The organism is Klebsiella sp. BIGb0407, from assembly GCF_024807845.1.
Classification (GTDB): domain Bacteria; phylum Pseudomonadota; class Gammaproteobacteria; order Enterobacterales; family Enterobacteriaceae; genus JGM124.
This window is the reverse complement of record NZ_JANUEQ010000003.1, coordinates 403701-461371: the sequence shown is the minus strand read 5'-3', so window position 1 is coordinate 461371 and position 57671 is coordinate 403701. Positions and strand designations below refer to the sequence as shown.

At 49.1% G+C, this 57671-nt stretch carries 52 protein-coding genes (2 of these 52 cut by a window edge); 23 read left to right on the top strand and 29 right to left on the bottom strand.

Translation table 11 applies throughout. The annotated features are described in order from the left end of the window. Window positions 1-130: the 3' portion of a YbaB/EbfC family nucleoid-associated protein gene (locus tag M2387_RS12155; protein ID WP_259049576.1), read on the top strand. 200 nt of this gene lie to the left of the window's left edge; 130 of the gene's 330 nt are visible here — the last part of the coding sequence; the start codon falls outside the window, past its left edge; it ends in the stop codon at window positions 128-130. A 74-nt stretch (window positions 131-204) separates the two neighbouring features. On the opposite strand, the gene M2387_RS12150 is transcribed toward M2387_RS12155, so the two are convergent. Continuing rightward, window positions 205-963 carry an SDR family oxidoreductase gene (locus tag M2387_RS12150; RefSeq protein WP_259049575.1) on the bottom strand — a complete coding sequence of 253 codons (759 nt, stop codon included), beginning with the start codon at window positions 961-963 and terminating at the stop codon, window positions 205-207. 237 nt (window positions 964-1200) lie between these two features. Here M2387_RS12150 and M2387_RS12145 point away from each other — a divergent pair, with 237 nt between their 5' ends. The 6 genes from M2387_RS12145 to M2387_RS12120 all read left to right on the top strand — a co-directional run bounded on the left by M2387_RS12145 (window position 1201) and on the right by M2387_RS12120 (window position 7961). Further along, on the top strand, window positions 1201-1746 hold the full coding sequence (locus M2387_RS12145; RefSeq protein ID WP_259049574.1) for a GNAT family N-acetyltransferase: 546 nt from the start codon (window positions 1201-1203) through the stop codon (window positions 1744-1746). 133 nt (window positions 1747-1879) lie between these two features. Beyond that, entirely contained in the window at window positions 1880-2485 is a 606-nt protein-coding gene (gene recR, locus M2387_RS12140; protein WP_259049572.1) for a recombination mediator RecR, read from the top strand. A gap of 189 nt (window positions 2486-2674) precedes the next feature. Then, window positions 2675-4549 carry a molecular chaperone HtpG gene (gene htpG, locus M2387_RS12135; protein ID WP_259049570.1) on the top strand — a complete coding sequence of 625 codons (1875 nt, stop codon included), beginning with the start codon at window positions 2675-2677 and terminating at the stop codon, window positions 4547-4549. 307 nt (window positions 4550-4856) lie between these two features. After that, window positions 4857-5501, top strand: coding sequence for an adenylate kinase (gene adk / locus M2387_RS12130; protein WP_259049568.1), 645 nt, complete (start codon window positions 4857-4859; stop codon window positions 5499-5501). Between the two features lie 129 nt (window positions 5502-5630). Beyond that, a complete protein-coding gene (gene hemH / locus M2387_RS12125) occupies window positions 5631-6593 on the top strand; it encodes a ferrochelatase (protein WP_259049566.1) in 963 nt (320 codons plus the stop codon). Between the two features lie 63 nt (window positions 6594-6656). After that, complete coding sequence (locus M2387_RS12120; protein ID WP_259049564.1) at window positions 6657-7961, top strand: inosine/guanosine kinase; 1305 nt, start codon at window positions 6657-6659, stop codon at window positions 7959-7961. A 174-nt stretch (window positions 7962-8135) separates the two neighbouring features. Here M2387_RS12120 and ybaL read toward each other — a convergent pair whose 3' ends face one another. Beyond that, a complete protein-coding gene (gene ybaL, locus M2387_RS12115; protein ID WP_259049562.1) occupies window positions 8136-9815 on the bottom strand; it encodes a YbaL family putative K(+) efflux transporter in 1680 nt (559 codons plus the stop codon). 217 nt (window positions 9816-10032) lie between these two features. Then, entirely contained in the window at window positions 10033-11247 is a 1215-nt protein-coding gene (locus M2387_RS12110) for an MFS transporter (RefSeq protein ID WP_259049561.1), read from the bottom strand. 442 nt (window positions 11248-11689) lie between these two features. On the opposite strand from M2387_RS12110, the gene ushA reads away from it, so the two are divergent. After that, the gene (ushA, locus tag M2387_RS12105) at window positions 11690-13345 is read left to right on the top strand and encodes a bifunctional UDP-sugar hydrolase/5'-nucleotidase UshA (protein WP_259049559.1); all 1656 of its coding nucleotides are present in this window, start codon (window positions 11690-11692) and stop codon (window positions 13343-13345) included. A 1-nt stretch (window position 13346) separates the two neighbouring features. Here ushA and ybaK read toward each other — a convergent pair whose 3' ends face one another. The 3 genes from ybaK to copA all read right to left on the bottom strand — a co-directional run bounded on the left by ybaK (window position 13347) and on the right by copA (window position 17307). Next, window positions 13347-13826, bottom strand: a complete 480-nt coding sequence (gene ybaK, locus M2387_RS12100) for a Cys-tRNA(Pro)/Cys-tRNA(Cys) deacylase YbaK (RefSeq protein WP_259049556.1) — start codon at window positions 13824-13826, stop codon at window positions 13347-13349. 22 nt (window positions 13827-13848) lie between these two features. After that, a complete protein-coding gene (locus tag M2387_RS12095; protein ID WP_259049554.1) occupies window positions 13849-14655 on the bottom strand; it encodes a TraB/GumN family protein in 807 nt (268 codons plus the stop codon). Window positions 14656-14802: 147 nt separating this feature from the next. Further along, window positions 14803-17307, bottom strand: coding sequence for a copper-exporting P-type ATPase CopA (gene copA, locus M2387_RS12090; RefSeq protein WP_259049553.1), 2505 nt, complete (start codon window positions 17305-17307; stop codon window positions 14803-14805). 109 nt (window positions 17308-17416) lie between these two features. Here copA and cueR point away from each other — a divergent pair, with 109 nt between their 5' ends. Beyond that, window positions 17417-17824, top strand: coding sequence for a Cu(I)-responsive transcriptional regulator (gene cueR, locus M2387_RS12085; RefSeq protein ID WP_259049552.1), 408 nt, complete (start codon window positions 17417-17419; stop codon window positions 17822-17824). On the opposite strand, the gene M2387_RS12080 is transcribed toward cueR, so the two are convergent. Together M2387_RS12080 and M2387_RS12075 are read right to left on the bottom strand one after the other, a co-directional pair. Then, window positions 17817-18263, bottom strand: a complete 447-nt coding sequence (locus tag M2387_RS12080; protein WP_259049550.1) for an NfeD family protein — start codon at window positions 18261-18263, stop codon at window positions 17817-17819. The genes cueR and M2387_RS12080 overlap by 8 nt on opposite strands. Then, window positions 18260-19174 carry an SPFH domain-containing protein gene (locus M2387_RS12075; protein WP_259049548.1) on the bottom strand — a complete coding sequence of 305 codons (915 nt, stop codon included), beginning with the start codon at window positions 19172-19174 and terminating at the stop codon, window positions 18260-18262. The genes M2387_RS12080 and M2387_RS12075 overlap by 4 nt, the downstream gene beginning before the upstream one ends. 59 nt (window positions 19175-19233) lie before the next feature. On the opposite strand from M2387_RS12075, the gene M2387_RS12070 reads away from it, so the two are divergent. Next, window positions 19234-19395, top strand: coding sequence for a hypothetical protein (locus M2387_RS12070; protein WP_259049546.1), 162 nt, complete (start codon window positions 19234-19236; stop codon window positions 19393-19395). Between the two features lie 44 nt (window positions 19396-19439). Here the strand turns inward: M2387_RS12070 and M2387_RS12065 are convergent, their stop codons facing one another. The 4 genes from M2387_RS12065 to tesA all read right to left on the bottom strand — a co-directional run bounded on the left by M2387_RS12065 (window position 19440) and on the right by tesA (window position 24239). Beyond that, window positions 19440-21008: a methyl-accepting chemotaxis protein gene (locus tag M2387_RS12065; protein ID WP_259049544.1), complete on the bottom strand. Its 1569-nt coding sequence runs from the start codon at window positions 21006-21008 to the stop codon at window positions 19440-19442. 803 nt (window positions 21009-21811) lie between these two features. After that, window positions 21812-22666: a co-chaperone YbbN gene (locus tag M2387_RS12060; protein ID WP_259049542.1), complete on the bottom strand. Its 855-nt coding sequence runs from the start codon at window positions 22664-22666 to the stop codon at window positions 21812-21814. A gap of 58 nt (window positions 22667-22724) precedes the next feature. After that, entirely contained in the window at window positions 22725-23534 is an 810-nt protein-coding gene (locus M2387_RS12055) for an SDR family oxidoreductase (RefSeq protein WP_259049540.1), read from the bottom strand. Between the two features lie 84 nt (window positions 23535-23618). Further along, window positions 23619-24239 (bottom strand): multifunctional acyl-CoA thioesterase I/protease I/lysophospholipase L1, encoded by a 621-nt coding sequence (tesA, locus tag M2387_RS12050; RefSeq protein ID WP_259049868.1) that lies wholly within the window; start codon window positions 24237-24239, stop codon window positions 23619-23621. Here tesA and ybbA point away from each other — a divergent pair. Together ybbA and ybbP are read left to right on the top strand one after the other, a co-directional pair. After that, window positions 24210-24896, top strand: coding sequence for a putative ABC transporter ATP-binding protein YbbA (gene ybbA / locus M2387_RS12045; protein ID WP_259049539.1), 687 nt, complete (start codon window positions 24210-24212; stop codon window positions 24894-24896). The two genes, tesA and ybbA, sit on opposite strands and share 30 nt — an antisense overlap. Beyond that, window positions 24893-27307, top strand: coding sequence for a putative ABC transporter permease subunit YbbP (ybbP, locus tag M2387_RS12040; protein ID WP_259049537.1), 2415 nt, complete (start codon window positions 24893-24895; stop codon window positions 27305-27307). Before ybbA ends, ybbP begins: the two co-directional genes overlap by 4 nt. 196 nt (window positions 27308-27503) lie before the next feature. On the opposite strand, the gene purK is transcribed toward ybbP, so the two are convergent. From purK to ppiB, 4 genes are all read right to left on the bottom strand, one after another. Then, the gene (gene purK, locus M2387_RS12035; RefSeq protein ID WP_259049536.1) at window positions 27504-28574 is read right to left on the bottom strand and encodes a 5-(carboxyamino)imidazole ribonucleotide synthase; all 1071 of its coding nucleotides are present in this window, start codon (window positions 28572-28574) and stop codon (window positions 27504-27506) included. After that, window positions 28571-29080, bottom strand: coding sequence for a 5-(carboxyamino)imidazole ribonucleotide mutase (purE, locus tag M2387_RS12030; protein ID WP_259049535.1), 510 nt, complete (start codon window positions 29078-29080; stop codon window positions 28571-28573). The genes purK and purE overlap by 4 nt, the downstream gene beginning before the upstream one ends. Before the next feature lie 137 nt (window positions 29081-29217). Beyond that, window positions 29218-29940 (bottom strand): UDP-2,3-diacylglucosamine diphosphatase, encoded by a 723-nt coding sequence (gene lpxH / locus M2387_RS12025; RefSeq protein ID WP_259049533.1) that lies wholly within the window; start codon window positions 29938-29940, stop codon window positions 29218-29220. After that, window positions 29940-30434, bottom strand: a complete 495-nt coding sequence (gene ppiB / locus M2387_RS12020; RefSeq protein ID WP_259049531.1) for a peptidylprolyl isomerase B — start codon at window positions 30432-30434, stop codon at window positions 29940-29942. Before ppiB ends, lpxH begins: the two co-directional genes overlap by 1 nt. A 175-nt stretch (window positions 30435-30609) precedes the next feature. On the opposite strand from ppiB, the gene cysS reads away from it, so the two are divergent. Then, window positions 30610-31995: a cysteine--tRNA ligase gene (gene cysS, locus M2387_RS12015; protein ID WP_259049530.1), complete on the top strand. Its 1386-nt coding sequence runs from the start codon at window positions 30610-30612 to the stop codon at window positions 31993-31995. A gap of 125 nt (window positions 31996-32120) precedes the next feature. On the opposite strand, the gene ahpF is transcribed toward cysS, so the two are convergent. The 3 genes from ahpF to M2387_RS12000 all read right to left on the bottom strand — a co-directional run bounded on the left by ahpF (window position 32121) and on the right by M2387_RS12000 (window position 35132). Continuing rightward, window positions 32121-33701: an alkyl hydroperoxide reductase subunit F gene (gene ahpF / locus M2387_RS12010; protein WP_259049528.1), complete on the bottom strand. Its 1581-nt coding sequence runs from the start codon at window positions 33699-33701 to the stop codon at window positions 32121-32123. A 161-nt stretch (window positions 33702-33862) separates the two neighbouring features. Further along, window positions 33863-34426, bottom strand: coding sequence for an alkyl hydroperoxide reductase subunit C (gene ahpC / locus M2387_RS12005; RefSeq protein WP_259049527.1), 564 nt, complete (start codon window positions 34424-34426; stop codon window positions 33863-33865). 352 nt (window positions 34427-34778) lie between these two features. Next, the gene (locus M2387_RS12000; RefSeq protein ID WP_259049526.1) at window positions 34779-35132 is read right to left on the bottom strand and encodes a hypothetical protein; all 354 of its coding nucleotides are present in this window, start codon (window positions 35130-35132) and stop codon (window positions 34779-34781) included. A gap of 347 nt (window positions 35133-35479) precedes the next feature. Here M2387_RS12000 and opgB point away from each other — a divergent pair, with 347 nt between their 5' ends. Continuing rightward, window positions 35480-37765: a phosphatidylglycerol--membrane-oligosaccharide glycerophosphotransferase gene (opgB, locus tag M2387_RS11995; protein ID WP_259049865.1), complete on the top strand. Its 2286-nt coding sequence runs from the start codon at window positions 35480-35482 to the stop codon at window positions 37763-37765. An 85-nt stretch (window positions 37766-37850) separates the two neighbouring features. On the opposite strand, the gene arsC is transcribed toward opgB, so the two are convergent. Both arsC and bepA read right to left on the bottom strand, forming a co-directional pair. Further along, the gene (gene arsC, locus M2387_RS11990) at window positions 37851-38213 is read right to left on the bottom strand and encodes an arsenate reductase (glutaredoxin) (protein WP_259049524.1); all 363 of its coding nucleotides are present in this window, start codon (window positions 38211-38213) and stop codon (window positions 37851-37853) included. Between the two features lie 10 nt (window positions 38214-38223). Continuing rightward, window positions 38224-39687: a beta-barrel assembly-enhancing protease gene (gene bepA, locus M2387_RS11985; protein ID WP_259049521.1), complete on the bottom strand. Its 1464-nt coding sequence runs from the start codon at window positions 39685-39687 to the stop codon at window positions 38224-38226. Window positions 39688-39926: 239 nt separating this feature from the next. Here bepA and M2387_RS11980 point away from each other — a divergent pair, with 239 nt between their 5' ends. After that, window positions 39927-41006, top strand: coding sequence for an AI-2E family transporter (locus M2387_RS11980; RefSeq protein WP_259049519.1), 1080 nt, complete (start codon window positions 39927-39929; stop codon window positions 41004-41006). Window positions 41007-41075: 69 nt separating this feature from the next. On the opposite strand, the gene dhaM is transcribed toward M2387_RS11980, so the two are convergent. Genes dhaM through dhaK form a run of 3 tightly spaced genes read right to left on the bottom strand, consistent with a single transcriptional unit; the run spans window position 41076 to window position 44226 of the window. Next, a complete protein-coding gene (dhaM, locus tag M2387_RS11975) occupies window positions 41076-42497 on the bottom strand; it encodes a dihydroxyacetone kinase phosphoryl donor subunit DhaM (RefSeq protein WP_259049517.1) in 1422 nt (473 codons plus the stop codon). A 15-nt stretch (window positions 42498-42512) separates the two neighbouring features. After that, window positions 42513-43145 carry a dihydroxyacetone kinase subunit DhaL gene (dhaL, locus tag M2387_RS11970; RefSeq protein ID WP_259049864.1) on the bottom strand — a complete coding sequence of 211 codons (633 nt, stop codon included), beginning with the start codon at window positions 43143-43145 and terminating at the stop codon, window positions 42513-42515. 10 nt (window positions 43146-43155) lie between these two features. Further along, the gene (gene dhaK, locus M2387_RS11965; RefSeq protein WP_259049515.1) at window positions 43156-44226 is read right to left on the bottom strand and encodes a dihydroxyacetone kinase subunit DhaK; all 1071 of its coding nucleotides are present in this window, start codon (window positions 44224-44226) and stop codon (window positions 43156-43158) included. A 585-nt stretch (window positions 44227-44811) separates the two neighbouring features. On the opposite strand from dhaK, the gene M2387_RS11960 reads away from it, so the two are divergent. The 3 genes from M2387_RS11960 (at window position 44812) to M2387_RS11950 (ending at window position 48992) form a co-directional block, all read left to right on the top strand. After that, on the top strand, window positions 44812-45912 hold the full coding sequence (locus M2387_RS11960; RefSeq protein WP_259049513.1) for a glycerol dehydrogenase: 1101 nt from the start codon (window positions 44812-44814) through the stop codon (window positions 45910-45912). A 127-nt stretch (window positions 45913-46039) separates the two neighbouring features. Continuing rightward, window positions 46040-47965, top strand: coding sequence for a dihydroxyacetone kinase operon transcriptional regulator DhaR (gene dhaR / locus M2387_RS11955; RefSeq protein ID WP_259049511.1), 1926 nt, complete (start codon window positions 46040-46042; stop codon window positions 47963-47965). A gap of 193 nt (window positions 47966-48158) precedes the next feature. Further along, the gene (locus M2387_RS11950) at window positions 48159-48992 is read left to right on the top strand and encodes an MIP/aquaporin family protein (protein ID WP_259049509.1); all 834 of its coding nucleotides are present in this window, start codon (window positions 48159-48161) and stop codon (window positions 48990-48992) included. 83 nt (window positions 48993-49075) lie between these two features. On the opposite strand, the gene bcp is transcribed toward M2387_RS11950, so the two are convergent. Both bcp and M2387_RS11940 read right to left on the bottom strand, forming a co-directional pair. After that, complete coding sequence (bcp, locus tag M2387_RS11945; protein WP_259049507.1) at window positions 49076-49546, bottom strand: thioredoxin-dependent thiol peroxidase; 471 nt, start codon at window positions 49544-49546, stop codon at window positions 49076-49078. A gap of 18 nt (window positions 49547-49564) precedes the next feature. After that, the gene (locus M2387_RS11940; protein WP_259049862.1) at window positions 49565-50119 is read right to left on the bottom strand and encodes a glycine cleavage system transcriptional repressor; all 555 of its coding nucleotides are present in this window, start codon (window positions 50117-50119) and stop codon (window positions 49565-49567) included. A 146-nt stretch (window positions 50120-50265) separates the two neighbouring features. Here M2387_RS11940 and dapA point away from each other — a divergent pair, with 146 nt between their 5' ends. The 5 genes from dapA to M2387_RS11915 all read left to right on the top strand — a co-directional run bounded on the left by dapA (window position 50266) and on the right by M2387_RS11915 (window position 56128). After that, complete coding sequence (dapA, locus tag M2387_RS11935) at window positions 50266-51144, top strand: 4-hydroxy-tetrahydrodipicolinate synthase (protein WP_259049506.1); 879 nt, start codon at window positions 50266-50268, stop codon at window positions 51142-51144. 15 nt (window positions 51145-51159) lie between these two features. Then, window positions 51160-52194 carry an outer membrane protein assembly factor BamC gene (bamC, locus tag M2387_RS11930; protein ID WP_259049504.1) on the top strand — a complete coding sequence of 345 codons (1035 nt, stop codon included), beginning with the start codon at window positions 51160-51162 and terminating at the stop codon, window positions 52192-52194. A 222-nt stretch (window positions 52195-52416) separates the two neighbouring features. Next, complete coding sequence (gene purC, locus M2387_RS11925) at window positions 52417-53130, top strand: phosphoribosylaminoimidazolesuccinocarboxamide synthase (RefSeq protein WP_259049501.1); 714 nt, start codon at window positions 52417-52419, stop codon at window positions 53128-53130. Window positions 53131-53261: 131 nt separating this feature from the next. Beyond that, the gene (locus tag M2387_RS11920; RefSeq protein ID WP_259049498.1) at window positions 53262-54113 is read left to right on the top strand and encodes a neutral zinc metallopeptidase; all 852 of its coding nucleotides are present in this window, start codon (window positions 53262-53264) and stop codon (window positions 54111-54113) included. Next, window positions 54110-56128 (top strand): tRNA(Met) cytidine acetyltransferase TmcA, encoded by a 2019-nt coding sequence (locus M2387_RS11915; RefSeq protein WP_259049496.1) that lies wholly within the window; start codon window positions 54110-54112, stop codon window positions 56126-56128. The genes M2387_RS11920 and M2387_RS11915 overlap by 4 nt, the downstream gene beginning before the upstream one ends. A gap of 39 nt (window positions 56129-56167) precedes the next feature. On the opposite strand, the gene M2387_RS11910 is transcribed toward M2387_RS11915, so the two are convergent. The 3 genes in view from M2387_RS11910 to M2387_RS11900 are tightly spaced (at most 29 nt apart) and all read right to left on the bottom strand, a layout consistent with a single transcriptional unit that may run on beyond the window. Continuing rightward, the gene (locus M2387_RS11910; RefSeq protein ID WP_259049494.1) at window positions 56168-56362 is read right to left on the bottom strand and encodes a YpfN family protein; all 195 of its coding nucleotides are present in this window, start codon (window positions 56360-56362) and stop codon (window positions 56168-56170) included. A gap of 29 nt (window positions 56363-56391) precedes the next feature. Further along, entirely contained in the window at window positions 56392-57519 is a 1128-nt protein-coding gene (dapE, locus tag M2387_RS11905) for a succinyl-diaminopimelate desuccinylase (RefSeq protein WP_259049492.1), read from the bottom strand. A 4-nt stretch (window positions 57520-57523) separates the two neighbouring features. Then, window positions 57524-57671: the final stretch of an ArsC family reductase gene (locus tag M2387_RS11900; RefSeq protein ID WP_259049490.1), read on the bottom strand. It continues 233 nt past the right edge of the window; 148 of the gene's 381 nt are visible here — the last part of the coding sequence; the start codon falls outside the window, past its right edge; its stop codon occupies window positions 57524-57526.

The following is a 57671-nucleotide window of genomic DNA, read 5'->3' as shown; positions in this document are numbered from 1 at the left end:
AATGGTCGAAGATTTGGTTGCTGCTGCATTTAATGATGCCGCGCGCCGTATTGCTGAAGCACAGAAAGAGAGAATGGCTGGCGTATCTAGCGGTATGCAGCTGCCTCCTGGCTTTAAAATGCCATTCTGATTTTTGCCAGAAGACTCTCTGGTCTTCAATGCATAATTTAAAAGCGGGAACCATCAGGTTCCCGCTTTTTGCTTTCAGCTCTGCTGTTCTTCCAGCCGGGCAACGGTCTCACGATCGGGCCCCTGGAAATAAATTGCGCTAATATGGCAGCCACGCGGTTGTGATACGACAAATTTAATGGTTTGCCATATTGCATGCCCGTTGAGCAACGATCGGCCACTGCCCGGCTGGTAAGGCGGTTCTTCGCTTGGATCAATGGTGTCAAAATCGGGTGGATAAAGTGCTGTCACGCGGATATTTTCTGAGGCTAATTTTTCTGAAATGGTATTAAGAAAACCGCTCATGCCCTGTTTGGCGGCAAAAAAGGCCGGATGTGCAATCGAGCGGGTGAAATTGGGAATGCCACATACTGAAACCATGCCAATAATATCGCTACCTTGTTCCCGATTCATATAAGGCAATAGGGCTTTGGTCAGTAGAATAGAACCGGTCAGACCTGAGTTAATCGTACTGATAATATCTTCATCCTGCTCACCCCCGGCCAGATCACCTTCCAGCCATTGCGCTGCGCTGAGAATCAGAATATCGACGGGTTGTGTATCGATAGCAAGTGACCGGGCAAACTGCTGCACTGCCTGCATATCTGTGATATCGCACTGATAAGCTTTCGCTCTGCCACCTTCAGCAAGAATCAGGTCAACAGTTGACTGAGCCTGATCCAGAGTACGGCTACATAGCGCCACTTCAGCGCCTTCCCGGGCAAGCCAGACCGATAATGCCCGACCAAAATCACGCCCGCCACCGGTAACAACAACCCGCTTTCCTTGTAACATAACTTTCTCCTTTACCCAGCCATTGAAATATTTTGTGTCGGTATCCTAATCAATTTTCTGAGGGGCTGCAAAATGGGGTGCTACAAATGATCAAATACAATTTTAATGTGTATTGAGGCAGCAATGAAAATTAAAGTAAATTTTAATAATAATGAATATTTAACTGCTAGTTTATCTGGGTGAAAATATTTCAGCTGATTTTTTATTTTAATATAAAAAGGTATCATTTTGTTTTCAATGACATTTCCTCTTATCACTGACCGTCTGTGTTTACGTCGTTTTACGCATCAGGATCTTATTGCTTACGAGGAGTATCATAGCCTGCCGGAGGTGTACCGTTATTTATATGCCTCACCGCCAGAGCCAGAACAATTAATAAATCAATTATCCGCTGCTATAGATTCGGCGCTAAATAATGATGGCGATACCTTATATTACGCGGTAACCCTGAAAGAAAGTCATACCCTGATAGGCGAGGTACTATTAAAGCTGGCAAACCGGGCTGCATTGCAGGCAGAAATTGGTTATATCTTTAACCCTGCTTATGCCGGAAAAGGCTACGCCACAGAAGCGGCCGCGGCGGTACTGGCGCAAGGTTTTACCGAGGGTGGATTTCACCGTATTTTTGCCCGCCTGGATGCGGATAATTTGGGATCAATTGGAATCGCTGAACGTTTGGGCATGCGTAAAGAAGCCCACTTCCGCCAGAATGACCGTTTTAATGGTCAGTGGGGTGATGAGCTGGTTTATGCCTTGTTAAAACAAGAGTATCTCTCTTCTTAAAGTGTATCGAGCGATAAGTTAAGCGTGAACTTTCTCCTGGCTGCTGTGCGAGGAGGAAATCCGGTTAATCTTTTGCTAAGGCTGCGAAGCAGATGATACGCTAGAGGCCACTTTGTTTTTAGATAGTTGAACCATGCAAACCAGCCCGTTACTTACAGCCTTGATGGAATCGTTACGTTGCCTGCCTGGCGTCGGGCCTAAATCCGCTCAGCGTATGGCTTTTACCTTATTACAACGCGACCGCAGCGGCGGCATGCGCCTGGCACAAGCGCTGACACGTGCGATGTCAGAAATTGGTCATTGTGCCGACTGCAGAACCTTTACGGAGCAAGAAGTCTGCACTATTTGTGCAAACCCTCGTCGCCAGGAAAATGGTCAGATTTGTGTGGTGGAAACTCCCGCAGATATTCACGCGATTGAGCAGACCGGACAATTCTCCGGGCGTTATTTTGTTCTGATGGGGCATTTGTCACCGCTTGATGGTATCGGGCCAAATGATATTGGCCTGGGGCGTCTTGAAGAGCGCCTGGAAAGTGAGAATATTAAAGAGATTATTCTGGCCACCAACCCGACCGTAGAAGGTGAGGCAACGGCACATTATATTGCCGAATTATGTTCGCATCACGGGGTTGAAGCGAGTCGCATTGCTCACGGCGTCCCGGTGGGCGGCGAACTGGAAATGGTTGATGGCACCACGCTTTCGCACTCTCTGTTGGGGCGTCGTAAAATTCAGTTTTAGTCTCCTGGTCATTAAGTCCCTCATTATTCATCCGCTTATAGTGAGGGTCTAAAAGACGTTTGTTTCATCGTTTGGCATGAATATCAGAGGATTTTTGTTGCCGGCGGCTTGAAAAAGCACAAATCGTTACCATATCTCCCTCAACGTTCGTACTACACCCCATTTGATTTTGTTGAGGTATCAATGACCATGAAAGGACAAGAGACTCGCGGCTTCCAGTCTGAAGTAAAACAACTTCTGCACCTGATGATCCACTCTCTTTATTCAAATAAAGAAATCTTCCTGCGTGAACTGATCTCCAACGCCTCCGATGCGGCAGATAAATTACGTTTCCGTGCATTGTCAGATACCAGCCTGTATGAAGGAGAAGGTGAGCTACATGTTCGCGTTTCTTTCAATAAAGAGCAGCGCACCCTGACTATCGCTGATAACGGCATCGGGATGACCCGCGATGAAGTTATTGATCATCTGGGCACCATCGCCAAATCAGGTACCAAGTCATTCCTTGAGTCGATGGGCTCAGATCAGGCTAAAGATAGCCAGCTGATTGGCCAGTTCGGGGTAGGATTCTACTCTGCTTTTATCGTGGCTGATAAAGTGACTGTACGTACCCGTGCAGCAGGTGCCAGCGCGGAAGAAGGTGTATTCTGGGAATCTGCGGGTGAGGGTGATTATACCGTCGCTGATATCACCAAAGCTGACCGTGGAACGGAAATTACCTTACACTTGCGTGAAGGTGAAGATGAGTTCCTCGACGACTGGCGCGTCCGTTCTATCATCAGCAAATACTCAGACCATATTGCTCTGCCGGTAGAAATTGAACACCAGGAAGAAAACGACGGCGAAACCGTGGTGAGCTGGGAAAAAATTAACAAAGCACAAGCTTTGTGGACCCGGACTAAGTCAGACATCAGCGATGAAGAGTACCAGGAGTTCTACAAACATATTTCCCACGACTACAGCGATTCACTGATCTGGAGCCATAACCGTGTGGAAGGGAAACAGGAATATACCAGCCTGTTATATATCCCGTCCCAGGCACCTTTTGATATGTGGAATCGCGACCATAAACATGGTCTGAAACTGTATGTACAGCGCGTATTTATCATGGATGACGCAGAACAGTTTATGCCAAATTACCTGCGTTTTGTTCGCGGGTTAATAGATTCTAACGATCTGCCGCTTAACGTCTCGCGTGAAATTTTACAAGACAGTCGTGTGACGCAAAATCTGCGCAGCGCGTTAACCAAACGTGTATTGCAGATGCTGGAGAGACTGGCTAAAGAAGACAATGATAAATACCAGACGTTCTGGAAGAGCTTCGGTCTGGTACTGAAAGAAGGGCCTGCTGAAGATAACGCTAACCAGGAAGCGATTGCTAAACTGTTGCGTTTCGCTACCACGCATACCGATTCTTCAGAGCAAACCGTATCGCTGCCAGAATACGTCGCGCGCATGAAAGAAGGTCAGGAAAAGATCTACTACATCACCGCAGACAGCTACGCCGCGGCGAAGAGCAGCCCGCATCTGGAATTGCTGCGTAAGAAAGGTATCGAAGTTCTGCTGCTTTCCGATCGTATCGATGAGTGGATGATGAGCTACCTGACCGAGTTCGATGGTAAATCCTTCCAGTCAGTGAGCAAAACCGACGAATCACTGGAAAAACTGGCTGACGAAGAAACCGAGCAGGCGAAAGAAGCTGAGAAAGCGCTGGAGCCGTTTGTTGACCGCGTTAAAACCCTGCTGGGTGAGCGCGTGAAAGAGGTTCGCCTTACGCACCGTCTGACCGATACCCCGGCGATTGTGACCACCGACAGTAACGACATGAGTACCCAGATGGCGAAACTGTTTGCGGCGGCAGGTCAGGCTGTTCCGGAAGTGAAGTATATCTTTGAGCTGAACCCGGACCATCCGTTAGTGAAGCGTGCTGCCGATACTCAGGACGACGCCACATTTGGTGAGTGGGTTGAGTTACTGATGGATCAGGCTCTGCTGGCCGAGCGCGGACAACTGGAAGACCCGAACCAGTTCATTCGCCGTATGAACCAGCTGCTGGTTTCGTAATCTTTTTTTATTCCTCTCCCGCCAGGGAGAGGAATAATCGACCAGAGACGACGATTCAGCAGAGATGAATGGATCTAAACCCGCCGTCAGACGCTGCCTTTCTTGTGATGATACCGCCTTTAGTGGTATGGTTTTCGCTTCTAATTTTATCTTTACCCTGAATAATTCAAATTGCTTCCGGGCTCAGAGCCAAAAACGCCGATGAACATAGACCAACTATGTGATTAAGTGCGCTTAAACTCAGGTAATCCCCTGGCAGTTTGCTGCATGACGGGTGTAAATATTTAAACGTATGGGGAATTACGCAATGCGTATTATTCTGCTCGGTGCTCCGGGTGCAGGTAAAGGGACTCAGGCTCAATTCATTATGGGGAAATACGGGATTCCGCAAATTTCTACCGGTGATATGTTGCGTGCCGCGGTCAAATCTGGTTCAGAACTGGGTATTATTGCCAAAGGCATCATGGATGCAGGCAAACTGGTAACGGATGAACTGGTTATTGCTCTGGTGAAAGAACGCATTGCGCAGGAAGATTGCCGTAACGGTTTCTTGCTGGATGGTTTCCCACGTACTATTCCGCAAGCAGATGCGATGAAAGAAGCCGGTATTAACGTTGATTTCGTGCTTGAATTCGATGTGCCAGACGATCTGATCGTCGATCGTATTGTTGGTCGCCGTGTTCATCCGGGATCCGGTCGTGTCTATCATATCAAGCATAATCCACCGAAGACTGACGGCGTGGATGATGTTACTGGCGAAGAACTGACTACTCGTAAAGACGATCAGGAAGAAACCGTGCGTAAGCGTCTGGTTGAGTATCATCAGCTGACTGCGCCTTTGATTGGTTACTATCAGCAAGAAGCGCAGGCTGGCAATACCCGGTACGCGAAAATTGACGGTACACAAACGGTTGATGCGGTTCGTGCAGAACTGGAAACAATCCTCGGTTAAGTTTACGAGAATAAAAATACCAGAGGCGACTCTGGTATTTTTTTGCCCGAAATTCGTCTTTTGCTGTAATTGCTGGGTAAAACGACCATTTACGTTACAATCAAAGCAATTGAATAATGAGGGATGATAATGAGTCAGGAAAAAATAGGTATCTTACTGGCTAATCTGGGGACGCCCAGTGCGCCAACTGCACCCGCTGTCAGACGTTACTTATGTCAGTTTCTCAGCGATCGTCGAGTGGTTGATGTTCCACGTATTCTGTGGTGGCCGCTGCTGCGAGGCGTTATTCTGCCTCTGCGTTCCGGTCGCGTCTCAAAACTCTATCAGTCCATCTGGATGGATGAAGGCTCCCCGTTACTGGTTTACAGTCAGCGTCAGAGAAAAGCACTGGCTGAACAACTGCCTGATACCCCTGTAGTATTGGGAATGAGCTACGGTGAACCCTCGTTAAAGAGTGCTGTTGATGAGCTGCTGACGCATCATGTGAACCATATCATCGTACTCCCCTTATATCCTCAATACTCCTGCTCAACGGTTGCTGCGGTCTGGGACGCACTGGGCCGTATTTTTGCGGACTCACGTAGTCTGCCGTCTATCTCCTTTATTCGTGACTATGCCACAGAGCCTGCCTATATAGAGGCTCTGGCAAGCTCGGTCAGACGCTCTTTTGCTGAACACGGCGAGCCTGATATCTTGCTGCTTTCTTACCATGGTATTCCTCAGCGCTTTGCAGACGAAGGGGACGACTATCCTCAGCGTTGCCGTGATACTACCCATGCTTTGCTGAATCATCTTGGGCTGCCACCAGAGAAACTGATGATGAGTTATCAGTCGCGTTTTGGTCGCGAGCCCTGGCTGATGCCCTATACCGATGAAACACTCAAAATGCTGGCAGAAAAGGGCGTGAAACATATTCAGGTGATGTGCCCGGGATTCTCCGCCGATTGCCTGGAAACGCTTGAAGAGATGATGGTAGAGAATCGCGAGGTGTTTATTGAGGCGGGTGGTATGAAGTATGAATATATTCCTGCCTTAAATGATTCCCCTGAGCATATAAAAATGATGATAGCGCTGACAGAACGCTTTCGTTAAATAGGATCCTGGGACGGAGAGTGCTACCATTCTCCGTCTTATTGGTAAGCGTAACACGACATCATGAAATTTCCCGGTAAACGAAAGTCCAAACATTATTTCCCGGTAAGCGCCCGCGATCCGTTACTGAAACAAGTTCAGTCTGAGGCTGAGAATAGTACCTCCTGGGTTGTCGGTATTGACCAGACCCTGGTTGATATTGAAGCAAAAGTAGACGATGACTTTATTCAGCGCTATGGACTCAGTCTGGGGCATTCGCTGGTCATTGAAGACGATGTTGCTGAGGCTCTGTATCAGGAGCTGACCCGTAATAATCTAATAACCCATCAGTTTGCCGGTGGAACCATCGGTAATACTATGCATAACTATTCCGTTCTGGCTGATGATCGATCGGTATTACTGGGCGTCATGTGCAGTAATGTTGAAATCGGCAGTTATGCCTACCGCTATCTATGTAACACCTCCAGCCGTACCGACCTCAATTATCTTCAGGGTGTCTCTGGAGCGATAGGGCGTTGTTTCACGCTGATAACTGAACAGGGAGAGCGGACATTTGCTATCAGTCCCGGACATATGAATCAGCTGCGTGCTGACAGCATTCCTGAAGAGGTTATAGCCGGGGCTTCGGCGTTAGTGCTTACATCCTATCTGGTACGCTGTAAACCGGGCGAGCCAATGGCCGAAGCGACGATGCGAGCGATTAGTCTTGCGAAAAAGCATGATGTTCCGGTCGTCCTGACTCTTGGCACAAAATATGTGATTGCTGAAAATCCGGAGTGGTGGCAAAGCTTCTTGAGCGAGAATATTTCTATTCTGGCAATGAATGAAGAAGAAGGAGAGGCGCTCACCGGTGAGAGCGATCCTCTGAAAGCTTCCGATAAAGCGCTGGACTGGGTTGATTTGGTGCTTTGTACCGCAGGTCCGGCAGGGCTGTATATGGCGGGTTATACCGAGGAGAGTACCAAACGTAATACTCAGCACCCTTTATTACCCGGTGTGATTGCAGAATTTAATCAGTATGAATTCAGCCGCGCTAAACGTTTGAAAGATTGCCAGGAACCGCTGCGCGTTTACTCGCACATTGCTCCTTATATGGGCGGGCCTGAGAAGATAATGAATACTAACGGGGCTGGAGACGGTGCGCTGGCCGCACTGCTACATGATATTACGGCCAATAACTACCATCGTAATAACGTGCCTAACTCAAGTAAGCACCAGCATAACTGGTTGACTTACTCTTCCCTGGCTCAGGTCTGCAAATATGCCAACCGGGTCAGCTATCAGGTGCTTAATCAGCATTCGCCAAGATTAATGCGCGGGCTGCCAGAGCGGGAAGATAGCCTGGAAGAGGCTTACTGGGATCGCTAAATAAAAAAGGCGGGTCAGCATAACTGACCCGCCTTTTTTTATACCCGTCATACTTCAAGTTGCTTGGGTGTTGCCTACGCCCAGCCCGCAGAATCACATAGTTTGTCTATGCTCATCGGCGGGCTGAACTTGGCGCCTACAAGCAACTCGAATTATTTTGGGTATATGCCTGTATCAGGATGCCATAGGCTGTTCCTGTGGCAGCGGTTTTGGCAGCATGCCCAGCATGGTTGTCGCTATCTCACGCTCACCCATGACCACATGGTTAGCACCACGCTCCGTTATATAGTCCACCTCATCGTCATAATGCGCTCTGGCGATGATTTCGATATCCGGGCACTTCTCACGTGCACAGGTCACAATCTCACCCGCTTCATAACCATTCGGAATCGTCAGTAATAACCAGCGGGCACAGTCCAGGTGCGCCAGATTCATGATTTCTTCACTGGCTGCGTTACCCAGCACCGCGTTAATACCTCTCTCACGAAGTTCATCAACGCGGGTACGTGACATTTCAATCACTACCACAGGCGTACCTTGAGCAATCAGTTTTTCACCCAGTAAGCGACCTACGCGACCAAAACCGACGAGAACGGCATGGTTACAGATATCCACGGGGATCTGTTTTTCATCTTCAATAGCTTCTTCAAAGGTCTGCTCGTCCAGCGTTTCGGTTTTATCCAGGTAACGTTCGAGGATAGCAAACAGAATTGGGTTCAGCATGATTGAGAGAATAGCACCCGCCAGAACCAGATTTTGCCCGGTTTGCGGTAGCAGACCCAGCACCATACCCAGACCGGCAAGAATAAAGGCGAACTCACCGATTTGCGCCAGGCTGGTTGCGATGGTTAAGGCAGTGCGTTGCGAGTGACCAAACATACGTACCAGGAAAAACGCCGCCAGAGATTTACCAAAGATAATGATAACCAGAGTACCCAGGACTGCCAGCGGTTCCTGAATCAGAATCAATGGGTCGAACAGCATACCAACGGAAACGAAGAACAATACCGCAAATGCATCGCGTAGCGGTAAGGTGTCGTGTGCTGCACGGTGGCTTAGCTCAGACTCGTTAAGCACCATGCCTGCAAAGAATGCACCCAGAGCAAAGGAGACATCAAACAGCTCAACGGCACCGAAGGCTATTCCCAGAGCCATAGCCAGCACTGAGAGGGTAAATAGCTCACGTGATCCTGTAGCTGCGCTGCGTGCCAGAATCCACGGGACCAGACGACGTCCTACCAGCATCATGAGTGCGATAAATGCGGCGACCTTACCAATAGTAATCGCCATATCCAGACTGAGACTGACAAATCCAACATCACCTTTTTCCAGCATATTGGCGACAGCGGGTAACAGAACCAGGGTCAGCACCATCACTAAGTCTTCAACAATCAACCAGCCAATGGCTATTTGCCCTCGCTGACTTTCTATTAATTGTCGTTCTTCAAGTGCCCTGAGCAGTACCACGGTACTGGCGGTTGATAAACACAGGCCAAATACGATGCCGGTCATCAGTGACCAACCCATCATTGCGGAGAGTGCTATTCCCAGTAGTGTTGCGACTGTTATCTGCGCAATAGCACCGGGAATAGCAATGGCCTTTACCGCCATAAGGTCTTTTAGTGAAAAATGCAGGCCAACGCCAAACATCAGCAGAATAACCCCTAATTCTGCGAGTTCAGGGGCAAGTTTGGTATCAGCAACAAAGCCCGGTGTAAACGGGCCGGCCAATACGCCAGCTAATAGATAACCGACCAACGGAGATATGCGGAGTTTGTTAGCGATCATACCCAATATAAAAGCAAGCACTAGTCCACCAACAATGGTGGTGATAAGCGGTGTAGCGTGATGCATTCCGTCTCCTTTTGGTTCGGCAGGTGGTCCAAAATTCTTAATGATAGTTTATGACAATTTAGCCCAAAGCGTTTATGAAAAATTGAACAAATTTGAAAAAAAACACTTTTCGAGAAGAAAAAGACTCTGATTGGCGTTTCGGATAGTTATAACAAGAGAAATTAGAGTATCGCGGGGGTGAAAAGCGTGGCCAAAGCAGTGCTTTGGCCAGGTGGCTTTAGGCTTTTTGCCGGATATTGGGCAGGAATATAGTGACAATTCCCAGCAATGGCAGAAATGCACAAATTTTATAGACTAATTCAATGCTGGTATGGTCAGCTACTACACCCAATACGGCAGCACCCAGCCCACCCATACCAAAAGCAAAACCAAAAAAGAGTCCTGAAACCATACCGATACGTCCAGGGAGTAGTTCCTGTGCATAGACCAGAATAGCCGAAAATGCGGATGCCAGAATAAAGCCAATAATGACGGTTAGCACCCCGGTCCAGTAGAGAGATGCGTAAGGTAATAATAAGGTGAATGGGGCAACACCCAGAATTGAACCCCAAATAACATATTTTCTGCCGATTTTGTCACCAACAGGCCCACCGATCATGGTCCCTGCCGCAACGGCGAATAAAAATGCAAACAGGTGGATTTGGGCGTTTTGTATCGATAACCCAAATTTATCGATTAAATAGAAAGTATAGTAACTACTGATACTCGCCATATAGAAGTACTTGGAGAAGATAAGAATCAGCAGAATAGAGATTGCCAGTATCACTTTATTACGCGGAAGTGGACCGACAACAGTGACCGGAGGGCTGCTTTTAGCAATACGATGCTGAGCTGCATACCAGCGGCTGATTTGTAATAGCACGACAATAGCCAGTAATGCCGCAAGACCAAACCAGGCGACATTACCCTGTCCGTAAGGGGCAATAATCAGGGCTGCCAGTAATGGTCCCAGCGAACTACCAAAATTACCCCCCACCTGGAAAATGGACTGAGCCAGTCCGTGACGTCCTCCGGATGCCATGCGTGCGACTCTCGAGGATTCAGGGTGGAAGATAGATGATCCGGTTCCCACTAAAGCTGCCGCCAGTAATACGGCCGCGAAGCTTCCTGCCACCGCCAGAAGAATCAATCCACTGAGGGTAAAGCACATTCCAATAGGGAGTGACCAGGGGAGTGGATGCTTATCCGTATAGTGGCCCACCAGCGGCTGGAATAAAGAGGATGTGAGCTGGAAGGTCAGGGTAATCAAACCTATCTGCATAAATGAAAGAGAAAATTCAGACTGAAGCAGCGGATAGATAGCCAGAATCAGGGACTGAATCATATCGTTCAGCAAATGCGAAAAGCTGATAGCCCCCAGTATACCAAAGGCGGTACGTGATTTTTTTTGTGCCGAGGTAGTCCCCGGAAGTGTGTTGTCAGAGCTTGCCATTAAGGATCCATCAATATTAATTATTATGCCATCACCTTTCGTATCGCCTGAGTCTGAGCTGGAGGTCACACGAAGGATTAAGGTTAGATATAAGAGAAGGCGATTTATCACCCACTACCCCTCTAACATACCCGCGCTCGCTCATTGAATAAAGTCACATAATTAGCATGGTTATATCTGGGAGGGGATCAGAGAGCAATGGGTGACCTGGAGGGATCTGTTATCAGTAGTAGAGGGAGTCAGTCTGACAGGAAATGTATGCCTGTTCATTCAGGGGTAATAAAATACTGCTGTTATAGAAAAATCTATCATAAACCGCGCTTTGTGCCATAAATCTCAATAAATTGCCGCGACGATAACTAGCTTGCCGGGATATAGTGCGTTGACTCATGTTTTTACAGCTAATACTTATTATCGTAACGTTAATCCGGGAGAGATTTCGATGTCCTTAATAAAGAAAAAGGTAGCTATTGCACTGCTGGCGGCACTGAGTTTGACCAGTATCCAGGCATTAGCATGGGAAAAGGATAAAACCTATAACATCACTATTCTCCACACTAACGATCATCACGGTCGCTTCTGGCAGAATGAAAATGGTGAATATGGTCTGTCGGCACAGAAAACCTTGGTCGATAACGTGCGTAAAGAAGTCGCAGAGAAAGGCGGCAGCGTGTTGTTACTCTCAGGCGGAGATATCAATACCGGCGTGCCTGAGTCAGATTTACAGGATGCAGAACCGGATTTCCGCGGTATGAGCATGATCGGTTATGACGCGATGGCGATTGGTAACCATGAGTTCGATAAGCCGATGAGTGTTCTGCGTCAGCAGGAAAAGTGGGCTAACTTTCCTTTACTGTCGGCCAACATTTACCAAAAAAGTACCGGTGAGCGTCTGTTTAAACCTTATGCCATGTTTGATCCACAAGGGGTGAAAATTGCGGTGATTGGCCTGACGACCGATGACACGGCTAAAATTGGTAACCCGGCATTTTTCACTGATATTGAATTTCGTGCTCCTGCGGCAGAAGCTGGCAAGCTGATTGAAGAACTGAAGAAAACAGAAAAACCGGATGTGATTATTGCCGCCACGCATATGGGGCATTATGACAACGGCAATCATGGCTCTAATGCACCTGGTGATGTAGAAATGGCTCGCAGCCTGCCAGAGGGAGCTTTGACGATGATTGTGGGTGGTCACTCACAAAATCCAGTTTGCATGGCGTCGGACAATCAAAAACAAGCTGATTATGTTCCGGGTACCGCTTGTACTCCGGATCGTCAGAACGGGACATGGATTGTTCAGGCGCATGAGTGGGGTAAATATGTCGGACGCGCTGACTATGAATTCCGCAATGGCGAAATGAAGCTGGTTAATTATCAGCTACTGCCGGTTAACCTGAAACATAAAGTGACCGATGCGAGCGGTAAAAGTGAGCGCGTACTTTACACCACGGCTATTCCTGAAGATAAAAAAATGCTGAGCCTGCTGACTCCCTTCCAGGATAAAGGCGAAGCGGCTCTGAAAGGTGTTGTCGGTAGCACCAACGGTCATTTTGAAGGTGACCGCAGTAAAGTCCGTTTTGTACAGACTAATATGGGACGTTTGCTTCTTGCGGCACAAATGGCGCGTACCAATGCTGACTTTGCCGTGATGAGCGGTGGCGGTGTGCGTGATTCTATTGAGCCAGGCGAAATTACCTATAAAGATGTGCTGAAAGTACAGCCTTTTGGTAATACCGTGGTGTATATCGATATGAACGGTAAAGAGGTGGTTGATTATCTGACCGCGGTTGCTCAGAAAACCCCTGACTCTGGCGCTTATCCGCAGTTCTCTAATGTCAGCTTTGTGTCTAAAGACGGCAAATTGCAGGATTTAAAAATCAACGGAAAACCCATCGATCCGGCAAAAACCTACCGTATGGCTACCCTGAACTTTAATGGTACTGGCGGGGATGGCTATCCTGTAATTGAAGGAAAACCGGGTTATGTGAATACCGGTTTTGTTGATGCCGAGGTTCTGAAAGAATATATAGAGAAAAACTCACCGCTGGATAGTGAGCACTACCAGCCAAAAGGTGAGGTTAGCTGGCAGAAATAAGTTAGTCGCGGCGAGCGATATCGGCAAACTGCGCGGTCAGCAGCTTTGCCAGATCGCTCGCTGCTATTTCGATATCCAGTCCACGCTTGCCGCCGGAAATGAAGATGCTGGCAAACTCTTGTGCAGAGGCATCGATTACCGTTGGCAGGCTTTTTTTCTGTCCTAACGGGCTGATTCCCCCGACCAGATATCCTGTAATACGCTGGGCTATCATTGGGTCCGCCATCTCGACTTTTTTCGCCCCCAAAGCTTTAGCGACTTTCTTTAAGTCCAGTAACCCGGCGACGGGTGTCACCGCCACGGCCAGGGTTTTCATATCCCCGTTAATGGCCACTAACAGTGTTTTATAGACCTGTTCTGCATTGAGGCCGAGTTTACGCACCACCTCATCACCAAAGTTAGTTTCCTGAGGGTCGTGATCATAGGCATGGAGAGTAAATGCAATACCCTTTTTTTCGAGGAGTTTTACTGCTGGTGTCATAGTTTCCTTCTTATTATTGATGTTAAAATTTTTGAGCTTTTAATAATGAGGGCACATTACCTTCGCCAAAAAGATGTAACGCCCCGACCGCGACCACGTAATGGCCTGGCGGCAACTGCTGCAAAAAGGTACACCATTGCTGGTTACGTTGCGCGATAAGAATATCATGCAGTTCATCGCTGAAGGTATCCGGAAGGCAGGTGTCGTCTTTAGGTGTTGTGGTTGATAACCACCAGCTAATCATAATCTGCAGCATGCGTGCGTTGGTGTGCCAGTGAAGCAGGGTATCGTTAAGCAGCGTCATGCCGCCGTTGGGCAGGGTGGTTAATAACTCAACCTGATTTTGGGTTCCTTCCAGTTCCTGTATGGCAATATCGTTCTTACGTGCGGCTTCCAGCAACTGATAGTCGATACCATAATTTGCACGCAGCCCCAGCTTCTGGGCCTGGTGAGCTTGCAGAATTAAGGCCACTTGCCACATCGGGACGGTATCAATTAGGGAGGGGGAAATAGAAAACTCAGAACACAGGTCCATAATCTGTTGATAATGTTCCTGCGTCAGGCGTGTTTCGAGTGGGGCTTCGGGTGTTACCTCGGTAAATGGCGAGCCGCTGACACTGATATCGGCTTCTACAATCAGGGCATCTGCCTGTTGCAGTTTTTTCAGTAAACGCGCGGGGAGGGGAGCCATATCCTGAGTTCCCATATGGATACTGCCGACTAAATGCAAATATTGCTGACCCGGCAGGCGAACATCAACGGCCGGCCATGGGTATGCAGTAGCAGTCAGGTGAGAAAATATTGAGCTAAGACGTTGAAATAAACCCATGTCGCAAATTCCCGGCAAAAACCCATGCTACTATCGCGCCTCGAATGGTGCAAATACCTCCCTTTGAATCTGCCATCTTTCAGACTATCTCGATAATAACCTACCCCGGAAACAGTGTTAAATCTGTCTCCGGGGTATCTGTACTACTTAGTCTTTTGGTTTAAAACGTAGCAACCGGTTAGCATTACTGACGACCGTAATCGATGAGAGCGCCATAGCGGCCCCGGCAACCACGGGATTCAGCAAAGTGCCGGTTAATGGATAAAGTACTCCGGCAGCAATAGGTATCCCCAGTGAGTTATAGACAAAGGCGCCGAGTAAGTTTTGCTTCATATTACCCAGGGTCGCCTTGGAGATAGCCAGCGCATCAGCAACGCCGGTCAGGCTATGACGCATTAAGGTTATCCCGGCGGTTTCAATCGCCACATCACTCCCGCCGCCCATCGCCATACCTACATCAGCCTGAGCCAGCGCCGGAGCATCATTAATACCATCGCCGACCATGGCAACCCGATGTCCTTTTTGCTGGAGTTCTTTAATGACCGCCGACTTTCCGTCTGGCAGTACGCCAGCAATCACCTCATCGATCCCCGCCTCTTTGGCAATCGCATTGGCGGTAATCGGGTTGTCACCGGTTAACATCACCAGACGGTAGCCCTGACGGTGCAGCCGTTGCAAAGCCGTGACGCTGTCGCTACGCAAAGGATCCCGGATAGCAAACAACGCTGCCGGTTTTCCGTCTATCGCCAGCAATACCGGTGTCGTTCCCTGATGACCGTACTCCTCAATACTGTCATCAAATGCAAGCGTATCAATGCCCAGGTCCGTCATCAGGGCTTTATTACCCAGTAACAGACTGTGCCCCTGAACATCACCGCTGACCCCCAGACCTCTGAGCGTACGGAATGCACTTACTTCTGGTAACTGAGCCTGAGCCGCTTTTTCGATAATAGCCCGCGCCAGCGGATGGCTGGATCCTTGTTCGAGCGCAGCGGCCAGCCGTAAAGCCTGAGTCTCATCCACCTCCGATGCCGTTTTCACCGCCACAACCTGAGGTTTGCCTTCGGTCAGCGTACCGGTTTTATCAAAGACGATAGTGTCCAGCGTGCTGGCACGTTGCAGGGCATCAGCGTCCCTCACCAGTACGCCAAACTCTGCTGCTCGACCTACGCCTGAAATAATCGACATCGGTGTTGCCAGGCCCAGAGCACAAGGACAAGCAATAATCAGTACCGTGGTGGCAACAACCAGGGTATAGACAATTTGCGGTGCCGGGCCAAAGAAGTACCAGATAGCGGCACTAAATAGCGCAATCAGTACCACAACCGGAACAAAGATGGCTGAGATTTTATCTGCCAGCTGACCGATTTCAGGTTTACTGCTTTGTGCCTGACGCACCATACGAATAATACGTGACAGCGTGGTGCGATTTCCGGTTGCGGTAGCCTCAAACAGGACACTACCGTCCTGAACGACGGTTCCGGCATGGATCCTGTCCCCTTGCGCTTTCTGCAACGGAACCGGCTCACCGGTCAGCATTGCCTCGTCAAACCAGCCTTCACCCTGAGTTATTTTACCGTCTACCGGAACCCGATCGCCGGTGGTCAAACGCAGTATCATCCCGGCGGTAACTTCAGCCAGCGGAAGGACTTTTTCTCCTTCATCACTGACGACGCGTGCTGTCGGCGGTGTTAAATCAAGCAAGCGTTCCAGTGCTTTTGACGACCGCTGGCGGGCACGCTGTTCCAGCATATGACCGAGGTTGATCAGGCCGATAATCATGGCACTGGCCTCGTAGTAAAGATGCCGGGCTTCCATCGGGAAATATTGTGGCCAGAGATTGACGGTTATTGAGTAGAGCCAGGCAGCCCCGGTTCCCAGCGCCACTAAGGTATCCATAGTGGCTGTGCCATTCATCAGGCTGCGCCAGGCGCTGCGATAGAAATGACCTCCGGCGAAGATCATCACCGCCAAGGTCAGAATACCAATCGTCAGCCAGATATTGTGGTTACTGGCGGAGAGCATCATATTGTCTCCGAGCATTCCCCACACCATCACCGGCCCGCCTACCAGCAGAGCGACGATAGCCTGCCAGCGAAAACGTTTCACTGCGGCATTAGCCGTCTCTTGCTGACGCTCGCGACGCTCCTGCTCATCATCAATCACTTCTGCGCTATAGCCAGCACTGGAAACTGCCTGTACCAGCGATTCAGCGCTCGCAGTGCCCATCACCAGCGCGCTGCGTTCTGCCAGATTAACCCGTGCCTGGCTGACTCCCGGAACCTTTTGCAAGGCATTTTGTACCCGGGAGACGCAGCTGGCGCAGCTCATACCACCAATCAGTAATTGCTGGCTGTCATCTTCATTATTGCTTGCCGGAAGGGAAGAACTATCCGCTGTCAGGGCTTCCGACGGAGTTGACGATTCTGTCAGCGGATCAGCCTTTGGGTGGCTTGCCACCTCGGCTTCATAACCCGCTTCTTTCACGGTCTCGATCAGTGCTTCTGGCGTTGCACTCCCGGTGACTCGGGCATGGGTTTGCGTGACTTCCGCTTGTTCAACATCATCACGCTTTTCCAGGCTCTCTTTCACACGTTTAACGCAATGGCCGCAGGTCAGGCCATCAAGATTCAAATCAATTATCTGTGACATATTCAAACTCCGGTTGGAAACTAAAAGGAAGTATTGACCACGATTCAAACTTCAGCTAACTGTAGTAAAGGTTAAACCTTCCAGTAAGGTCAAGGTCAAGGAGAAAAAAATGAATATTAGCGATGTTGCCAAAAAAACCGGGCTTACCAGCAAAGCGATTCGTTTTTACGAACAAAAAGGGCTGGTCACCGCGGCTTACCGGGCGGATAACGGCTACCGAACCTATGGCCAGAAACAACTGGATGAGCTGACCTTCTTACGCAAAGCGCGTCAGGTTGGTTTTAATCTGGAAGAGTGTCAGGAGCTGCTGAATCTGTTTAATGACCCGACGCGGCACAGTGCGGATGTGAAGGCGAGGACGCTACATAAGGTGGCGGAAATAGAACAACATATTCAGGCGCTACAGGAGATGCACCAGCAGTTACTGGCGCTGACACAAGCTTGCCCGGGAGATGACAGTGCAGCCTGCCCGATTATTGATAACCTGGCAGGCTGTGAACATAAAAAAACTAGCTAGCGCGAATTTTTAGCATAATACCGTCTACGGCCACGACAATGACTTCGCTGTCAGCAGGCAGGTCCGTGTCTGCCACCACCGGCCAGCTGCTGTCGCCGATACGGATATTGCCACGACCATTGACCAGGGCGGACTCCAGCCGTAACCTGCGCCCCACTAACTGTTGTCCGCGTTGATTGAGAACTTCAGTTTGTGGCGGTTGTTTACGACTGCTCAGCCAGCGCCACCAGAGAAAAACCGCGACCAGCGTCAGAATGGCGAAGCAGACGCCCTGGGCTTCCCAGCCCAGGGGTAATACCCAGACTAACAGACCGGTCGCAACCGAGGCTATACCACTCCATAAGAGATAACCCGAAGTGCCGAGCATCTCTGCCGCCAGCAATATGCCTCCCAGCGCCAGCCAGAAAGTATGTGGTTGGGCAAGAAGGTAACTCATCATTTTTTACGCTCAATCTGGCTTTGACTCAGCAACTCACTGACCCCGGCAATAGAGCCCATCAGGCTAGTGGCATCCAGCGGCATCATCACCACTTTACTGTTATTGGCAGAACCAATTTGTTGCAGTGCATCGGTATATTTCTGGGCCACGAAGTAGTTAATTGCCTGAATATCTCCTTTGGCAATCGCCTCGGAAACCATCTGCGTTGCCCGAGCTTCTGCTTCCGCACTACGCTCACGGGCCTCTGCTTGTAAAAATGCCGACTGACGTTCACCTTCCGCTTTCAGGATCTTCGACTGTTTTTCCCCTTCGGCTTTCACAATTTCTGCCTGACGAATACCTTCCGCTTCCAGAATATAGGCACGTTTTGTACGCTCTGCTTTCATCTGAGCATTCATCGCATCAATCAGTTCTGCTGGTGGGCGCACATCACGAATTTCGATACGGGTGATTTTAATCCCCCATGGGTTGGTTGCTTCATCAACGATATGCAGCAGACGGGTGTTGATATTGTCACGCTGGGAGAGCATTTCATCCAGCTCCATGGAACCCAGAACGGTACGAATATTGGTCATCGTCAGGTTAATGATAGCCAGTTCAAGGTTACTCACTTCATAAGCTGCTCTTGGCGCATCGATAACCTGAATGAAGCAGACGGCATCAATGGCAACGTTGGCGTTATCTTTCGAGATAACTTCCTGGGAAGGAATATCGAGCACCTGTTCCATCATATTAATTTTGCGGCCCACGCGATCCATAAACGGCACCACCAGGTTTAAGCCCGGCATCAGCGTTTTGGTATAACGGCCAAAGCGCTCCACCGTCCATTGAAATCCTTGAGGAACAATTTTTACGCCAGCAAAGACGATAATCAGTGCCACAACAATAAAAATAGGGATGACGGCTAACATTAAAACCTCCTGATTGTTTTATCTATTACCCAAGCCACTTGAAGTATGACGGGATATATATGGATGCTGAAACAATCATCCCCTGTCCCGGCGACATAAGCCAGTTAAAAAGCGGTTGTGGATTGATTTTCGGTGTCAGCCGGGGAGGCCAGTTATTCTTTGGGAAAGTTAAAACGGATGAACATCATGAGAAGTATGTGCATCCGTTTTCTCCGCAATAGATAAACTCAGGATTGTTTATGAGCTATCTATTCCGTACAGCTGATTATGATGCGCGCTGCCCGGTTACAGTGAGCAATTTAAATGCACTGACTGCTTCGGCCAGTGAAGCGGCCTGAGCTTGTAAAGAAAATGCGGCGGCAGCAGATTCTTCAACCAGAGCAGCATTCTGTTGTGTTGTCGTATCTATCTGCCCGACAGCGATATTTATCTGGTGAATACCCTCACTCTGTTCTCTACTGGCTTGTGAAATTTCGCTAATCACGTCATTCACATCACGAACATATCCTGTAAGCCCGTCGATGGTTTCTTCGGCGGTATTGACCAGCGACATCCCCTCCTGAACCTTTTTAACCGAATCATCGATTAAGTCTTTTATCTCCCGCGCGGCTGTGGCACTGGACTGTGCCAGGGAACGAACTTCCCCGGCCACGACAGCAAAACCACGGCCTTGTTCACCGGCACGAGCCGCCTCTACCGCAGCATTCAATGCCAGAATATTGGTCTGGAATGAAATACCATCAATCACATTAATGATTTCCGCCATCCGCTGGGATGAATCACGGATCCCGCGCATTTTTTGCGTGACTGAAATCATAACCTGGCCGCTTTTTTGAGCAGCCTCGGACGCCTGGTTCGCAATATGGGCTGCCTGAACAGTATTATCCGCCGTATTTTTAATTGTTGCGGTCAGTTGTTCCATTGAGGATGCGGTTTCTTCCAGCGAACTGGCTTGCTCTTCAGTACGTGCTGATAAGTCCTGGTTGCCCGCGGCGATTTGCGTGGCTGCAATTGAAATGGTATCCGCGCCGTCCCGAACCTGGCCAACGATAGTGCTGAGGCTGGTATTCATATTATCAAGAGATTTCAGCAATAACCCGGTTTCATCAGTGGTGGTTACTTTGATTTGTGAGGTCAAATCGCCTTTTGCAACGCTTTCTGCAAGCTGCAAAGCACTTTGAATTGGTTGGATAACACTGCGGGTGAGCAAATAAGCAATTAACGCACTCACTGTTGTTGCTAACGCAAGAATAATTAATAAAATCATCCGGGCATTATTATACTCCAGCGCCATGGTATTGATTGCAGTTCCCATCGCATTATCCTGATAATCCACCAGTTCCTTTACTGTATTAACATACTGGAGATGGATTCTACTCAAGTTATTGTTGAATTCTATCGCTGCTTCATTATTTTGTCCTGCCCGTACAAAATTGATTGTTTTCTCTCCTGAAAGAAAGAAGTCAGAACGTATTTGACGAATAGCTTCCAGATATTTACGCGCACTTTCATCTGTACTGTACTCTTCAACTTTATCAAGAAGATTACCCATATCCGTACGGCGCTTTGTTATCTCGTGCATATACTGCTGGGTCTGTTCCTGCCCATTAGCCAGTATCATTTGTGAATATGAAATAAAGTTAGCGTTGACGATATCGATAAGCGCATTGGAGTCTTGTGTACGTGGGTAGATATCCGTCACTATACTTCTGGCATCACCTTGAAAATCAGAAAGTCTCGACAGTGAAAAAAAACTTACAATAAATAACATGACAATTAATAGAGAAAAACCAGAACCTAATCTGAACCCAATTCGCCAATTTACTAAAAACATATCAATCCCTTATTTTACAAGTGTTAAAAATTCATATCTTTAGATGTGGAAAATGTTTTTTATTAATAGAGTAGCCTCCTGGACAGGCGTTAAATTTATAATTGAATATGAAAAATCACCTGAGATAATAGTTCATCTCAGGTGTTAACTTACTGTTGTCATTTTTGTATCTCGTTAAATTATAACGGCATAAATAAACATCTCTCCATTAAAAATTTTTAATAATTAAAAGATTAAAACTAAAGATCGATATTTTTGATAAATAAGAATAATGATCCACCCTAAGGTAAATTGTATTGTTTTAATTTCAACTATAAAAACAAAACAGTCATCTTTCGTTATAACTTCAATGTCTGATGATATTCGTTTTCGTTATGATTTCACTTTAGTTCTGTTGCAGGAATGTCATTCCGTTGATGAAGATCAAAAAATATAATATCAATAGGGTATAGTACTAATACGCTCAGGTTGATAAAGAGTCATTTCAAATTAAATGACCAGCGGTAATTTCGTTAGATATATTTAGATGAATATTATTTTGGGCCAGTAAGATATAACTATATCGATAGATTTTTTTTAGTTATGATTATAGGTAACTCTAAAATAAGTATGCTTTACAATGAGCAGTTAAAAAACTTTGCCAAATTATTTGCTATTGTCCCTGAACATTTAAGAGACCAACTGCAATGGCAGGGGCCGGAGATAGTGCTAAGCGGTTAAATAGAGTTCCTTACAAGGCAGATGATAAAACGGCCCTGAAAAGGGCCGTTAGTCTGTTATCTGGCGGAGATTAAACGCCTTGATTAATACAGCAGAGCGTACATATAGCGACGATATTTAGACGCCAGCGCATCCCCGGTACCGAGGGCTGCGAGGATATCCATAAAAACTTTACGTATCTGACCTTCTCCAGCCGTGAGGTCTTTTTGTAAATGGGTATACAGCAGTTCGAGGGCTTCTTCGTTGCGCCCGACCTGATGCAGTTGCAGTGCTAGCTGGCTGGCAATCACGGCATTATCCGGGTCATCCTGAACTTGCTGCTGCAGCAGCTGGATCTCGGGTGTATCAGCGGCTTGTTTCAGCAGTTCTATCTGGGCCAGCAGCCCTTGATAGCGGCTATCTCTATCCTGCAGAGGAATGGTTTTCAGCACCGCCTGGGCATCTTCGCTACGATTGAGGATAATTTGTACTTCTGCCAGCATCAGACCGATTTCACTGTTCTGATTAGAAAGCTGCCAGGCATCTTTCAGCAAAGGTAAGGCTTCAGCATGATTGCCTGCGGCCATCAGCTCTGCCGCTTGCTGCGCTTTAATCTCTTCTTCACGCGGCAGTACTTTATCGAGCAGGGCGCGAATCGCCTCTTCTGGCTGCGGTCCCTGGAAACCATCTACCGGTTGTCCGTTCTGGAACAGATAAACCGTCGGTATGGAACGCAGGCCAAACTGGGAGGCAATCATCTGCTCGGCGTCACAGTCCAGTTTGGCAAGAATAAACTGGCCTTGATACTGGGCGGCTAAGCTTTCAAGTACCGGCGTCAGCTGCTCACAATGCTGGCTACGAGCAGACCAAAAATAGAACAGGACCGGTTTCACCGTCGACTGCTCAAGAGTTTGATGTAGGTTCGCTTCAGTAATATTGATAATGTGTTCGGTAGACATAAGCGATTCTCTGTTCAGTATTTAGGGTATTAATGGGGGCGAGTGCAGGGTCTTCAACTCATCCGCGTAAAATTTTATCCATCAGACAGGCTGGTAACAGGCGACGCAGCCAGCTTAAGGCATGAGCTACTAGTGTCACCGGGTAACGTAGCTTCGCTTTCGGGCTGGAAAACGCGTGGCAGACCTTATCGGCAACCGCATCCGGGCCCAGCGTAAAGCGGGCAGCAATACCGGGGTTATGAACCGGTTTATCCGCCTGGGTCTGGTTAACGTTAGCGGTAAAATGGGTACTGATCGGGCCGGGTTCAATCAGGCTGACCTGAATACCTGAGTGGTGCAGTTCCATACGAAGCGTATCGGACCAGGCTTCCAGCGCATATTTACTGGCAGCATAAGCCCCGCGCCCTGGAGTCGCCACTAAGCCCATCACCGAACTGGTCATGACAATACGCCCCTCGCGGTGCGGTAGCATGGCCGGTAATAACAGCATCGTCAGCTGGTGGAGACCAAAAAGGTTGGTCGAAAATTGCTGCTGAAACTGTTCCCGACTCAGCGTCATTAACGGGCCATAGACGCCATATCCGGCGTTATTAAACAGGCCGTATAACTGGTTATCGGTCAGAGAAACGACCTGTTCTGCTGCCTGTTGGATGCTCTGTTCCGAGTCCAGGTCCAGCAGAATACCGGTAAATCCTGCCTGATTCATCCGCTCAACATCTTCCGGCTTGCGGCAGGCCGCGAGCACTCGGAATCCTTCTGTTTTCAGTCGCCCGGCGCAGGCCAAGCCAATACCGCTTGAACAACCGGTAATTAAAATAGATTTTTGCATAACTTTACCAGAAGTATGCCCCGTTAATGTATTAGTCATGGTTAACTATTCCGTCCTGGTTTCGCAGATATCTGAATCGATTTTACTGCCAGACCAGAGTGAATGTGGTTTTCAGTCAGTAGGTTATTTACTGAGTAAAGGAGTCAGCTCTTTTGCCATCAAGTCGGTGATAAAAGGCTGTGCTTCAGCGGTTGGGTGGATGCCATCATCCTGCATCCATCCGGGTTTCAGATAGACCTGCTCCATAAAGAACGGCAGCAACGGAAGGGCATTTTTTTGAGCCAGTTGCGGATAAATAGCGCTAAAGGCTTCATTGTAACGACGGCCATAGTTAGCAGGCAGTCTGATTTGCATCAGCAATGGCTTTGCCCCGGCAGCTTTTACCTGAGTGATTATCTGCTGCAAGGTAGCTTCGACAGTTTGCGGAGGAAAACCGCGCAGGCCATCGTTACCGCCAAGCTCAATCAGAACCCAATCCGGTTTATGTTGTTCCAGCAGGGCAGGCAGGCGAGAAAGCCCTTGTGCCACGGTATCACCACTGATACTTGCGTTCACAACCTGGATATTTTTCTGCGACCATTGCTTATTGAGCAGAGCAGGCCAGGCGCTATTTGCCGCCATGCGGTAACCGGCACTCAAACTGTCACCCAAAACTAACAAGGTGTCAGCAGCAGCGACACGAAATGTCATCAAGGTCAGAAACAGGAAGGGCAAATGCCAGCGGAATACAGTGTTGAAGTTCATCATCTTAGCAAGTCCGTAGGTCAAGGGGAGCATGAGCTGTCCATCCTTACCGGAGTTGAGCTACTTGTCAAACCGGCACAAACGATTGCCCTGATCGGTGAGTCCGGATCGGGTAAATCTACATTGCTGGCGATCCTTGCCGGTCTCGATGATGGTACAGCCGGTGAAGTCTTCCTGCTGGGCGAGCCGTTACATAAAATGGATGAGGAACAGCGCGCGGCTCTGCGCGCGCGTAATGTCGGGTTTGTTTTCCAGTCCTTTATGCTGGTTCCAACGCTGAGCGCGCTGGAAAACGTCGAATTACCGGCGTTATTACGCGGTGAAAACGATGCCGCCAGCCGTGCCCAGGCGAAAGCCTTGCTGGAAGAATTAGGTCTCGGTAAACGCCTGCATCACCTGCCAGCCCAGTTATCGGGCGGAGAGCAGCAGCGAGTGGCTCTGGCTCGTGCGTTTAATGGCCGCCCTGGCGTACTCTTTGCCGATGAACCCACTGGAAACCTCGACAGACAAACGGGCGACCGTATTGCCGATCTGCTGTTTTCCTTGAATCGCGATAACGCGACCACTCTGATTCTGGTTACCCATGATGAACACCTTGCGGCGCGCTGTGACCGACGTTTGCGTGTCCGTGACGGTAAGTTGTGGGAGGAAGCATGATTGTACGTTGGTTCTGGCGTGAGTGGCGCTCACCAGCGCTACTTATTGTCTGGCTAGCCTTGAGCCTTGCCGTCGCTTGCGTGCTCGCACTGGGTAGTATCAGCGATCGTATGGAGCAAGGTCTGACCCAGCAAAGCCGTGACTTTATGGCGGGTGACCGGGTTCTGCGTAGCCCGAAAGCGGTCCCTGATGAATGGCTGAATGAAGCGACCAAAGCCGGTTTGACTGTCGGAAAACAGCTGATTTTTGCGACTATGACTTTTGCCGGTGATACGCCACAGCTGGCTGATGTTAAAGCCGTTGATGAAACCTACCCAATCTATGGCAACTTGAACACTCAACCACCCGGACTGAAAGCGGAACCCGGTACGGTACTGCTGGCCCCACGCTTAATGTCTCTGCTGAATTTAAAAGCCGGTGACAGTATTGATGTGGGTGACGCGAAACTACGTATTATCGGCGAAGTGCTGCAAGAACCTGATGCCGGGTTTAACCCGTTTCAGTTAGCCCCGCGTCTGATGATGAATATCGCGGACGTAGAGCAAACGGGTGCGGTGCAACCGGGAAGCCGTATTTCCTGGCGCTATAAGTTTGCCGGCACGCCGGAACAATTACAGCAATATGAGAACTTTTTACTGCCTGTATTACAGCCTGAACAGCGCTGGGTTGGCATGGAGCAGGACGAAGGTGCTCTGGGCAAATCGCTGCAACGTGCCCAGCAATTCTTATTACTTTCTGCACTGCTGACGCTGTTACTGGCGATTGCTGCCGTGGCGGTGGCGATGAGCCATTACTGTCGTAGCCGTTATGACCTGGTCGCGATTTTAAAAACGCTCGGTGCGGGTAGGGTGGCTCTGGCTAAACTGATTATCGGTCAGTGGTTTATGGTCCTGCTGCTTTCTGCCATTACCGGCAGCCTTATCGGCCTGGTATTTGAATCCTTACTGATGCAGATGTTAAGGCCGGTACTGCCTAATGACCTGCCTGCCGCCAGCTTCTGGCCATGGATATGGGCGATGGGGTCGATGGTCGGTATTTCATTCCTGGTCGGTATTCGTCCGTATCGTTTATTACTGGCGACTCAGCCATTACGTGTCCTGCGTCAGGATGCGGTGGCTAACCTCTGGCCGCTGAAAATCTATTTGCCGGTGATGGCGGGCATCGTTGTCGTCCTGCTGGCAATATTAATGGGCGGCAATACTCTGCTGTGGGCGGTTCTCGCAGGCATGTTAGTGCTGGCGGTACTGGCGGGCGGCGTCGGTTTTGCGGTACTGAAGTTACTGAGAGTGCTGACGGTTAAGCATCTTGCTCTGCGACTGGCAATCAACCGTTTATTAAGACAGCCCTGGGTGACGCTCAGCCAACTGGCGGCCTTCTCATTATCCTTTATGTTGCTGGCCTTGCTGCTGGTGCTGCGGGGCGATCTGTTGGATCGCTGGCAGCAGCAACTGCCCGAAGAAAGCCCGAATTACTTCCTGATCAATATTGCCCCCGAGCAGGCGGAACCGGTGAAAACCTTCCTGACCAGCCACGGTGTCACGGCGGAGAATTTCTATCCGATTGTTCGGGTACGTATGACGGAAATTAACGGCAAGTCGACGGAAGGTAATCCGGATGAAGCTCTGAACCGTGAGTTAAACCTCACCTGGCAGAGCCATAAACCGGAGCATAATCCGATAACCAGCGGTTACTGGCCGCCGAAAGCGGGTGAAACCTCGATGGATGAGGCAGTGGCTGCCCGGCTGAATATCAAGCTGGGGGATACGCTGACCTTTATGGGGGATACCCAGCCGTTTTCTGCCAAAGTTACCAGCCTGCGTAAAGTCGACTGGGAAAGTATGCGACCGAATTTCTACTTTATTTTCCCGCCGGGCGCGCTGGAAAATCAGCCGCAAAGCTTACTGACCAGCTTCCGCTGGCAAGGGGATAATAGCTTGCTGACCCAGTTAAACCGTGAGTTTCCGACTATCGGTCTGCTGGATATCGGCGCGATTATTAAACAAGTCGGTCAAGTACTGGAACAAGTGAGTCGGGCGCTGGAGTTAATGGTAGTGCTGGTCACCGCTTGCGGTCTGTTGTTATTGCTGGCTCAAGTGCAGGTCGGTATGCGTCAGCGCCATCAGGAGCTGGTGGTCTACCGTACCCTTGGCGCGGGCAAGAAACTGCTGCGAGTCACACTCTGGTGGGAATTTGCCTTGTTAGGCCTGGTATCAGGGCTGGTTGCGGCGATGGGCGCTGAAACTGCCCTGGGGTTGCTACAAACCAAGGTATTTGACTTCCCGTGGCAGCCGGACTGGCGACTGTGGGTTATCTTACCGGTAACCGGTGCCATCCTGCTCTCGCTCTGCGGCAGCTGGCTGGGCTTACGATTACTGAAAGGTAAGGCGTTGTTCCGCCGCTTTGTCGCCTGACAGATATCGCTTTGAATAAATGCCCGGATCAGTATGGTCCGGGCATTTTTTTGTCTCTGGTAAACACTCACTGATTTTGAATAGGTCTTTCGAAAGAAAGTTAGCAGAAAGGAGGATGAATAACAGGATTACAGGAGAAGTTAAGGGAAAAGAAAAACGAGTTCATTTCTTTCCCCTTATGACTACAGTTCAGTCGTTATTTAGCAAGCTTACCTTGCGCCCAGGCAATACCGCTGGCATATTCTGGTGGCAGCAGTGGAACCAGTGCTTCAAGTGAAGCGCTCAGTCGTGAGGTGTCCGAGTCGTTCAGGTTAAGGTGTCCGACTTTGCGGCCTGCATGGACAGTTTTGTCATACCAGTGCAGGTGAACCAGCGGCAGTTTCAGCCAGTCATAATTTACGTCGGTGCCGATCAGATTGATCATCACTGACGGAGCATTCACCACCGGTTTTGACAGGGGCAAGTCAAGGATCGCACGTAAATGCAGCTCAAACTGGCTGATTGAGGCGCCGTTTTGCGTCCAGTGGCCGCTGTTATGTACTCTTGGTGCCAGCTCATTAATCAGCAGTCCTGCCGGAGTGATAAAACACTCCATGGCCATTACGCCGACATAATTCAGCTCATCCATAATCGCGCTAAGCATCGCTTCAGCCTGATCCTGATGCTCACGATTAGCATGAGGGAAGACAACGCTTGTGCGTAAAATGCCTTCCTGATGCAAATTATGGGTCAGCGGATAAAATACCGTTGTGCCGTCATGTGCCCTGGCACCGACCAGCGAAACCTCGCCAGAGAAATTGATCCCTTGCTCAACAATACACTCGCCGTAACATTCAGCGGGTAACTGCGCGGTTTCATCACTGCGTAAACGCCACTGACCGCGACCGTCATAACCTCCAGTGCGACGTTTTACTATCGCCAGAGAACCGAGCGTATTGAATACGCCAGCCCACTGCTCAGCACTGGACAGTAACTGCCACGGAGCTGTCGCCAGACCCAGTCGGTCAAATAACTGCTTTTGTGTCAGGCGATCGGCAATAATCGGAAAAACATCACGGTTTACAAAAGCGTTATGCAGCGCCAGTTCACGCGTTAGCGCCGTTTCCGGCCAGCGTTCAATCTCAGCGGTAATGACACTTTGTGCAAAAGGGACGGCTTCAGGTTCCGCATCCAGGCCAACCGGATAGACCGCGATACCCAGAGGCTCACCCGCCTGACGCAGCATACGTCCCAGCTGGCCGTTACCTAAGACGCAGACCGGTTTCATGCCTCACCCCGTGGATCCGGGTTATCAAGGACTTCATCAGTCTGGCTTTGACGCCATTCTACCAGGCGCTGGTGCAGGGCTTTATCATGCAGCGCGAGAATTTGGGCTGCGAATAAGGCTGCGTTGGCAGCACCCGCTTTACCAATCGCCAGCGTACCGACCGGAATACCGCGTGGCATCTGGACAATAGAGTAGAGACTGTCTACGCCGCTCAGGGCCGCGCTTTGTACGGGCACACCCAATACCGGAACCAGCGTTTTAGCCGCCAGCATGCCCGGAAGATGTGCAGCCCCGCCAGCGCCCGCGATAATCGCCTGATAGCCGTTAGCTTCAGCTTGTTCAGCAAAGCTAAACAGTTTATCGGGGGTGCGATGCGCGGAGACGACTTCGACATGATGAGGAATGTTCAGGGCGGTGAGGATTTCAGCGGCAAACTGCATGGTTGCCCAGTCACTTTTTGAACCCATAACAATGGCGATAGATGCCGGGGTATGCTCAGAAGACATGCGTCTCAAAACTCCTGTGGGTGTGCAGACATCACCGAACGCGGCGCATTCGGTCACAAGGGTTGAGAGAATAGCACGAACATTACGGAAGGAAAACGGTTGCGCGGAGCTTAAAAGGGCAAAAACAACGATTTCAGTTAAAAAGGAAATGAAATCAATTCGACGTTTTCCGGGGTGACTTTAATCATCGACCCTTCATGATGCCAGGCCCCTAATACACAGCGAAAGGCCGGTTGCTGGCGGGCTACCAGTTCATGGATTTCCGGACGATGAGTATGGCCGTGAATTAACCACTGAGCCTGATGTTCGGTCAGCGTATCCACCACTGCCTGCTGATTCACATCCATAATCGTCAGCGATTTACTGCTATTGGCGGCTTTACTACTGGCACGCATTTTTGCCGCAATACGGCGGCGGAAAAAGAGTGGTAGTGCCAGAAAAAGGATTTGCAGCCAGGGCTTATGGACTTTTTTCCGAAAGGCCAGATAACCGGTATCATCGGTACAGAGAGTATCACCGTGCATAATCAGCATCTTGCGGCCATAAAGATTAACCACTTGCAGCTCGGGCAGCAGGATCATTCCACTTGCCTTCGCAAAGCGTTTGCCTATCAGGAAATCACGATTCCCATGAATGAAGTAGCAGGGGACACCGGAGTCCACCAGGGTTTTAATTGACGCCGCGATTTGCAGATGAAGAGGTGTGGTATCGTCATCGCCAATCCAGCTTTCAAACAGATCGCCTAAAATATAGAGCGCATCTGCATTGACGGCCTGGTGGGTCAGAAAATGAAGAAAACCGGCGGTGATCGCCGGTTCCTCATCACACAGATGTAAATCTGCAATGAACAGAGTTGGCATTATTCGCTAACAGTTACGCTTTGAACAATGACATCTTCTTTAGGCACGTCCTGGTGCATGCCGCTACGGCCGGTTGCAACGCCTTTGATTTTATCAACCACATCCAGGCCTTCCACGACTTCGGCAAAGACGCAATAGCCCCAGCCTTGCATGCTTTCGCTGCTGAAGTTCAGGAAGTCGTTATCAGCTACGTTGATAAAGAACTGTGAGCTGGCAGAATGTGGAGCCTGAGTACGGGCCATGGCCAGCGTACCGCGGGTGTTTTTCAGGCCGTTATTTGCTTCGTTCTGAATAGTTTCTTTGGTTGCTTTCTGATTCATGCCAGGCTCAAAACCGCCGCCTTGAATCATAAAGCCGTTAATCACACGGTGGAAAATGGTGTTGCTGTAATAACCTTCGCGACAGTAGTCGAGGAAGTTTTTAACTGTAATTGGCGCTTTATCATCAAAAGTTTTAATAACAATATCGCCGTGATTAGTGTGAAAAGTAACCATTTTTGTATCCTATAAGTGTCAGTGGATATCTCGGCAAACCGTGCCGTTTTATCAAGGTGTTTTTATAACATAACTCTTACCGTCGCGTCAGTAATGCAAAGCAAGCTGCTTCGCGCTAAAATCCCTCGATTAGATAAGCGATTGCCTTTTCCACACACAGACATGGAATCTCCTGATGTTAAAAATTTTTAATACCCTGACTCGCCAAAAAGAGGAATTTAAGCCTATTCATGCTGGAAAAGTCGGCATGTACGTGTGTGGTATCACGGTTTACGATCTCTGTCATATTGGACACGGACGCACTTTTATTTCCTTCGATGTGGTTGCTCGCTACTTACGCTATCGGGGTTACGAGCTGACTTACGTACGAAATATTACCGACATCGACGACAAAATTATCAAACGCGCGCAGGAAAATGGCGAAGATTTCGTCGCCCTTGTCGATCGTATGGTGGTTGAAATGCACAAGGATTTCGATGCCCTGAATATTTTGCGCCCTGATAGCGAACCACGGGCAACTAACCATATTCCGGAAATTATCGAAATCGTTGAGCAGCTTCTGGAGCGCGGACACGCCTATGTTGCCGACAACGGTGATGTGCTGTTCTCGGTGGCAAGCGATCCTAATTACGGCGCACTGTCGCGTCAGGATCTCGACCAGCTCCAGGCGGGAGCGCGTGTTGATGTGGTTGATGCCAAGCGTAACCCGATGGACTTCGTTCTGTGGAAAATGTCAAAACCTGGTGAACCTAACTGGCCATCTCCTTGGGGAGCCGGGCGCCCGGGCTGGCATATTGAATGTTCGGCGATGAACTGCAAGCAATTGGGTAACCATTTTGATTTACACGGCGGGGGTTCTGACCTGATTTTCCCTCATCATGAAAATGAAATGGCCCAGTCAACCTGTGCCCATAGCGGTAGTTACGTCAACACCTGGATGCACTCCGGAATGGTGATGGTTGACCGTGAAAAAATGTCCAAATCACTGGGTAATTTTTTCACCGTACGCGATGTACTGAAGTATTACGATGCTGAAACCGTGCGTTACTTCCTGATCTCCGGGCACTATCGCAGTCAGTTAAACTACTGTGAAGAGAACCTGCAGCAGGCACGCGCTTCTCTTGAGCGTCTGTATATCGCCTTGCGCGGTACCGATGCAAGCGTTGAGGCCGCGGGCGGTGAAGCTTATGTTGCACGCTTCTGTGAGGCGATGGACGATGACTTCAATACTCCAGAAGCCTATGCGGTACTGTTTGATATGGCGCGTGAAATTAACCGCCTGAAAAGTGAAAACCCGCAGGCGGCAAACGGCCTGGCATCAGCATTACGTTCCCTGGCGGGCGTACTGGGCTTGCTGGAGCAAGACCCGGAGCAGTTCCTGCAAAGCAGCGCGCAGGCTGATGACGGTGAAGTTGCAGAGATAGAAGGTTTAATCAAGCAACGTAATGAAGCCCGTGCGACTAAAAACTGGGCACAGGCGGACCAGGCGCGCGATCGTTTGAATGAGCTGGGTATTGTGCTGGAAGATGGTGCTGAAGGGACTATCTGGCGCCGTAAATAAAAATACCCGTCATACTTCAAGTTACCTGAGCGCAGTCAACACCCAGGTAACTTGAATCATTACCTGCTTTACACAGTAAAAAAGCGGCAATTAAGCCGCTTTTTTTACGCTACAAGTTCAGGATTTTATGCCGCATTGGCAACGGCGACCGGGGTTCTAATTAAGTAATCAAATGCACTCAGAGAAGCTTTTGCCCCTTCACCTGTGGCAATAATTATCTGCTTGTAAGGCACAGTGGTGCAGTCACCTGCAGCGAAGATACCTTTGACGCTGGTTTCACCTTTGGTATCAATCACAATTTCACCCATGCGATTGCGTTCCACGACGCCGTCCAGCCACTGGGTATTAGGCAGCAGGCCTATCTGCACAAAGATGCCCGACAGCGCGATATCATAATGATTACCGCTGACTCTATCCTGATACTGCAAACCCGTCACTTTACTGCCATCCCCTTTGACTTCCTGGGTTTGAGCATTAAGGATAATATCGACATTCTTCAGGCTACGGACTTTGTTCTGTAATACCTTATCGGCTTTCATCTCCGGGGCAAATTCCAGCACGGTGACATGTTCCACCAGGCCTGCAAGATCTATCGCCGCCTCGATACCTGAGTTACCACCGCCGATAACCGCGACACGTTTGCCTTTAAATAACGGGCCATCACAGTGCGGGCAATAGGTGACTCCTTTGGTACGGTACTGTTCTTCACCCGGGACATTCATATTTCGCCATTTTGCTCCGGTTGCGATAATAATCGAACGGGCTTTCAGTGTGGCCCCTGAGGCGGTGACGAGCTGATGGAGTCCACCTTCCTCACTTGCCGGAATCAAGGTGCTGGCACTTTCACTGTCGATGACATCAATGTCATACTCATCTACATGTACTTTCAGTGCTGAAGCGAATTTCTGGCCTTCTGTTTTGGCAACAGAGATATAGTTTTCGATATCGACGGTATCCAGTACCTGGCCACCGAATCGTTCACCCATCAGACCGGTACGAATACCTTTACGCGCGGCATAAATTGCAGCAGCAGCGCCAGCAGGACCACTACCGACAATAAAGACTTCGTAAGGTGCGCGAGCATTCAGTGCTTCGGCTTTACGTTTTTCGGCTCCGGTATCAATTTTACTGACGATTTCTTCGAGCGTCATACGTCCCTGACCGAAATCTTTACCATTCAGGAGTACGGCAGGGACCCCCATGATATTTCGCTCCTGGATCTCATTCTGGAAAACGCCGCCATCAATTGCTGTATGTGTAATGTGCGGGTTGAGGATGCTCATCAAATTCAGCGCCTGCACCACATCGGGGCAGTTATGGCAGGTCAGGGAATAATAGGTTTCAAAGTGAAAATCACCCTCGATAGCCTGAATTTGTTCCAGAACTTCAACCGAAGCCTTGGAAGGGTGTCCACCCATCTGTAACAGAGCCAGCACCAGAGAAGTAAATTCATGGCCGAGCGGTGAGCCGGCGAAGCGTGGCCCCTGGTTTGAACCCGGGTTTGTGATTAAAAATGAAGGTTTACGCACCGGCAGGGTGTTATCAACAGACAAGGAAACCTTGTCGGATAGCTCTGCTATTTCAGTCAGTAGCTGGTTCACTTCGGATGATTTAGCGCTGTCATCCAGAGTGGCAATTAATTCGACCGGTTTGGTCAGTTTTTCAAGGTAGACCTTGAGCTGGTTTTTCATTGTTGTATCGAGCATAAAAGGTCCCCTTATTACCTGAAAAAATCGGCTTATCACAGCCGATAAAGAGAAGAGAAATAACAAACATTATTTTGTCGCTGGCAGGACAGTGCCAGCAATTTGGTGATGGGTTTTATCGACTGTCGTGACAGCCGATAAACGCATCAGAAGGTGAAATATTAGATTTTACCGACCAGGTCGAGAGAAGGAGCCAGAGTCGCATCGCCTTCTTTCCATTTTGCCGGGCAGACTTCACCCGGATGGCTGGCAACATACTGTGCGGCTTTAACTTTACGCAGCAGGTCTGATGCATCACGGCCAATACCTTCTGCGGTGACTTCGATAGCCTGGATAATGCCTTGCGGGTCTACGATAAAGGTACCACGGTCTGCCAGACCTTGTTCTTCACGCATATTTTCAAAGTTACGGGTCAGGGCACCCGTTGGGTCACCAATCATGGCGTAGTCAATCTTGGCGATAGTCTCAGAACTACCATGCCAGGCTTTGTGGGTGAAATGGGTATCGGTTGAAACAGAATAGATATCAACACCCAGTTTCTGGAACTCTTCATAATGGTCAGCAACATCACCCAATTCAGTCGGGCAAACAAAAGTGAAGTCAGCAGGGTAGAAGAAGAACACGCTCCAGCGACCTTCGACATCTTTCTCAGTCACTTCGATGAACTCACCTTTTTTGAAGGCGCTATTTTTAAAAGGTTTGATTTTGGTATTAATTAAAGACATCTGTATATCCTCTCCGTTTGCGATGGGAGAAAGATACCTTGATTGTTAAATTGGCTCTAATGGGTTAGCCGTATCGAATTGATAGGCAAATACCCGTCATACTTCAAGTTGCCTGTGCGTTGGCTGCATTCGTCACCCGAATCACTTACCCTTGTAAGCTCATCGTGATCCTCGCCCTGGCGGGCCAACGCTCTGCATTGTTCAAAACGTAAAGGTTTGTCATGCAACTCGAACTATTTAGAGTATTATCCGGTCATACATCGATTTGCCCGGGGCTGCGTTCAGCCCGCGAATCACAGCATTGTCTATGCTCATCGACGGGCTGAGCTTGGCTCATATCTGTTTATTGTGGTTAACCAGCAGCCAGTTCATACCCTGTGAATTCAAAGGTGTCACCGTGCTTAACAGAAATAATCGCGTCGCCGTTAGCCACTGTCGATATTTTTATAGCTGAATTATTGATCAGCGGATGACCGTTGTTTGATGCGGTTCCTTTTACATTCTTCACACTTAACAGAAGACTGATGCCAGCAACTTTGGCCTTGGTTTTAATGACAAGTTCGCCGTCTTGACTATCTGAAGCAACTAATTTGAGTATGTTCCCCTCAAAATAAGTTGATTGAAATGGAAAATCGGTGCTTTTTTCCAGGCTGTAGTCGCTGAGTTGCTTACCTGCCGAAAAATCATAATGGATATTTTCAAACATAATTTTCTCTCCTTGATTTGGGAATACGTCTCATCCCATGAATAAAAAAAGTCACTGCATTTCTATGGCCCTTAAAGTGTATAAAAGATCGGTTCGGAATTGATTCAGATTTCGCCTTTACGGCATGGCTCGGCATTTTTAATCATTGTTGGTTTGAGAGCCGGGCTGTTCTGGGGAAAAAGCCTCATGGCAGAATTATTATTAAGGAAAAACGCTTAGAGAACTGCAATGTTTTAGTGGTGATACGCAAATTTATGTCATGTAAATTGCAGCGAGATGGCAACGGGGTTAAATTAGCGCCCGGTTATGACACAGCGCCTGGTTGCGCGATTTTTGAGGGACTGGCGTTGTTGGAATTACTTTCAATTTTTCTCTTTTGTGCCGCGATTGCACTCTATTCGCTAAAAGCTGGGAGAAACATCTGGTGGTTTGCTGCTATTTTACTGATTTCCTGTCTGTTTATTGTTCTTAACATCACTTTTATCGCCAGTGATTACTTTACCGGTGAAGGGATCAATGATGCTGTTCTCTATACCCTGACCAGCAGTATGACAGGGGCGGGCGTTGGCAAGTATATCTTACCCGGGCTGGGTATTGCTGTTGGCCTGATTGCGATTATCGCAGCACTGACCTGGATTTTACGCCGCAGAAACCAGCCCAGCCATGCGGGCTATAGTTTGTCGGCTTTAGTACTGGCTTTACTTTCCATTAATACTGCACCGGCTTTTCAGCAAGTTAAGTCGTTGGTTACTTCGCAGAAACCGCATGACAACTCTGATTTTTCAGACTATTACCAGATACCACAGAAAACCATTAAAGATCCCAAACTGAATCTGGTTTATATCTATGCCGAGAGTCTTGAACGTACCTATTTTGATGACAATCTGTTTCCCGATCTGACGCCTGAATTAAACGCAGTGAAAGGTTCCGGGATTGATTTTAGCCACACCGGCCAGTTACCTGGAATGGACTATACCATTGCCGGTATGGTGGCTTCACAATGCGGTATTCCGTTATTTGCCCCGTTTGAAGGTAACTCATCGGCATCTATGTCGAGTTTTTTCCCTAAAAATATCTGCCTTGGCGATATTCTCAAAGCTTCGGGCTATAAAAACTACTTTATTCAGGGCGCAGACCTACGCTTTGCAGGAAAAGATATCTTTCTCTCTTCCCATGGTTTCGATTATACCTACGGTGCGCAGGAGCTTAAAAATATCGTTGAAGATCAGTCTTATCGTAATAACTGGGGCTTCTACGATGATACGGTTCTGAATGAGGTCTATGAGAAATTTATTGAGCTATCGAAGAAAGGGGAGCGTTTCTCTTTATTCACGCTCACCGTTGATACCCATCATCCGGATGGCTTCATTTCTCAAAGCTGTAAGCGTCAGAGTTACAGTTACGAGGGGAAAAAGAATACCAGCTTTGGTGCCGTAGCCTGTAGTCAGGAGCATATTGCGAAGCTTATCGAAAAAATTAAAGCCTCTCCCTATTTTGACCAAACGTTGATTGTGGTTTCCTCCGATCACCTGGCAATGAACAATAGTGCCTATAAATATCTCACTCCACAGGACAGAAATAACCTGTTTTTTGTCCTCCCCGGAAATGCGCCTGAGGCTGAGATAAAGACGATGAAACGTAATCCTATGGATAACGGGGCAACGGTACTGGATCTCTTGGGTGGGGGTAATGCGATTGGTTTGGGCAGAAGCAGCTTCTCTGCGGAGTCTCTCTCTTTTATCTTCCTTAACCTGAAAGATAAAATCATGGAGTGGAAGCCTGACGTTATTGATTTGTGGAACTTCCCGAAAACGATTTCTGAGTTTACCGTTGACCAGGAGCACAACACATTTAGTTATTCTGGAGCGCATTTCCGCTTACCGATGCTGCTGAAAGTCGGCAAAGATAAAATTGAGCCATTGCCGGAGAGCGAGTATTCCGCACCGCTTCGCTATCAGCTGGCTGCTTTTAAAGGCGATGACAAATTTATCTGGGTGGATAAGTGCTTTAAGATGGCCCGTCTTTGGGATCCTGAACTTGCACTGTCTACCGAGCTGTGCGCCGCTCAGGGTCAGCTTGACGGGCAGCCAATCGTAAGTCTGCTGCCCGGGCCACAAGATACCCGCCCCGTTGTCTGGGAGCCGGGACCTGGCGATAGCCAGCGTTTTAAGCAAAACGTTGAGCGACTAAAAATTGAAGAAAATGATATTCGCTATCAGGCTCCAGGCTTTATCTTTAATATTCCTGGTGCACCGGACACTATTGCAAAATTCAATGGAATTTCACGTCCTGAGTCATGGGGACGCTGGTCGAATGCGAATCTGGCACCGGAGGTTACCATTGAGTATCGTGAGCCGCTTCCGGAGCAGTTTACCCTGAAGATGAAGGCGAAAGCTTTCGGTCAGAATATTAACGAGCCGGTACGGGTTAAAGTCGGAAACGAAGAACACAGTATTATTCTTGGAGACCAAATCTCTGAGGTGACGCTGCATATGAGTAATCCGCAAGGCAGCAACCTGTTAACGATAATACCGCCAGCCCCACAACTGTCTAATGAAGGGAATATTCTTGGACACGATCCGCGTAAATTAGGGGTAGGAATCGAGAGTATTGATATCGAGCCGGGTACCTGAGCCTGACGGCAGTACTCTATAGCGATAAAAAAACAGGGAGGCGATAGCGCTTCCCTGTTTTTTTATGCTTGCGGTAACCGGTTGGTTAGTTATTCAGAATTTCCAGAACCTGCTCAGGCGGGCGACCAATACGCGCTTTACCCTGTGCCACGGCAATAGGACGTTCAATCAGAATCGGATTCTCTATCATCGCCTGAATCAGGGCTTCCTGAGATAATTGCGGATTATCAAGTTGCAGTGAACTATAAACCGCCTCTTTACGACGCATTAGCTCACGTGCGTCGCTAAAACCGAGCATATCGAGTAATGACGTGATAGTTGCTGCATCCGGAGGTGTCTCCAGATAGCGTATTACTGCGGGCGTAACGCCTGAATCTTGCAACAATTTAAGTGTTTCACGGCTCTTGGAACAGCGCGGATTATGATAAAGAGTGACGATAGCAGTCATAAAGGCTCCATTACATCTTGGTATAAGGTTTAAAACGTTGCTGTAACTGGCGCAATTGATCGATACGTGCGTCATAACGTGCTTGCTGCAGGCTGCCCAGTTTAACCTGGCGACTGGCTCCACTGAGCATAGTAATGGCTTGATCCAATTGACCATTAATCGCCAGTAATTCAGCACGAGCCGCCAGCTCCTGATCGCGATGGCCTAAAGATGCCTGAGCCTGGGCGAGAAGATCCCAGCCATTCGGATCGTTTGGATTAGCAAAGGTATAGCGGTTAAGAATGATGACCGCTTCAGCCGGCTGTGAGTTTTCAACATAGGCATTGGCAAGGTTAATTTGCAGTACCGGATTATTTTTTAAGCCGGGAGCATTTTTCAGCCGATTAACCGCTTCAGCAGTTTTATGCTGACCTATGTCGATATCGGTTGCCATGTCGAGAAACCAGGGGTTAGCAGGCTGAGCGGTTAACAGGGGTTGCAGCAGGCTACGCGCTTCGTCCCACTTCTTGTCGTTCATTGCCTGAAGCGCCTTTCCGTATCGGGCGGCGTTCTGCTCGCGAATATTGCCTTTTGACCAGCTATTGAGTAGTTCGTCCGTCAATTGGTTACGGCCGGTATTGTACATTCCCAGTACACGTGCTTTTGCTAAGTAAAAATTCTCTGAAGACTGTACAACCACAGAACGCATCTGATTGGCACGGTTGCGGGCATCAGAGAGACGGCTTTCCGGCAGGGGGTGAGTTAACAGCATTTCAGGCGGACGCGTGGAATAGCGCGACTGATCGAGTAATTTTTCAAAAAAGTTCGGCATTGCCTGAGGATCAAAACCTGCACGTTGCAATACTTGCAGCCCGATTCGGTCTGCCTCCTGCTCATTTTGCTGGGTAAAGCTGATCATGCTTTGCTGAGTACCCGCCATGGTGCCTGATAGTGCCGCCATACCCGCTTGCGGACTCGCCATAGCTAGCAGGATAGAGCCCAGCGCACCGACCCAAGTCAGAGGGGCCTTTTTTTGCTGATCCTCCATCGCACGCGCCAGATGGCGCTGGGTAACGTGGGATATTTCGTGTGCCAGCACCGAAGCCAGCTGGCTTTCGTTATCGGCGTAACGGAATAACGCGGAATGAAGCACGACATTACCGCCAAAGAAGGCAAAGGCGTTGATATCGTCGTTATTAATTAAATAGAACTGAAACGGAGTCTTGACCGAGTCGGCATGGCTGACCAGGCGAGTTCCCAGCTGATTAATGTACTGATTCAGTAAGGGGTCATTAATTAATGGTGCACTTCCGCGCAGCTGGCGAACGTAGTAGTCCCCCATTTGCATTTCCTGGCCAATAGACAGAGTACTTCCCGCACTCGTGCCGATATCGGGCAGTTGATCGTTAAAATCAGCGGCTGTAGCAGGCAGGCTTCCAGCCAGAGACGCGAACATAAGCGCGGTAATCAGTTTCTTTTTCAACGGCCTGATCATAACAGCTGTCCTGTAGAGTCGGAGTCCAGTTTTGACATACCAATTCGGAAATAAGTTCGCATATCTGCTATCTACTTTAGCCCTTGGTTGTGGGTAAGTCACTGCCTGAACGCAGAGAGAATATGGAATAAACCACTTATTCAAGTGGTTACTACATTATAAGACACATTAAAAAGCAAAGTCTTTTCCATTCCAATTGGTTACAATTCATCTCCGCCAAAAAGACTCAGGAAGTTTGTATGCTAGGTATGTTGTTACAGTGGTATCGCCGTCGTTTCAGTGATCCAGAGGCGATTGCGCTGCTGGTTATTCTGGTGGTGGGGTTTGGCATACTGTTTTTCTTTCATAACCTGCTGGCTCCGCTATTGGTCGCGCTTGTTATGGCTTATTTGCTTGAGTGGCCAACTGCAAGACTGGAAAGACTGGGCTGCTCACGCACCTGGTCGGCCAGTATTATGCTGATTTTTTCTGTGGGTATTCTTCTGCTATTAACCCTGGTCGTAGCGCCGATTGCCTGGCAGCAGGGTATTTATCTGATCCGCGATTTGCCTACGATGTTGAATCATCTGACTGACTTTGCCGCGACCTTGCCAAAACGTTACCCGGCATTGGTTGATGTGGGCATTTTTGACGCTATGACTGAAAATATGCGTTCCAGGCTGACCGGCGTCGGCGATCAGGTGGTGAAGTTTTCTCTGGCGTCGCTGGTTGGTCTACTGACCCTGGCCATTTATCTGATTCTGGTCCCGCTGATGGTATTTTTTCTGCTTAAAGATAAAGAGCAGATGCTCAACGCGGTGCGACGTGTTTTACCCCGTAACCGCACCTTAGCCGGGCGTGTCTGGGTGGAGATGAATCAGCAAATCACCAATTATATTCGCGGTAAAGTGCTGGAAATGGTGGTTGTCGGTGTAGCGACTTATCTCGGCTTTATTGTTTTTGGTCTGAATTATTCATTACTGCTGGCGGTGCTGGTGGGTTTATCTGTATTGATACCCTATATCGGGGCCTTTGTCGTGACCATTCCGGTGGTCTTTGTGGCACTATTCCAGTTTGGTCACGGGCCAGAATTCTGGACCTTATTTGCGGTCTATCTGGTTATTCAGGCCCTGGATGGCAACGTGCTGGTTCCGGTCTTATTCTCTGAAGCCGTTAACCTTCACCCTTTAGTCATTATTTTATCCGTAGTAATTTTTGGTGGGTTCTGGGGCTTCTGGGGCGTATTTTTTGCCATCCCGCTTGCGACACTGGTCAAAGCGGTGGTCTATGCCTGGCCGGATGATGACATTGTAGATGAAGAGAACGTCACGTCATCCTGAGAAGAAGATGTCATATTCCCCCGGAGACTTGCTCCGGAGGAATATCAGAAATAGCACAATTGAAACTGATTACTGAGAACGGGTGGGGACGTTATCCAGCGTCAGGAACTCACCATTGCGTAAGCCGTGGAGCGCATCGCCTTGCTGGCTGAGATAAAGGATCCCTGCTTCTCTGGCAATAATCGCGCTATGAGATAACGCGCTCCCTTTTTTCAGGATAATCCCGGCCACTTTACGGGCATCCAGCTGAACCACCAGCGAAGGATAGATATCATCGGCAACAAGGATGGTCTGGTGCTGTAATATCGGAAAGACATCCGTCATCTGTTTCAGATGGCAAAGGGTACGGTGCAAAATATCCTCGATATCGATGTAACGGGCCTGCAGATAGGCATCATCCAGTTTTTGATACTCATTACTCAGCTCGGTCATAATCTGTGACCAGGCCCATTCAGCGCTGTACTGGTCAGTTCGTATCAGTTCGCAGGCACTGTCGAACAATTCCTTATCGTCCAGCAGCAGATGATGTCCGGAGAAGATAGCCGCAATATCGGTGGAATACTTTTCACCGGCGAGCTGGGTCAGACGGTTAATATCGCCAAGCGTCTGATTAATGGCTTTTCGCAGGCGTCTGGATTCATTATCCGACTGAGAGCTGACCGATTTTTCCAGGGCAAAATCCACCGGAGCGTACTGTAACACCTGGCCACGGATGTTCGTTTTTCCCTCAGCGGGTGTTTTTTGATATGCCTCGCCGATATGTTCACCAAAGTTCTCTTCTGCCAGAGCCCGAAACGCCGTTAATGCTTCTGTTGCCTGGGCGCCTGACGCGATAAGCCGAAGTTTGTCGTGGCGGCGAACCTGCAAGAGAGCAATCTGATTAATGCTGTCAGGTTTGATGCATTTACCGTCTTTTTCTAATAGCAGATGGGCATCAAACCCTGCCAGGGCATCAATCAAACGCGCTGCCGGGCGAACATGCAAACCGTTAGGGTTGTGGATAACAACGGTGATTGATTGAGCATCAGTATCTTCCCGGTGAGCCAGCTCCGGGGTTTGTATCACATCTTCCTGTGCGGGTAGCCCCAGTTGGATGCGTTTTGCCAGCAGGGCATTTTGTGCATCCATCATCACTTTTTCAATACCGGCTCCGCTAGCCGCGCTGACGGTGGCAGCCAGTGTACCTTCCACCAGAGGGGCAGCACACAGACGCACTTTCTGCGCGATAGCAGGGTCAAGCAAGTCTAGTGCCGTCTCGGCACTGAGCAAAGCGCTCCCCATATCCATCATCACCAGGATATGGTCTGTATCTGATACTGACTCAATCGCTTCCATCACTTTGATGGGGTCGGTACCAATAGGATTTTCGGGATCGTCTATCCCGGCGGCGATGGCCAGCCGACAGCCATCCCCCCTCAACATTTGCCGGGCTAATTCCCCGACTCCCTGGCCCAAAAGGGCACTATGAGAAACAATTACCAGATTCACCATCGCCTTATCCTTCGCTTACTCTCTGGCCGCTGCGGCCAGCATCTGCATCATAAACAATACCGAAGTTGCTCCCGGATCCTGGTGCCCAATGCTACGCTCACCCAGATAGCTGGCGCGCCCTTTACGGGCTTGCATGGTTATCGTTGCCCGTGCGGCTTGTTCTGCGACCTGGCAGGCGTTATCCAGTGCGGTTTGTAGCGATAAATGTTGCTCGCTGGATTGCTGGAGTGATTTTGCTACCGGAAGCCAGACATCACACATTGTTTTGTCGCCAGGCTCCGCCTTACCTCGGTTAACCACCCCGTCAGCGCCTTCGTTAATCATTTGATATAGCTCATCCAGCGTCAGGCTTTGGTGGGCTTGAGTGACTTGGGCCGCACGAATAAAGAAGGTTCCAAACAAGGGGCCGCTGGCACCCCCGACATTAGAGAGAAGGACCATACCGGTATTTTTTAGAATAAAACCAATATCTTTATCAGCAATTGAAGGCAGTTTTTCCACCACTTTGCTAAAGCCACGATTCATATTCAGCCCGTGATCGGCATCGCCAACCTCGCGGTCCAGACCGGTCAAAAAATCACGTTCAGTGGCAAAAATGTCTCCACAGCGGTAGAGCCAGTTAACAATTTGATTTTTAGTAAGTGACATCATTATCTCCTTAGTATCCCCAGTTCAGGGCAGGGGTGTGAACTGGCGCGTCCCACAAGGTGAGCGTCTCATCGTCGGCTTTCAGTAAAGTAATAGAGAAGCCTTCCATATCCAGGGAAGTACACCAGGTGCCGACCAGGTTCCGAACGATAGTGATACCGGCTTCCTGACAGCATTTTTCCAGTCGATTATAGACGCCGTATAACTCTGAAAGAGGGGTTGCACCGAGGTTGTTGACCATGGCAATAACCTTATCTGTGCGCTGGAGTGCCTGTTTTGCTTGTTTTATTTCCAGCCAGTTGCCTTTGACACTGTCCCATTGACGTAACGTACGCGTGTAATCGCCATTTTCCAGTAAAGTGCTAAACATCTCATCGACGGTGTTGTCCAGAGAGGTGAAACTGCGACGGTCGATACCCGGCTCTCCGTGGATCCCGACGCCGAACTCCATTTCATTATCCTGAAGTTCAAAAGAAGGGATCCCTGCGGCAGGAACTGTACAGGCACTTAAGGCAATGCCGATAGAATGGCCCTGATTATTTAGCTTGCGTCCCAGTTCGGCACAGGCTTCCAGAGAGTCTCCGCGTTCTGCTGCTGCACCGACTAATTTTTCAATCAACACCGTATTAGCTACGCCACGGCGTCCGGCGGTGTAGAGACTGTCTTTGACGGCGACGTCATCATCTACCACGATTGTCGCCACTTTTACGCCGCCTTCGTGCAATAGCTCGGTGGCAGTTTCAAAATTAAGAATATCACCGGTGTAGTTTTTAATAATCAGCAGGATGCCTTCTCCTCCATCAATATGCATTGCACATTCGAACATTTTGTCTGGTGTAGGAGAGGTGAAAATTTCGCCCGGGCAAGCGCCGGTTAGCATTCCTTTTCCGATAAACCCACAGTGCATAGGTTCGTGGCCACTGCCACCGCCGGATAACAGCGCGACTTTCCCGGCGACCGGGGCATCCGCTCGGGTGACATAAACCGGGTCCTGATGCAGTTGTAGTTCAGGGTGAGCTTTAGCAAGGCCGATAAGCTGTTCACTGAGTACATCTTCGACACGGTTAATCAGTTTTTTCATTTTCTATACTCCGCATAATATTAATGGGGTCACAGGGTTTATCCTGGCCCGATGTAAGCAAGCGGCATGAGATTTTCTCCCATGGTCGATAGAGTGATTTTGGCTTCGACAGAAGAAAAGAAATACAGCGAGAAAATAGGTTCCAGAGTGAAACTTGGACGTATTTATTTGTTCCATAATGGAACGAATTTTACTAAAAAAGAACAACAATGGGAGGCAGAGCTACATTCTGGATGCAGCTATCAATCCTCTGGCTTACCGTATTCAGGCAGAATATTATTTTTTTAAACGGGCAGAGAGGAGCGCTTCCATTCCTGTACTGGTACAGATTGTGATGTAAAGACGGATAGAGATCGCAATCCTGATTATTTATCTGGTTTTAGGTTCCATAATGAAACATGCGTTTTGATTTTTAGTTTCATATAAGAACAAAATTGATGAAAGTTTTTTTGCCGCCCACCCGCTCTAGAGTGATGTTATCGCGCCGCTAGTGTTCAACTTCCCGCTGAAATGGATTAGCAGAAGTGAACAAGGCCAGGCGTCATCATGTCAACGAGTTCAATATTTAATTTGAGGGTGAAGAGAATGCTACAAGTTATTCAATCTCCGGCAAAATATCTCCAGGGTCCTGATGCATCTGCGTTGTTTGGTCAATATGCTAAAAATCTGGCAGACAGCTTTTTTGTGATAGCTGATGATTTCGTGATGAAGCTGGCCGGGGATAAAGTGCTCAATGGCCTGCATGAACATAACATTCATTGTCACGCAGAACGTTTCAACGGTGAATGCAGCCATGTGGAAATTAACCGCCTGATAGCCATTCTAAAACAAAAGGGTTGTAAAGGTGTGGTCGGTATCGGCGGCGGAAAAACGCTGGATACGGCAAAAGCGATAGGTTATTACCAGAAATTGCCGGTCGTCATTATTCCGACCATTGCTTCCACTGATGCACCAACCAGTGCGCTATCTGTTATCTATACAGAATCAGGCGAGTTTGAAGAATATCTTATTTATCCGAAAAACCCCGATATGGTGGTAATGGATACGGCAATTATTGCCAAAGCACCGGTACGTTTACTGGTAGCTGGCATGGGGGATGCACTCTCAACCTGGTTTGAAGCAAAAGCCTGCTATGACGCCAGAGCCGTGAGTATGGCGGGTGGTCAGTCTACGGCTGCGGCACTGAGCCTGGCGCGTCTTTGCTACGACACCTTGATGACGGAAGGTGAAAAAGCTTTGCTTGCCGCAAAAGCGGGCGTCGTAACTGTCGCTCTGGAACGAGTTGTCGAAGCGAATACTTATTTGAGTGGTATTGGTTTTGAAAGCAGCGGGCTTGCTGCGGCTCACGCCATCCATAATGGTTTTACTATTCTTGAAGAGTGCCACCATTTATACCATGGTGAAAAAGTCGCATTTGGTACGCTGTCCCAGCTGGTATTGCAAAATAGTCCAATGGCAGAAATTGAAACCGTGCTGGGCTTCTGCCAGCGAGTCGGCCTGCCGGTAACTCTTGCAGAAATGGGCGTTAAAGAAGGTATTGAAGAAAAAATCATGGCGGTTGCCAAAGCTACCTGTGCACCTGGCGAAACTATTCATAATATGCCGTTCCCTGTCTCAGCAGAAAGCGTCTATGCCGCTATCCTTACAGCAGACCGTTTTGGTGAACAATGGCTGGCCCGTAAATAACCTCAGCGCTTGCCCCTGCAACAGGTAGGGGCATTTTATCTTTATTGCAGCTAAACTTACTGCCAGCTGATACGGGTGACAAGCAGACGTCACTGGTACACATGTATTTGGAACTCCAGGGCAGGCAATGGCGACACAGAATCCAAAAACAGAGCAGGATATTTCTTCATTTATCGCTCAATCCTGGCACCGTTGTGGGAAAATTATGCAGCGGGAAAGCTGGGGCGTTCCTCACCAGGCTCAGGGGCTCACCTTTGAGTCTATCTGTCGTCGTAAAACCGCGCTGCTGACAATTGGACAGGCCGCTCTGGAAGATGCCTGGGAGTTTATGGATAGCCGGGACTGCGCGTTTTTTATTCTGGATGAGTCAGCCTGTATCCTTAGCCATTGTGGACATCCTCAAGTACGGGAACAACTTGAAGAACTGGGTTTTTTTACCGGGAGTTATTGCGCGGAAAGCATCATTGGAACCAGTGCACTTTCACTGGCAGCTATGCAGGGGCTGCCGATAAAAACTTACGGTGAGCAGCATTTTAAGCAGGCATTGTTCCCATGGTCATTCTGCTCGACACCGGTATTTGATAACAACGGGCGGTTATTTGGTTCTATCGCTTTGTGCTGCCTGGCCAGTGAGGCCTCCGTTGCCGATCTTTCGTTAACACTCGCTATTGCCAGAGAAGTGGGGAATTCATTATTAACTGACAGTTTACTGGCCGAATCTAACCGTCATTTGAACCAAATGTATGGGTTGCTGGAAAGCATGGATGATGGGGTAATGGCCTGGAATGAGCAGGGCGTATTGCAATTTCTGAATGTACAGGCCGCTAATATGCTGTATCTGGATAATCAGAGAAGCCAGGGTAAGAATCTGAGTGAGCTGATAACGCTCCCGACCCTGTTACGCCGAGCGATTAAACATGCCAAATCCCTGAATCATGCCGAAGTGACATTTGAAAGCCAGCATCAGTTTATTGATGCGGTGGTGACCCTGAAGCCGATTGTGGAAGATCAGGGGAACAGTTTTATCTTACTGCTTCATCCGGTTGAGCAGATGCGCCAGTTAATGACCAGTCAACTGGGGAAAGTCACTCACACTTTCGAACAAATGTCGGCTGACGATCCTGAAACCCGACGTTTGATTCATTTTGGCCGCCAGGCTGCCAGGGGCAATTTTCCCGTATTACTTCGTGGGGAAGAAGGAGTAGGAAAGGAACTGATTGCACAGGCTATTCACAATGAAAGTGAACATGCTGATGGCCCTTATATTGCGGTGAATTGTCAGCTGTATGCCGATAATATTCTCGGACCAGATTTTATGGGAAGTTCGCAGACTCATGATGAAAATGGACGGTTAAGTCGTCTGGAACTGGCGAATGGCGGAACTCTTTTCCTGGATAAAATTGAATATCTGGCTCCGGAACTTCAGTCGATATTATTACAGGTGATTAAGCAAGGCGTGCTCACCCGGCTGGATGCACGACGTCTGATCCCGGTCGATGTAAAAGTTATCGCGACGACGACAGTAGATCTGGGCAATCTGGTGGAGCAAGACCGCTTTAGCAGGCAGCTTTACTATGCATTACACTCCTTTGAAATTGTGATTCCTCCTCTGCGTGAACGAAACAGCAGTATTCCGTCTCTGGTCCATAATCGGCTACGCAGCCTTGAGAGACGTTTTTCTTCTCGTTTCAAGCTGGATGAGGATGCCCTTGCACAATTGGTGGCGTACTCCTGGCCGGGTAATGATTTCGAGCTTAATAGTGTTATTGAAAATATTGCCATCAGTAGTGAGCACGGCCGTATTCGCTTAAGTCATATTCCCGCACATCTGTTTAATGAACGTCCCGGAGACCGAAGCCACTCATCCTTGTTACCTGCCAGTCTGACTTTCAGGGCTCTCGAAAAAGAGGCAATTATTCATGCCGCCCGGGTGACGAGCGGCCGCGTACAGGAAATGTCGCAGTTGCTTAATATTGGCCGTACGACGCTATGGCGCAAGATGAAGCAATATGACATTGATGCCAGCCAGTTTAAACGTAAATACCTGGACTAAAATGGCCTTTCTCAAAGCGATTCATGGGAGAAATCGCATCAGAATTTCGGCTAATCTCCCCCTCAGCCGATTACGCAAAGGAGTGTCAGGGGCTATTGTAATCAAACTTATTTAATGATTTTTTTCAGTAACGTAACCTGTGTTCAGAAGCCGTAATTTTACTTTTTATTTGTACTTAATCGCAGGGTCTATCATGAGCCAGACAGTGAGTTTAAAAGGGCAGTGTATTGCTGAAATGCTAGGTACTGGACTGCTGGTTTTTTTTGGGGTTGGTTGTGTGGCTGCGTATAAGGTCGCAGGCGCTAACTTTGGTCAGTGGGAAATCAGTGTGATTTGGGGGTTAGGTGTTGCTATGGCCATTTATCTGACCGCCGGGATCTCTGGTGCGCATTTGAATCCGGCTGTGACTCTGGCATTCTGCCTGTTCGCGAATTTTGAACGACGTAAAGTATTGCCCTATATGGCGGCTCAAGTAGCAGGAGCATTCTGCGGGGCAGCGTTAGTCTACGGACTGTATGTCAACCTGCTGACTGATTACGAACAGACCCACCATATTGTCCGTGGCAGCCTCGACAGCTTGCCGATGGCCGGTATTTTTTCTACCTATCCCGATAGCCGTCTTGGACTGATGCAGGCATTTGGTGTGGAGATGGTTATTACCGCTGTGATGATGGCGATGATTATCGCGCTATCTGACGAGGGGAATGGCATTCCTCGAGGGCCGCTGGCACCCTTGCTGATTGGATTGCTGATTGCCGTGATTGGTGCTTCTATGGGGCCATTAACCGGGTTTGCGCTTAATCCTGCCCGGGATTTGGGCCCGAAAATATTTGCCGCTTTTGCCGGTTGGGGGGAGGTCGCTTTTACTGGCGGTTATCGGGTTCCCTATTTTCTGATCCCACTCGTGGCACCCGTAGTAGGGGCTTTGCTGGGAGCATGGGGATATCGGTATTTTGTCGTCCCTCATCTACCTTCAGAACAAACACCCGAGATAACAGAGAAGAAGACCTCCCGACACAGTGCCTGAACCAAAAATAATTGTCGGCCTGAGTGACGAGAGAAAACGCTCGATGAAAGGCTCATCGAGCGTTTTAAGCTAAAACATCAGGACTAACCGTTTTCTTTTAGCCAGTTAATCACAATGTCGTGGTGGTTGCTGGTTTTGAAGTCATCAAATACATGCTCAACTCTACCCTCACCATCGAGTAGGAAGCTAATACGATGGATGCCATCGTAGGTTTTCCCCATAAAGGATTTTTCACCCCAGACGCCAAACTGCTCACTCACCTGATGGTCTTCATCAGACAGCAGGGTGAAGTTAAGTATCTCTTTTTCGACAAAGCGGGACAGTTTTTCTGGTTTATCAGTGCTGATACCCAGCACTTCGACGCCGTGCGCCTTTAGCTCATCCATATTGTCGCGTAAACCACAGGCTTGTACAGTACAGCCGGGTGTCATCGCTTTCGGATAGAAGTAAACCAAAACACGCTGTCCCTGGAAGTCGGTTAAATTTACTTGCTCGCCGTCTTGATCAGGCAGGCTAAATTTGGGTGCGCTGTCACCGGCTTTCAGTGGATTCATCGATTCTCTCCGTCTCTCTCAGTCTTCTTGTTGTAGGTTAACCACGCTAATAGTGCCTTCTGCGTTGAGTTCTGTACATAGGGATTTAAAGGCTTGCTGGATAATACTTGCATCTTCCGAGCCTGGGCTGTGCGCAGTGATTTGAATATACAGCCTTGGCCCCTGACTATCTTGTGCCGGAGTGGTTCGGGAAACTAGTTCAGCGATATCCATATGATGAACATCGAACAGATGAGTAAAGCGTTCAACCAGATGGGGTGAGTCAGCAACTTCGACTTGCACCCAGACACTTACCGGCATCGGGGAGATATCCTGAGCTGCGGTGCGCTTCATCACAATTAACAGGTCAAGTTCAGCCCCTTTTAGCGGAAGCGTCGACTCAATCAGGGTTATCGCATTCCAGCTACCCGAAAGTAACATGATAAAAGTGAACTCTTCTCCCAGCATCGCAAGGCGACTGTCTTCAATATTACAATCACAACTACTGACGTGACGAGTGATGGTATTGACGATACCCGGGCGGGCAGTTCCAAGTGCTGTGATAACCAAATAATGGTGTGATGAGGGTGTCAAACGCATTCTTCCTGTGTCTGGATACGATAATCATTAGGAAAGCACAAAAAAAACCTGCTGCCAACCGCTTAGCGCCTTCTGGCTGCTTGCTTTTGTGATGGTACCAAACGTAACATTGGAGAACATGTTTGCACAGAGGGTCGCCAATGTTTACGGGAAGTATTGTCGCGTTAATTACACCGATGGATGAGAAAGGTAATGTTTGTCGGTCCAGCCTGAAAAAACTGATTGATTATCATGTCGACGCTGGAACGTCGGCGATTGTCTCGGTGGGAACAACCGGTGAGTCTGCGACCTTGAGTCATGACGAACACGGTGATGTTGTGATGTTAACTCTGGAACTGGCTGACGGCAGAATTCCGGTTATCGCAGGAACAGGGGCGAATGCAACCTCTGAAGCCATCTCTCTGACGAAACACTTCCACAATAGCGGCATTGTTGGCTGTCTTTCTGTAACTCCTTATTACAACCGTCCTACTCAGGAAGGGCTGTATCAGCACTTTAAAGCGATTGCTGAAAGTACCGACTTACCACAGATGCTGTACAATGTGCCATCGCGTACTGGCTGTGACATGCTGCCTGAAACAGTTGGCAGACTGTCAGCGATAAAAAATATTATCGGTATCAAAGAAGCAACCGGGAACTTAAGTCGTGTAAACCAGATCAAAGAGTTGGTTAACGATGACTTTATCCTGGTCAGCGGCGATGATGCTAATGCATTAGACTTTATGCAACTCGGTGGTCACGGTGTTATTTCCGTTACCGCAAACGTAGCCGCGCGCCAGATGGCAGAAATGTGTAAACTGGCTGCCGAAGGGCAATTTGCACAAGCTCGTGAGATTAATCAGCGTCTGATGCCGCTACACCATAAACTATTTGTAGAGCCCAATCCTATCCCAGTCAAATGGGCTGCAAAGGAATTGGGTCTTGTAGCAACCGACACCTTACGTTTGCCAATGACACCGATAACCGACGCAAGTCGCCCGGTCATTCTTGACGCACTTAAGCATGCCGGTTTGCTGTAAAGCTAGGGAGATTTAATGGCTTACTCAGTACAGAAATCGACGGTGGCAAAAGTTGCTGTTGTCTCGCTCGCCATGTTGCTGGCTGCATGTAGCAGCGATCAGCGTTATAAACGTCAGGTGAGCGGTGATGAAGCCTATCTGCAAGCGACACCGCTTTCCGATTTGCATGCTCCGGCTGGTATGATCTTGCCTGTCCAGAATGGCAAGTATGATATTCCAGTGGTTCGTAGTAGCACTGCGATTGGTAAAGAACTGGATATTCGTCCGCCGACTCAGGCTCTGGCTCTGGTGAATGGTGGACGGACCGCGTTTGCAGGAGACACTGCGACATTGCTCGTCGAGGCGGCTCTGGCGAACGGGCTGTGGCCACAAGTAGTGAGTATTCTCCAGGAAAAAAACTATACCATCGCCGAACGTAGTGATGGTCAGCAAACCCTCACCACGGATTGGGTTCAATGGAATCGTGCCGACGAAGATAATCAATACCGTGGGCGCTATCAGATAAGCCTGTTACCTCAGGGCTATCAGCAGTCTATCGTGGTTAAGTTGCTGAACCTGGAGCAAGACGGTAAGCCTGTCTCTGATCCTGCAGCGGTGCAGCGTTACAGCTCTGAAATGCTCAATAGCATCAGCTTAGGTCTGGATAACGCACAAACTACCCGGCAGAATATGCAGGATAATCGTTCTGTATCAGAATTCGATGTGCAGAGCGCAGCTGATGACACCGGTTTACCGATGCTAGTGGTACGTGCACCCTTTAACGCAGTCTGGGGTAAATTACCTGCGACGCTTGAAAGAATGGGCATGAAAGTCACTGATGCTACCCGCTCTAAAGGAAGTATCGCGGTGACTTATAAACCGCTTTCTGACAGTGGCTGGTCAGAGCTGGGAGCGAGAGACCCGGAGCTGGTTAGCGGCGACTATAAGTTACAAATAGGCGATTTGGATAACCGCAGTAGCATGCAGTTTATCGATCCGAAAGGACATGCCTTAACGCAGTCGCAAAATGATGCCTTGGTTGCAGTATTCCAGGCCGCATTTAATAAATGATTATCCAGGGTCGGTTTATACCGACCCTCTTTCATTATTACGCATTATAATACCCAAAATAATTCGAGTTGCAGGAAGGCGGCAAGTGAGAGAGCCCCGATGAGCTTACGCGGGTAAGTGATTCGGGTGAACGAATGTAGCCAACGCACATGCAACTTGAAGTATGACGGGTATATTAATCCTTGACCGCAAAGCGGTTACAACACCTGGAGTGACAGAAAGATGCAAAAGCAAGCTGAGTTGTATCGCGGCAAAGCGAAGACCGTCTACAGTACGGAAAACCCGGACCTGTTGGTACTTGAGTTTCGCAATGATACGTCAGCAGGAGATGGCGCGCGCATCGAACAGTTTGATCGTAAAGGTATGGTGAACAATAAGTTTAACCATTTCATTATGACTAAGCTGGAAGAAGCGGGTATTCCAACCCAAATGGAAGCGCTACTCTCCGACAACGAAGTGCTGGTAAAGAAACTGGATATGGTGCCGGTTGAGTGTGTTATCCGCAATCGTGCCGCCGGATCGCTGGTTAAGCGTCTGGGGATCGAAGAAGGTACGCTGCTTAATCCACCGTTATTCGATTTGTTCCTGAAAAACGATGCTATGCACGATCCGATGGTCAATGAGTCTTACTGCGAAACCTTCGGCTGGGTTGGCAAAGAGCATCTTGCCCGTATGCGCGAGCTGAGCTACAAGGCCAATGACGTTCTGAGCAAGCTGTTTGATGATGCAGGATTAATCCTTGTCGACTTTAAACTGGAGTTCGGTCTGTTCAACGGTGAAGTGGTTCTGGGTGACGAATTCTCACCAGACGGCAGCCGCCTGTGGGATAAAGAAACGCTCGACAAAATGGACAAAGACCGTTTCCGTCAAAGTCTGGGTGGACTTATCGAAGCCTATGAAGCTGTTGCACACCGTCTTGGCGTTAAATTAGACTAACTGCGCAATCGTTTCCGTTTTGCCAAATCTGGGCGCTATCAAGCGCCCTTTTTTTTCATCGAGTTACAGTAGTCATTCGCCTGTGATCCCTCTAGAATTCCAGCTTATAAAAGGTCAATGAGGTAGCGAATATGCGCAAGCTTGGACAGCCTGAAAATAGCCATCCGGAACAAGAACTGCGAACTCCTGGCCAGCCTGCTATGCGAACAGGGCGCGGAATTTTTCGTATTCCTCGGGGTAAAGGTTTTTTTATTTTGCTGGTAATAGTCATTCTGGTCAGTTATTACCAGTCGGCTATCATCGGTTTATTTGCAAATAAAAAGGTAGTAGAAAAGCCCGCTATCTCTTATGACAAAGTGGTTTCACCTGCGGGTGAAGACGCTGAATTTACTGGCATGATAATGACGACTCTCGATGAAACCTGGCAGGCGTTATTTGAACGCCGCGGGCTTAAATATCAGTCACCTGAACTAGTCACTTACCGTGATACAGTCAGTAATGCCTGTGGTGACAAGCGCCAAGCCATCGGCACATTTTATTGCCCGCAGGACGACACGATTTATGTTTCTTTAACTCTGTATGACGATATGCAAAGCGCGCTCGGTGCGGGGGGAGACTTTACCCAGGGTTATATGATGGCCCATGCGGTCGGACATCATGTGCAAAAACTTCTTGAGCCAGGAGTGTCTGCGACAGCCTCTGGTTTATCAACAGAACAAGAACTGCAGGCCGACTGTTTTGCCGGACTGTGGGGGCACCGTATGGCAGAGCAACAGATCCTCAGTGCCGGGGATATACAGCCAGCGATGAATGTCTCGCAGGCTATCGATGAACAACAGCGTCAGTTATCCCCCGATAGAGTCATGCCAGAAAACTTCACTTACAGTACTTTGGGTCAACGTTATCAGGCGTTTAATCGCGGCTTCGTGAGTGGGGAGCTGGAGCAATGCCTGAGTCCTGACTCGGCGTCCGCTAAATCATGATATTGAGTGATTTTGTACCTCTGACCACACAGATGCGTGATAGCGGTATACGACGCCTGCTGGTGATTGCGGGTGAGTGGCAGTGGTGCCAGCGGCAAGCTCAGGAATTAGCTGACCGATTAACGGGTGACTGGTTATGGGTGGGCGATAACATTGAATGGCCGTTACATTGCGCGCCAGGGGCGCTGCGTTCTTTACTGGGACGAGAGTTTCAGCATGCAGTCTTTGACGCACGTACCGGACTTGATGCCGCAGCCCTGGCGGCTCTTGCGGGTACGTTAAAAGCAGGAAGCTGGCTGGTTCTGCTAACCCCGGACTGGCAACGCTGGCCGCAGCTCCCGGACACGGATTCCTGCCGCTGGAGCGATACGCCTGAGCCGATAGCCACACCACATTTTATTGCCTGGCTGGAGTCCTGTATCACTGGCTCATCCGATGCAGTGCTATGGCAGCAAAATCATCCGCTCAGGCTGAAAGATTTACCTGATTATCCGCACTGGTACCCGGTTAATCAGGGGCCGCAGCAGGAGCAAGCGACAGTGCTGGCGAAACTGACGGCTATGGAAAGTGGCGTTGCCGTGGTGACTGCGGCCCGGGGACGAGGCAAGTCATCGCTGGCGGGTATGCTGGTGAATCACAGTTCTGGCCGGTGTTTGGTCAGCGCCCCTGCCAAAGCCGCAACCGATGTACTGGCGCAATTTGCCGGGGAAAGGTTTCACTTTATCGCGCCGGATGCCCTGGTTCAGGACAAACCTGAAGGGGATTTTGACTGGCTGATTGTTGATGAGGCCGCGGCTATTCCCGCCCCGCTATTGCAGCAAATGATTGCCTCTTTTCCTCGCGTTTTGCTGACGACCACGGTACAGGGTTATGAAGGCACCGGGCGCGGCTTTTTGCTGAAATTTTGTGCCTCACTTCCTTCATATCACGCTTTTACGCTCAACACGCCCGTTCGCTGGGCCGAAAATGACCCTCTGGAACGATTGATAGACCAGATAATGTTATTTGATGAGCCCGATCTCGATTCTCTGCCAGCGGGACCGGTACAGTTTGCGGTTATCGACAGGCTCGATATGCGTTCACTGGCGGATATTTATCGCCTGTTATCCGGCGCTCACTACCGTACATCGCCACTGGACTGGCGACGTCTGCTTGATGCGCCAGGAATGCATTATCTCGCAGCCACCATCGAACAGCGCTGTGCCGGGGCATTATGGCTGGTAGAGGAGGGTGGGCTTGATCCTTTGTTGAGCCAGCAGGTCTGGGCCGGGTTTCGCCGCCCCAGAGGAAACCTGGTCGCCCAGTCGCTGGCGGCCCATGGCGGAAGTCCTCTGGCTGCAACTTTGCGTGGTTTACGCGTTAGCCGTATTGCGGTTCATCCCAGTTATCAGCGCCAGCTGCTGGGAAGTGAGCTGATAAAACAGGCTCTCTCCCTGGCGCAAGGGCAGTATGATTATCTGTCCGTCAGTTTTGGCTATACCGAAGAATTATGGCGGTTCTGGCAACGTTGTGGCTTTAAAATGGTACGTATCGGAACCCAGCGGGAAGCCAGTAGCGGGTGTTATACCCTGATGGCGCTGCTGCCTTTGTCTGAAGCCGGTATCAGGCTTGCTGATGCTGAACAACAACGATTGTTCCGCAATAGTCACTGGTACCCGCAGCTGCCAGTCGACATCATGGCGGATTTGCCTGCGCTGGCTGATGATTCACTCAATGATAATGACTGGCTTGAACTGGCCGGTTTTGCCTTTGCCCATCGCCCACTTGATTCTGCCCGGGCTTCTCTACATCGCTTACTGCTGGCCTGTGAGCAACCCTTAGATTTATTACGTGGGCAGTTTGAAAGGGGGCACAGCCACAGCGAGTTGTGTCAGTTATTTAAGTTAACCGGGCGAAAAGCCCTGTTGTCTGCCCTGCGTTCAGAAACAGCAATGGCACTGAGAAAGCTTGATCTCCCGCGCTGCGAGGCATTACAGCTCTGGGTTCAGCAAATCAGGCAAGTCGTGGGCCAGTAAAAAAGCGGGCTGAATATTCAGCCCGCTTGTCTTGAGTTATCAGGATTTTTTTGGACGATTATCGTCATCTTCGTCGTCCCATTTATCGTTACAGTCACGATGGGGCGGTAATTCAGGCTTATTGGCCAGAAACTTTTTATGATCAACCCGGTTCAAGTCTTTAATGACATTAATGAAGATACCCACCAATGCCACCAGGATAAAAATCCACCAGTAACGTGCTAGCCATTCCATGCTGATATCCCCTGTCTGTGCACCTGTTGTCAGGCGATGAGTTGTTCCATAATGCGCTGATACATCCGGGCCAGCAACTGAAGATCTGACGCCTTAACACATTCGTTGATTTTATGGATCGTCGCATTGACCGGGCCGAGCTCAACAACCTGGGCACCCATACGGGCAATAAAGCGTCCGTCTGATGTGCCACCCGTGGTTAAGAGTTGCGGCTTAATCTCATTATAATGCTCAATCGCGTGAACCACTGCATCAACCAGCTTACCGCGTGGGGTCAGGAATGGTTGTCCGGACAGCCACCAGTCCAGCGTGTAGCGTAGCTGGTGTTTATCCAGTAAAGCGGCCACGCGGCGTTTGATTTCAGTATCCGTCAGTTCAGTGCTAAAGCGGAAGTTGAACTGCACAAATAGCTCGCCAGGAATGACATTATTACTGCCTGTTCCGGCCTGAACATTGGCAATCTGCATGCTGGTCGCCGGGAAGAACTCGTTACCTTTATCCCACTCTATGGTGACCAGTTCATTCAGCATTGGAGCCGCGCGATGTACCGGGTTATCCGCCAGATGCGGATAGGCAACATGGCCCTGAACCCCATGAATGGTTAAGTTGCAGGTCATAGAACCACGACGGCCATTTTTGACCACATCACCAACGACTTCGGTACTTGATGGCTCACCGACCAGACAATAATCAAGGCGCTCTTTACGCGCCATCAGGGCTTCGACGACTTTGACTGTGCCGTCCTGCGCGCTGGCTTCTTCATCGGAGGTGATTAAAAATGCCAGACGCCCCTGGTGATGAGGATACTGCTCAACAAAACGTTCTGCTGCAACCACCATTGCTGCCAGCGAACCTTTCATATCCGCGCTACCGCGACCAAACAGCATGCCATCACGAATCGTGGGTTCAAACGGCGGGTTTATCCAGCGATCGGCGTCACCCGGAGGAACGACATCAGTATGTCCGGCAAATGCCAGAGTTTCACCTTGCCCACGCCAAGCCCAGAAGTTTTGCGTCTCGCCAAAATCCATGCGTTCAACCGTGAAGCCAATAGCACGCAGGCGTTCTATCAGTAACGCCTGGCATCCCGCATCATCAGGACTGAGGGAAGGGCGACGAATAAGCTGTTGGGCCAGCTCAATAACCGGGCAGGACATAACGTTATACCTCGTTGATAAACTTCTGATAATTTGATTCATTAAAGCCCAAAAGCATAGGCTTACCGGGCGCACAGAGCAATGGGCGTTTGATAATAGCGGGCATCGACAGCATCAATTTTGCCGCACTGGGTGCATCAGTGATGCTGGCA

What these genes read in the sequence shown, in the direction of transcription:
- purK (WP_259049536.1), bottom strand. Translation starts at nt 28,574, where the DNA reads ATGAAACCGGTCTGCGTCTTAGGTAACGGCCAGCTGGGACGTATGCTG.
- dapA (WP_259049506.1), top strand. Translation starts at nt 50,266, where the DNA reads ATGTTTACGGGAAGTATTGTCGCGTTAATTACACCGATGGATGAGAAA.
- M2387_RS12075 (WP_259049548.1), bottom strand. Translation starts at nt 19,174, where the DNA reads ATGTTAGCCGTCATCCCTATTTTTATTGTTGTGGCACTGATTATCGTC.
- bepA (WP_259049521.1), bottom strand. Translation starts at nt 39,687, where the DNA reads ATGATCAGGCCGTTGAAAAAGAAACTGATTACCGCGCTTATGTTCGCG.
- M2387_RS11910 (WP_259049494.1), bottom strand. Translation starts at nt 56,362, where the DNA reads ATGGAATGGCTAGCACGTTACTGGTGGATTTTTATCCTGGTGGCATTG.
- ybbP (WP_259049537.1), top strand. Translation starts at nt 24,893, where the DNA reads ATGATTGTACGTTGGTTCTGGCGTGAGTGGCGCTCACCAGCGCTACTT.
- dhaK (WP_259049515.1), bottom strand. Translation starts at nt 44,226, where the DNA reads ATGAAAAAACTGATTAACCGTGTCGAAGATGTACTCAGTGAACAGCTT.
- lpxH (WP_259049533.1), bottom strand. Translation starts at nt 29,940, where the DNA reads ATGCCAACTCTGTTCATTGCAGATTTACATCTGTGTGATGAGGAACCG.
- M2387_RS12070 (WP_259049546.1), top strand. Translation starts at nt 19,234, where the DNA reads ATGGATGCTGAAACAATCATCCCCTGTCCCGGCGACATAAGCCAGTTA.
- M2387_RS11915 (WP_259049496.1), top strand. Translation starts at nt 54,110, where the DNA reads ATGATATTGAGTGATTTTGTACCTCTGACCACACAGATGCGTGATAGC.
- ppiB (WP_259049531.1), bottom strand. Translation starts at nt 30,434, where the DNA reads ATGGTTACTTTTCACACTAATCACGGCGATATTGTTATTAAAACTTTT.
- purC (WP_259049501.1), top strand. Translation starts at nt 52,417, where the DNA reads ATGCAAAAGCAAGCTGAGTTGTATCGCGGCAAAGCGAAGACCGTCTAC.
- dhaM (WP_259049517.1), bottom strand. Translation starts at nt 42,497, where the DNA reads ATGGTGAATCTGGTAATTGTTTCTCATAGTGCCCTTTTGGGCCAGGGA.
- cueR (WP_259049552.1), top strand. Translation starts at nt 17,417, where the DNA reads ATGAATATTAGCGATGTTGCCAAAAAAACCGGGCTTACCAGCAAAGCG.
- copA (WP_259049553.1), bottom strand. Translation starts at nt 17,307, where the DNA reads ATGTCACAGATAATTGATTTGAATCTTGATGGCCTGACCTGCGGCCAT.
- M2387_RS11950 (WP_259049509.1), top strand. Translation starts at nt 48,159, where the DNA reads ATGAGCCAGACAGTGAGTTTAAAAGGGCAGTGTATTGCTGAAATGCTA.
- tesA (WP_259049868.1), bottom strand. Translation starts at nt 24,239, where the DNA reads ATGAACTTCAACACTGTATTCCGCTGGCATTTGCCCTTCCTGTTTCTG.
- ybaK (WP_259049556.1), bottom strand. Translation starts at nt 13,826, where the DNA reads ATGACACCAGCAGTAAAACTCCTCGAAAAAAAGGGTATTGCATTTACT.
- dapE (WP_259049492.1), bottom strand. Translation starts at nt 57,519, where the DNA reads ATGTCCTGCCCGGTTATTGAGCTGGCCCAACAGCTTATTCGTCGCCCT.
- M2387_RS12055 (WP_259049540.1), bottom strand. Translation starts at nt 23,534, where the DNA reads ATGACTAATACATTAACGGGGCATACTTCTGGTAAAGTTATGCAAAAA.
- M2387_RS11960 (WP_259049513.1), top strand. Translation starts at nt 44,812, where the DNA reads ATGCTACAAGTTATTCAATCTCCGGCAAAATATCTCCAGGGTCCTGAT.
- M2387_RS12080 (WP_259049550.1), bottom strand. Translation starts at nt 18,263, where the DNA reads ATGATGAGTTACCTTCTTGCCCAACCACATACTTTCTGGCTGGCGCTG.
- M2387_RS12065 (WP_259049544.1), bottom strand. Translation starts at nt 21,008, where the DNA reads ATGTTTTTAGTAAATTGGCGAATTGGGTTCAGATTAGGTTCTGGTTTT.
- dhaL (WP_259049864.1), bottom strand. Translation starts at nt 43,145, where the DNA reads ATGTCACTTACTAAAAATCAAATTGTTAACTGGCTCTACCGCTGTGGA.
- M2387_RS12000 (WP_259049526.1), bottom strand. Translation starts at nt 35,132, where the DNA reads ATGTTTGAAAATATCCATTATGATTTTTCGGCAGGTAAGCAACTCAGC.
- arsC (WP_259049524.1), bottom strand. Translation starts at nt 38,213, where the DNA reads ATGACTGCTATCGTCACTCTTTATCATAATCCGCGCTGTTCCAAGAGC.
- M2387_RS12095 (WP_259049554.1), bottom strand. Translation starts at nt 14,655, where the DNA reads ATGGGTTTATTTCAACGTCTTAGCTCAATATTTTCTCACCTGACTGCT.
- M2387_RS12110 (WP_259049561.1), bottom strand. Translation starts at nt 11,247, where the DNA reads ATGGCAAGCTCTGACAACACACTTCCGGGGACTACCTCGGCACAAAAA.
- ushA (WP_259049559.1), top strand. Translation starts at nt 11,690, where the DNA reads ATGTCCTTAATAAAGAAAAAGGTAGCTATTGCACTGCTGGCGGCACTG.
- M2387_RS12145 (WP_259049574.1), top strand. Translation starts at nt 1,201, where the DNA reads ATGACATTTCCTCTTATCACTGACCGTCTGTGTTTACGTCGTTTTACG.
- bcp (WP_259049507.1), bottom strand. Translation starts at nt 49,546, where the DNA reads ATGAATCCACTGAAAGCCGGTGACAGCGCACCCAAATTTAGCCTGCCT.
- M2387_RS11980 (WP_259049519.1), top strand. Translation starts at nt 39,927, where the DNA reads ATGCTAGGTATGTTGTTACAGTGGTATCGCCGTCGTTTCAGTGATCCA.
- ybaL (WP_259049562.1), bottom strand. Translation starts at nt 9,815, where the DNA reads ATGCATCACGCTACACCGCTTATCACCACCATTGTTGGTGGACTAGTG.
- ahpF (WP_259049528.1), bottom strand. Translation starts at nt 33,701, where the DNA reads ATGCTCGATACAACAATGAAAAACCAGCTCAAGGTCTACCTTGAAAAA.
- ahpC (WP_259049527.1), bottom strand. Translation starts at nt 34,426, where the DNA reads ATGTCTTTAATTAATACCAAAATCAAACCTTTTAAAAATAGCGCCTTC.
- ybbA (WP_259049539.1), top strand. Translation starts at nt 24,210, where the DNA reads ATGCCAGCGGAATACAGTGTTGAAGTTCATCATCTTAGCAAGTCCGTA.
- M2387_RS12150 (WP_259049575.1), bottom strand. Translation starts at nt 963, where the DNA reads ATGTTACAAGGAAAGCGGGTTGTTGTTACCGGTGGCGGGCGTGATTTT.
- cysS (WP_259049530.1), top strand. Translation starts at nt 30,610, where the DNA reads ATGTTAAAAATTTTTAATACCCTGACTCGCCAAAAAGAGGAATTTAAG.
- M2387_RS11920 (WP_259049498.1), top strand. Translation starts at nt 53,262, where the DNA reads ATGCGCAAGCTTGGACAGCCTGAAAATAGCCATCCGGAACAAGAACTG.
- hemH (WP_259049566.1), top strand. Translation starts at nt 5,631, where the DNA reads ATGAGTCAGGAAAAAATAGGTATCTTACTGGCTAATCTGGGGACGCCC.
- recR (WP_259049572.1), top strand. Translation starts at nt 1,880, where the DNA reads ATGCAAACCAGCCCGTTACTTACAGCCTTGATGGAATCGTTACGTTGC.
- adk (WP_259049568.1), top strand. Translation starts at nt 4,857, where the DNA reads ATGCGTATTATTCTGCTCGGTGCTCCGGGTGCAGGTAAAGGGACTCAG.
- M2387_RS12060 (WP_259049542.1), bottom strand. Translation starts at nt 22,666, where the DNA reads ATGTCTACCGAACACATTATCAATATTACTGAAGCGAACCTACATCAA.
- M2387_RS12120 (WP_259049564.1), top strand. Translation starts at nt 6,657, where the DNA reads ATGAAATTTCCCGGTAAACGAAAGTCCAAACATTATTTCCCGGTAAGC.
- htpG (WP_259049570.1), top strand. Translation starts at nt 2,675, where the DNA reads ATGAAAGGACAAGAGACTCGCGGCTTCCAGTCTGAAGTAAAACAACTT.
- dhaR (WP_259049511.1), top strand. Translation starts at nt 46,040, where the DNA reads ATGGCGACACAGAATCCAAAAACAGAGCAGGATATTTCTTCATTTATC.
- purE (WP_259049535.1), bottom strand. Translation starts at nt 29,080, where the DNA reads ATGTCTTCTGAGCATACCCCGGCATCTATCGCCATTGTTATGGGTTCA.
- bamC (WP_259049504.1), top strand. Translation starts at nt 51,160, where the DNA reads ATGGCTTACTCAGTACAGAAATCGACGGTGGCAAAAGTTGCTGTTGTC.